Source organism: Salinicoccus cyprini (assembly GCF_007713705.1).
Taxonomy (GTDB): Bacteria; Bacillota; Bacilli; order Staphylococcales; family Salinicoccaceae; genus Salinicoccus; species Salinicoccus cyprini.
This window is the reverse complement of the sequence record NZ_VMSJ01000003.1, coordinates 56,109-112,797: the sequence shown is the minus strand read 5'-3', so window position 1 is coordinate 112,797 and position 56,689 is coordinate 56,109. Positions and strand designations below refer to the sequence as shown.

Here is a 56,689-nt window from a genome sequence, read left to right as displayed (position 1 = left end):
ACTTGCCATGGCAACACCCACGATGGTGAATTAACCCTCTAACTTGCCATGGTAGCACCCGCGATGGTGAATTAACCCTCTAACTTGCCATGGCAGCACCCGCGATGGTGAGTTAACCCTCTAACTTGCCATGGCAGCGCCCACGATGGTGAGTTAACCCTCTAACTCGCCATGGCAGCGCCCACGATGGTGAGTTAACCCTCTAACTTGCCATGGCAGCGCCCACGATGGTGAGTTAACCCTCTAACTCGCCATGGCAGCGCCCACGATGGTGAATTAGCCCTCTAACTCGCCATGGCAGCGCCCACGATGGTGAGTTAACCCTCTAACTTGCCATGGCAGCGCCCACGATGGTGAATTAGCCCTCTAACTCGCCATGGCAGCGCCCACGATCGAGGATTCATCAAAATACATAATAAGAAGACAAACTCCGTGTCAAAACGGGGTTTGTCTTCAATCTGCTCTCTTTCTCATGTATGCTCCAACTTCGTTCTGATGCAAATCAGGAGCCTCCGGAAATTGAATCGATGTTCAACTTCCGAGGGTACTGTGCTTTTATTTCCCTACAGATTCTCAAAGAAGTCCTTCAGCACTTTGACTGCCTGAGTGAGGTCTTCGATGTGTGTGAATTCTTCAGGGTTGTGGCTGATGCCCTGAATGCTTCTGACAAACAGCATCGTCACCGGGAACTTTGTGCCGACGGTCATGGCGTCATGGCCTGCACCGCTCGGCAGGTGGATCGGCAGCAGGTCGTGGCGCTTGAATGATGCTTCCATCCTTTCAATGACTTCGGGATCGATTGGGATCGGCGTGACGCGTGTGGTCAGGTCGGTTTCGACAGTGATGCCACTGTCATGGACGATGTCCTGCGCATGATCGGCAACTGCCTGGATCAGTTTCGACTGATTCTCTTCGTTGATATCACGTGCATCGACGACGAGCTCGACTTCACCAGGGATGACGTTGACGCCACCGGGACTGACACTCATCTTGCCGACAGTGGCGACGGCGGTCTGACTGATGCTTTTAGGGATGCCAGGCAGGGTGCTGATAAATTCTGATGCCTTCACAAGCGCGTCCTTCCGCTCGGTCATCGGTGTACTGCCGGCGTGCCCGGCGGCACCGTGGAATGTGATCTTCGTCCGCGTCGCCCCTGCGATGCCACTGACGATACCGACCGGCAGATTCTTCTGTTCCAGCTGCTTGGCCTGCTCGATATGTATTTCGGCATACATCGCAATCTGCTTGCCGGGGCCTTCGGCTGTCAGGAACTGCTGTCTGTCGGAGCCGATATTGCGGATGACTTCATCGAACGTCTGCCCATCCGGGTCACGGTACTTGTCGAGTTCCTCCTCGGTCATCAGACCCATGAACGCACGGCTGCCTGTCAGTCCACTGCTGAAGCGGCTGCCTTCCTCATCGGAGAAGATGACGACTTCAAAGTCATACTTCGGCGTGTAGCCGGCCTCGTGCCACAAGGTGACGATTTCAAGTGCCGTGAGTACACCGGCTGCACCATCAAAGTGCCCGCCGTCCGGTACCGTGTCGATATGGGAACCGGCCATGAATACTTTGGAACTGTCTTCCCCCTGATAGGTGCCGAACACATTGCCCGCGCCGTCTTTTCTGATCTGCATGCCGATCTCCTGCATCCATTCGATCACCTTGTCCTTGGCCTGTGATTCCTCTTTTGAATAGCCCATTCGTTTGGCGCCTTCATTTTCCGTCCGGCCGATTTTGGAGATTTCCAATATGCGTGCATGGAGTCTCTCGCTTATCGGATCCTCCAGTTTTTCTGCTGCCATCTTGTCTGTAAATAATCTCATCATTCATTCTCCCTTCTTATCTTCTCTTTGATAATAAACCATGAAGGTTTATAATAAAAGTTAGAATATTCAGTAGAGGGGTGGAAGGAATGGAGATCAGACAATTTGCCGAGAACGCACTGACGATCTATCTGGGTGACGAGATCGACGAAAGGATCAACCGGCAGCTCGTGGCACTGCGGCATCGGATCGACGAAATGGAAATTGAAGGCATCGGGGAGGTTGTCCTCTCCTATACGAGCCTCATCATCTATTTTGATATTTTCAAAACGGATGTGGATGCCTTGAAGGCGGCAGTCGATCAGATTGACGAGACGGCGCTGCTGGAAGCGGAAGTATCATATCGTGTGATTGAGATTCCGGTGTGCTACGGCGGTGAATACGGACCCGATATCGACAGTTTTGAAGAGAATGGATTGTCGGCTGATGAAGTGGTCGAGCTGCATGCCAATAAGGAATACCTTGTCTATATGCTCGGTTTCATGCCGGGGTTCCCATATCTCGGCGGGCTCGACGAGCGGCTTCATAAGGCGCGTCTCGAAACACCGCGGGTACGCATTCCGCCAGGCTCCGTCGGTATCGGCGGCAAGCAGACCGGCATGTATCCATTCGAATCTCCCGGCGGCTGGCATCTGCTCGGGCGGACGCCTGTGCCTCTATTCGATGAAAACCGGGAAGAGACCATCCTCTACGAGGCAGGGGACCGCATCATCTATCGTCCGATCGATGCCTCCGAATACAAGGAGATCGCGTCCCGGATCGAAGCTGGAGACTATGAAATCCAGTTCGAAGTGAAAGGAGGATCATGATGACGTTGAAAGTGACACGCCCCGGACTCTATACGACCGTCCAGGATCTTGGACGCTTCGGCCACCAGTCGGAAGGCTTTTCACCAGCCGGCGCAATGGACTACCGGGCGCTCATGCTCGCCAACCAGCTGCTTGGTAATGAAGAAAATGCACCGGGAATCGAGATGACATTCAAAGGTGCCACATTCGAAGTGGTGAAGGATACGGTGGTTGCCACTGCAGGTGCGGATATGAAAATGAAGATAGACGATGATCACCATCCTGCTGGTGTACCGGTCCATGTGGCAAAGGGCAGTACCATCGAGTTTGGAGCGGCTGAAAATGGATCAAGGACCTATCTGGTGGTCCCGGGCGGATTCAAGGTGGAAACGGTGCTCGGCAGTGCTTCGACCCATGTCCGCAGCGGCATCGGCGGCTATAAAGGCCGGCCGTTCCAGGTGGGGGACTTACTGCATGCCGGCGCAGCCGGTAGCGCAACACCATACAGAATAAAGGATTTTGACGATGGTGACGGAATGGTGCGGGTCATACCGGGCCAGCAGTTCGACCGTTTTGATGACGACATGAAGCAGCAGTTCTTCAGCGCATCGTATGCCCTGACGAAGGACTGTGACCGCATGGGCTTCCGGCTCGATGGACCGGAACTTGTGGCCACTCCCGGGCATGATGTGCTGTCGGAACCGACTCAGCTCGGCAGCATCCAGGTGCCGAAAGGCGGCCGGCCGATCGTACTGCTCAATGATAGGCAGACCGCCGGCGGCTATGCACGCATCGGTACAGTGGCCCATGTTGATATCCCGAAGCTTGTACAGAAGCAGCCGGGCGATATGGTGAAGTTCATCGAGATCACCGTCGAAGAAGCAAGCACGCTCCATCGGGATGAGATGGAGCGGATCAGAAACGGTGGATATCTGGAAATCAACAATGCTTTTCGGTCTCACGGGCGACCTGTGGCCAGGAAAGTCGCAAGAATAATGAAGAGGTGATGGCGTTGGATATTGAAGAAGTAAGAGCATATGCAAAACTGTTGAATGAAGAGAATCTTAAAGTACTGACCATCAAGGATGGGGATTTCAAGATCCATCTCGAGGCGCATGCTGAGGAATCGGCTGTTTCAGGCACACCTTCTGCACCGAAGCAGAGTGCCGATGAAACGGATGCTACCTATACCGTCAACGCAAAGCAAGTGGGTACATTCTTTATTGAGAAGGAGGAGAACAGTGATGAAACGTTCGTCTCCGTTGGAGATTCAGTCAGTAAGGGAGACACGCTTGGTGTCATCGAGGCGATGAAGGTCTTCAATGAAGTGAAGGCGGATATTTCCGGTACGGTGGAAGAAATTCTCGTCGGCAATGGGGAGAGCGTCGAGTATGATCAGCCGCTCTTCTCCATCAGCAAAAAGGAGGACTAGCGTGAAAAAGGTATTGATCGCAAATCGTGGCGAAATCGCCGTCAGAATCATCCGGACGCTGAAAGAGATGGGTCTGCACAGTGTAGCGGTCTATTCCACAGCGGATCAGGACAGCCTTCACGTGGCACTGGCGGATGAATCCATATGCATCGGCCCGGCCAAAAGCAGTGACAGCTACCTCGATATCGAAGCGATCGCCGCCGCCATCGAAGTGAGCGGTGCGGATGCGGTCCATCCGGGCTACGGCTTCCTGTCCGAATCGGAAACTTTTGCGAGACGCATGGAAGAGATCGGTGTCACATTCATCGGACCAACAGCAGATACGATCTCCCGCATGGGGGACAAGGCGATGGCGCGCCAGACGATGAAAGAGGCGGGTGTACCCGTCATCCCGGGCAGTGACGGGGTCATCGACAGCTTCGAGGAAGTGGAAAGCGTGGCTGAAGATGTCGGCTATCCGCTCGTCATCAAGGCCGTATCCGGCGGTGGCGGCAAGGGCATGCGTTTCGTCCATGAAGCTTCCGAGCTCGAAAAGCAGTTCAAGGATGCCAGAAAGGAAGCAAAGAATGCGTTCGGGGATGACCGCATCTATATTGAGAAGTTCATCGAGCGTGCACGCCATATCGAAGTGCAGGTCGTCGGTGACGGCAATGGGTCCGCCATCCATCTGTACGAGCGGGACTGCTCGATCCAGCGCAACAACCAGAAGCTGATCGAGGAGGCGCCGGCTGCCATCCTTGATGACGCATCAAGGAAAGAGATTACTGAACGTACGGCAGAAGCGGTGGCAAAGCTCGGCTACAGAGGTGCCGGCACGGTCGAATATTTATATGTGGAATCGGAAGATGCCTTTTATTTCATCGAAATGAACACACGCATCCAAGTGGAGCATACGATTTCGGAAGAGATTACAGGCATCGACATCGTCAGACTGCAGCTTGAAGTGGCTGGAGAGGGGGCATTGACGCTGACCCAGGATGAAGTTTCCATCAATGGATTTGCGATTGAGTGCCGGATCAATGCGGAAAATCCGGCAGACAATTTCATGCCGGCCCCAGGCCCCATCGACACACTGCATTTCGGCATGGGACAGGGTGTCCGGATCGATTCCCATATCTATCCGAGCTACGCCGTGCCGCCGCATTATGACTCCATGATCGCCAAAATCATTGTCCACGGGGTATCAAGGAAAGCGGCAATCAGAAAGATGATGCACGTGCTTGATGAGACTGTCATCGGTCCTGTCGAGACGAATCTCGATTTCCAATCCTATCTGATGAACCACCCGAACTACCAGGACAACAATGTGGATATCAAATTTCTTCAGAACAATCATATCATCGACCAGAAAGGGGAATGACCATGTACACAGTAGATCTGAATGCAGACCTTGGGGAGAGCTACGGCAACTATTCGATCGGCAATGATCGGGAGATCATCCCGCTGATCTCATCGGCAAATGTCGCCTGCGGCTTCCATGCCAGCGACCCGTCGGTCATGCTTGAAACTGTAGAACTGATCAAAAAAAGCGACACAACCGGCATTGGTGCCCATCCTGGATTTCCGGATCTGATGGGATTCGGCAGACGGTATATGGACATGACGATGCCTGAGGTGCACGCAATGATGCTGTATCAGCTCGGTGCACTCGATGGCTTCTGCCGTGTCGCAGGGGTCACGATGAATCATGTCAAACCGCACGGTGCCCTGTACAATGCCACCTTCAACGATATGGAGCTGGCTGAAACCATCGCCCAGGCGGTGAAGGATTATAATCCCGAGCTAAAGCTGATGGGACTGTCGAACCAGAACCTGGTGAAGGCGGGCAAGTCTGCAGGTCTTGCAGTCCGTCATGAAGTATTCGCCGACCGGGCGTATGAGGATGACGGCACACTCGTCAGCCGCAGAAAAGACGGTGCCATGATCACGGATACTGATGAAGCCGTCAGACGTGTCGTGCGCATGGTCAAGGAAGGCAAAGTGGAAAGTTTGAACGGCACGGATATCGACATCCAGGCCGACAGCATCTGCGTCCATGGAGACGGTGCGAAAGCGCTCGAATTCGTCAAGGAGATCAGAAAGCGGCTCGGAGATGAAGGCATCACCATTCAAACAATGTAGGGAGGCGTTCGGTTATGGAGAATAGACCAAAAATGACTGCGATGCAGCGTCGTCTGCTTTTCGGTGCAATATTCCTGATGGCGACATCATCCATCGGACCGGCATTCCTGACACAGACGAGTGTGTTTACCGAACAGTTTCTGGCCAGTTTCGCATTCGCCATTCTGGCATCGATCATCATTGACATCGGTGCCCAGCTAAATATATGGCGGGTGCTGAGTGTTTCCGGGAAGCGGGGCCAGGACGTGGCCAATGCCGTATTCCCGGGCCTTGGCTATCTGATTGCATTCCTGATTGTGCTCGGCGGATTCGCATTCAACATCGGCAATGTCGCCGGTGCCGGCCTCGGATTCAATGCCATCTTCGGCTGGGATCCACGTATCGGTGCCGCTCTTGCCGGCGTCATCGCCATCATTGTATTTCTGCTGAAGAATGGGCGCGCGGTCATGGATGTCATCATCCAGATTCTTGGTGTGCTGATGATCGCCATTACAGCTTTCGTCATGATCCGCTCCAATCCACCATATGGTGAAGCGGCCTATAGGGCCATTATTCCGGAAGAGCCCATGACGCTCTTCCTGCCGATTGTCACTCTGGTCGGCGGGACGGTCGGGGGATACATTACATTCGCCGGCGCCCACCGTCTGATCGAAGCGGGCATTACTGGCAGGGAAAACCTTGGATTCGTCAGCAAGGCGGCGAACTACGGCATCCTGACCACCGGTGTCATGCGTGTGCTTTTGTTCCTCGCAGTCCTCGGTGTCGTCTCCGGCGGTGTCGCGCTGGATCCGTCAAACCCGCCGGCGTCCGTCTTCCAGATTGCGCTCGGTGACATCGGCATGCAGATATTCGGTGTGGTCCTTGTGGCAGCGGCACTGTCCTCTGTCATCGGGTCCGCCTATACGAGCGCATCCTTCCTGAGGTCTCTTCATAGGGTGTTCGATGACTACAACAATATCGTCATCATAACGTTCATCGTCATTTCGACACTGATCTTTACATTCGTCGGCCGTCCGGTCGCACTGCTCATTCTCGCCGGTGCCTTCAATGGTCTCATCCTGCCGCTGACGCTCGGTGCAGTACTCCTCGCTTCAAGGAACAGGAAAATTGTCGGCGACTATCGCCACCCGACCTGGATGATCATATTCGGTATTGTCGCCGTCATTGTCACGATTGTCGCTGGCGTCATTTCGCTCCAGGGTCTTCAGGACCTCTGGGCAGGATAAGGAGGCATATCCATGGAAGCAAAACAGTTGAGACAGGAAATCAGAAGCGGCGCATTCAACCGGACGACCTCCGGTGCAGCTGGTAATAATGTCCAGACCAACATCGTCATTCTGCCGAAAGCATACGCATTCGATTTTCTGATCTATGCAATGAGAAATAAAAAAGCCGTCCCTGTCATCGAAGTGATGGAGGACGGCATGACCGAAAGCACGCATGCAGCGGGCTCCGATATCCGGACTGATATTCCGAAGTACAATATCTACAGGGATGGCGTGCTGTCCGAGACAGTGACGGATGCTACCGGCTACTGGCGGCCTGACTTCGTCACTTTCCTGATCGGCTGCAGCTTCACTTTCGAACAGGCCATACTTGAAGCGGGGGTTGAAGTGAAGCACATTGCACAGGGCAGGAATGTCGCGATGTACAAAACGGATATTGCGACTGCACCGGCGGGTGTCTTCTCCGGCGAACTGGTCGTATCGATGCGCCCTTTCAATAAGGAGCTGGTGGAGATGGTATCCGATATTACAGCCAGGTTCCCGAACATGCACGGGCGGCCAGTGCACTACGGCGATCCAGGAGCCATAGGGATCCCGGATATCATGAAGCCTGATTACGGCGAAGCGGTGGACATCGAAGACGACGAAGTGCCCGTATTCTGGGCATGCGGGGTCACGCCACAGAATGCCGCCCTCAATGCCAGGCCTGAAATCATGATCACCCATGCGCCGGGTCATATGTTCGTGACCGACATGCACAACGAAGATTTCAAGGAGACATAGAGTATCATACCCAGCGGAATTGTGGTCCCGGCCATGATTCCGCTAAATTTGCACTTTATTTCCTACCAGTTTTGTATGTATAATAAGTAAAAAGAAGAGAGGGTGGAGAAATGAAAAAAGTATACTTATTTCTATTGATCTGCATTCTGGCACTTGCCGGATGCACAGATGACAGCAATGTCGATGAACAGGCGGCTGAATCGGGAGATCCGAGCATGGGCGGGGAGGATATCGGCTTCAGCCTGCAGGCACTGCCGAGCTCGCTTGATCCGCATGCAGCGAACGACGGGTATTCGCTCTATGTCATGATCAACATCTATGAGACGCTGGTCCGGATGAACCAGGATCTGGAGCTCGAACCGGGTCTGGCGGAATCCTATGAGCAGGTGGATGATACAACGTGGGAATTCAAACTGCGTGAAGATGTAACGTTCCATGATGGCAGTCCATTCAATGCCGAAGTGGTCAAAGCCAATCTGGACCGTGTACGTGATCCTGAAGTCGGGTCACCACTCGAGTTCCTGTTCACTGAAATCGAGGAAGTCGAAGTTGTCGATGACTATACTGTAAATATCCATACCGCAAGACCATTTGCCGCACTGCCGGCACACCTGGCACATCCGGGTGGCAGCATGATCAGCAAGGAAGTCATCGACCAGGACTATGAAAACATGGAGAATGGCGGACAGCCGCTGACTGAGGTCAATGCCAATCCTGTCGGTACCGGATTCTTCGAGTTCGAGGAGATTGCGGAAGGTGACCATATCACACTGATACGCAACGAAGACTACTGGGGCGAACCGGCGAGTCCCGCTTCAGTGACATTCAAGGCGGTGCCTGAAGATGGTACGAGAATTGCAGAGCTTTCGACAGGAGATGCCGATCTCATCTATCCGGTGAATCCGAGTGATGTCGAGCGTATCGACAGCACGGATGGTGCCCGAGCCGAACAGCATGAAAGTGCAAGCATGTCCTATCTTGGGTTCAACCTTGAGAAGGAACCATTCGATGATCCGAACGTCAGACGTGCCATCGCCATGGCGATCGACAAGGAGGCCATCATCAACGAGATGCTCGAAGGCATCCCGGCTGTTGCCGAAACACCACTCAACCCGACAGTGAAAGGCTACAGCGAAGACCTTGAGCCGATAGACCATGATATGGAAGCGGCGCGTAGCCTGCTGGAGGAGAGCGGCTATGCCGACGGATTCACAGCAGAAATCATCGTCCGTGACCGGACGACTTCGGATATTGCGACCTACATCCAGCAGGCACTGCAGGAGTTGAACATCACGCTTGAAATCAGGCAGATGGAGTCCGGTGCGTATCAGGAATATACGGCCAACGGCCAGCATGACATGTTCATGGGCAGCTGGGGGACGGTGACACTGGATGCGGACTACGGTCTCTATCCGATGTTCCACTCCGACAACCATGGTGCACCAGGAAACAGAACATTCTATTCAAATGAAGAAGTGGATACACTTCTCGACGAGGCAAGAACGGAAACAGATGAAGCCGCGCGCATGCAGATGTATGAAGATGCGCAGCAGATCATCATCGACGAGGCGCCGCTTGTGCCGATCTACCATTCGGTACTCCTTGCCGGCATCAATGATGAGCTTGAGGGCTACTTCCAGTATCCGAGCAGCTTCCCGTATTTGAAAGACCTTCAATAGACACGAGCTTCCATCGTAAAGATGGGAGCTTTTATCATATTCTGGTATAGTGGAATGGATATGAGGTACACGAAAGGATGAGAGCATGAAGACATTGCTTCTGACGGGATTTGAACCGTTTCTGCAGTTCAATGAGAACCCGACCGGCACAGTCGTGAAAAAGTTTGATGGAGATGTCATCGGAGACTACAAAATAGTGGGGCGGGTCTACCCGGTTGTATTCGATCAGATCAACGGCCTGATCGCTGACGATATCGAGGAGGTAAAGCCCGACGCCGTCGTCAATCTGGGTCTTGCAGGTGGCAGGCATACGGTGCATATCGAACGCATCGCCATCAACTGCATCGACGGCCGAACGGACAATGCGGGATTCAACCCGAACGGTGAGAAGATCGACGAAGCGGGACCGGATGGTCTGTTTTCCACTTTGCCGATCAAGCGTCTCGAGAAGGCGTTGAAGACAAATAACGTGCCTGCTGACATTTCGAACACTGCCGGAACATACCTGTGCAACAATCTGATGTACACCACCCTCAACATATTGAGGCAGAAAGACATCGATATCCCGGCCGGTTTCATCCATGTACCTGCCCATCACGAAATCGGGGCGGAGCTTGGTGTGCCGAGCTGGTCTCAGGATGATATCAATAAGGCAGTCGGCATCATATTGGGTAATATATAGTATATTGAATCCATAGGAGGATGATCATGGAACTCAGACGTGTAGAGGATTATGATGCAATGAGCTTGCTGGCGGCACGTATCGTGTTTGATAGAATAGTCAACTCCGAGCGCCTTGTGCTCGGACTCGCAACAGGATCAACACCGGAGGCGATGTACGATCATCTCGCGGAGATGCTGAATCGGGATAAAGTCGACCTTTCTCATGTGTATACCGTCAATCTGGATGAGTATGTCGGTCTGTCAGAGGGTCATCCACAAAGCTACCATCATTATATGGAAACCATGTTTTTCAGCAAGGTCGATATTCCGGCCGACCATACTTTTCTGCCCGATGGCAAAGCTCCGGACCTCGAAGTGGAAGTCGAACGCTATGAACTGCTGATCGAGGAGCTTGGCGGTGTCGACCTGCAGATTCTTGGCATCGGCAGAAACGGCCATATCGGCTTCAATGAACCCGGTACCTCCTTCGACTCCAGAACCCATGTCGTCAATCTGGCAGAAAGTACGGTGAAAGATAATGCCAGATTTTTCGATACGGTCGATGAGGTGCCGAGACAGGCCCTTACGATGGGACTCCACACCATCATGAACGCAAAATCCATACTCCTGCTTGTCTCAGGAGACGAAAAGGAAGAAGCACTCGAATGCATGATCGACTGCGAAGTGTCGGAGGAACTGCCGGCAACCATACTGCAGACACATCCCGATGTGACGATCATTGCAGATGATGAGGCATTGGAATAGAAAAAGTGCAGCCGGCCGGCTGCACTTTTCTTATTCTTTTCTGACACGTTTCAAGTTTTTGAATATGCCATTGCTCGTAGACAGTACGCTGTTTCTATAGACGCTTGCGGCAAGCCATATAGCCAACGCAATCGACACGAGAAGTATGGCGACACCGATCAGCAGGGGCATCTGCCCTGTCTCTTCATTCATCGCCCGAAGGGGCATGACGAATGGAGTGAAGAGCGGAAAGTAGCTTGATATTCTGACAAGCAGGTTATCGGCACTGCCCCATAGATTGAAGATGGCAATATAGAACCCGATCAGCGAGAACATGGTGACGGGCAGCAGTGCCTGCTGCAGGTCTTCCATTCTGCTGATGAACGAACCGAGCATTGCAGAGATGGACAAGTAGAGTATAAGCCCCAGAATCAGATAGATGAAGGAATAGACAATCATCGTGGCTGTCTGGTCATTTGCTTCGAGCCCGAATTCCGAAATGAGGTCGCTGAAATCGAACAGCTGAATCGCAGCGAATATGGCAATCAGGAATATGGCGAGCTGTGTCAGACTGACGGAGATCATGGCTGTGATCTTGGCGAGCAGATGGGTCACTGGCGGTACGCTGGAGACGATCATTTCGATGACTCTTGATGTCTTCTCCATGGCGACTTCTGTTCCAATCTGGCTGGCGTAGTTGATGATGATGAAGAACATGACGATGACGGTCACATAGAAGACGACCATGTTGAGTATATTTATATCCGGCATCCCATCGCCTTCAGAAGCAGTGGCTTCCTCTTCTTCCGGATCTCCAGCAGCTGAAGCGATATCGTATGTAATATCAGGGGTGGCGTTCAGTCTTTGTGCTTCTTCCGGAGACAGGTTCAATGACTGTATGGTCGCACTACGCTGCACTTCACCAAGTGCCATTTCGATATCACTCATCTGATCGCCAGGTATTTCCTGGTCGGCTTCGATTGTAAAGGTCATCGGTTCTGTTTCTTCGATGGTCAGCAGTGCTTCGCCTTCACCCAGCTCCCCATCATTCTCCGAGACTGAGATGTCGGTTTCAAGGGCATTGAAGACTGTTTCGAACTGGGCCGCTACGGCTTCATTGCCTTCAACTTTAATCGTTGTCAGTTCTTCCGATGAATCGAAGATGCCGATGATCTTATCGAAGTTGGCTCCGATGAATATGAGCAGTACAATGATGAGGGTACTGATCATGAACGATTTGGCACGGACTTTGGACAGGTATGTCTGTGAAAAAGTAGCGAGAAATTTACTCATAGCTCATGTCCCACCTTCGAAATGAAAATATCGTTTATGGACGGTTCATTGACCTGGAACCGCTTGAAGTAGCCGAGTTTGATGATTTCGTTGTAGATCGGCTCAGCGTACGATTCATTTTCAATTTTAAGTATGCTTTTCTTTCTGATCTGCTTCATATCAATTACACCTGGCATATCGCGCAGGAATTCGACATCATGATCGCCTTCGATGATGATCTCCTTCTGGCCGAAGTCGCTCTTGATCTCATCGATGTTTCCGCTGATCACCTGCTTGCCCTTGTTCAGGATGCAGAGTGATTCGCACAGCTCCTCCACATGTTCCATGCGGTGGGTACTGAAGATGATGGTTGCGCCCTGGCGGTTCAGGTCCTTGACGGCGGTTTTCAGAATTTCGACGTTGACCGGGTCCAGCCCGCTGAACGGTTCATCAAGTATGATCAGTTTCGGATCATGGATGATGGATGCAATCAACTGGATTTTCTGCTGATTTCCCTTTGATAGTTTTTCTATCCGTTTGCTGCGGTTCTCGGGTACACCGAAGCGTTCGAGCCATTCATCGAGTTTCGTATCGACTTCCTTTTTCGACATGCCCTTCAGCTGGCCGAGATAGCGGATCTGCTCTTCGACTTTCAGTTTCGGATGCAGACCACGCTCCTCGGGCAGGTAGCCGATGTCGTTCGTCACACTATAGTCGATCTTATTGCCGTTATAGGTGATTGTACCTTCAGACGGCTGAAGCAGTCCAAGAATCATGCGGAATGTCGTTGTCTTGCCGGCGCCGTTGCCGCCGAGAAAACCGTACATGCTGCCTGCGGGCACAGTCAGATCGATGTGGTCCACTGCCGTCTGCCCGTTGAAGCTTTTGGATAGATTTCTTATTTCCAGTGTCATGTTTATCCTCCTTTATCAATCTAAAGATATTTTACCATAGAGCAATGAAGGGGAATAATATATACTGGACGAAATAGCACGATAAATGAATGGATGGTATGGATATGGATAACAAGACCAGCCTGAAAGATTTTCTAGAACTGATCAGGCAGACAAGACTGAACAAGGGATTGTTCGCGGCAGGAATATTCCTGACACTGATCGGCACAATCGGTTCTCTTATTGTGCCGCTTCTGACACAGAGTTTCATAGATGGCTATGATACCGAACTGTTCTCGACCGGACTGATTGCGCTGATCATTGCAGTTTTCGTACTGAGTGCCGCTCTCGACGGAGTGGCCTATTATATTCTGGCACGGATTGGACAGACCATCATCCTAAGGCTCAGGGAGCGGGTATGGGACAAGTTTCTGAAGCTGCCGATCCGCTATTTTGATCAGACGAAAAGCGGCGAGTCTGTCAGCCGGGTCGTCAATGATACGGCCATCATCAAGGATCTGATCACGAGCCACTTCCCGCAGCTGATCAGCGGTATCATCTCGGTCATCGGGGCGGTAATCATACTGTTCATCCTTGACTGGCGGATGTCACTGATCATGTTCATCGCAGTACCGGTGTCGCTTGTCATCATCATGCCGCTTGGCAGGAAGATGAGTCGGATTTCCCGTGCGCTGCAGGACGAGACGGCTGCATTCACAGGTGTCATACAGGAGACGCTCAGTGAAATGCGTCTTGTCAAATCGTTCAATGGAGAAGCGTACGAACGAAAAAGAGGGCGCACCGGCATCAGATCTCTCTACGGCTATGGTATGAAGGAGGCGACAATCAACGCCTTCCTGTCACCGATCATGGGTACGGTCATGATGTTCGTCATCATATTGATCATCGGCTACGGCGGGCTCAGAGTTTCTGAAGGGACGCTCAGCATGGGCACCATGGTGGCGTTCCTGCTCTACCTGTTCCAGATTATCATGCCGATGACGATGTTCGCCATGTTCTTCACCGAGTACAACAAGGCGCTCGGGGCGACGGAACGGATCATCGGGATACTCGGCAAGGAGGAGGAGGGTGCTCAAGATAATACACTCGAAACCTCACTCGATTTCAAAATACTCGCGTTCGACAACGTCTCATTCGGCTATGATCCGGACAAGGAGATTCTCCACCAGATCAGCCTGACAGCAAACAGCAATCAGAAGGTTGCATTTGTCGGCCCGAGCGGCAGCGGCAAATCAACGATCTTTGCACTGATCGAAAGGTATTATGATGTGGACGCCGGCAGCATAACTGTGGATGGCACGGATATAAGGGACATTCCATTGAATACGCTACGGCGCCAGATCGGCTATGTGGCACAGGAAAGTGCCATCATTTCGGGTACAATCCGCGATAATATCACCTATGGGCTGGAAAGCCATGAATATACAGAGGCGGATGTCGAGCTCGCCGTCAGGCGCTCCTACTCCCACGAGTTCATCGAGATGCTTGACCAGGGCCTGGATACGGAAGTCGGGGAACGGGGCATCAAGCTGTCCGGCGGCCAGCGCCAGCGCATCGGCATCGCCCGGGCATTTCTGAAAGATCCTAAGCTGCTCATGCTGGATGAAGCAACCGCAAGCCTCGACTCGCGGTCGGAAAAGTTCGTCCAGGAGGCACTTGATGATCTGATGCAGGGTCGGACGGTGCTTGTCATTGCACACAGACTGTCCACCATCATCAATTCGGATCGCATCTTCTTTCTCGATAATGGCTACATCACAGGAGAAGGAACACATCGGGAACTGATCGAGAACCACACGATGTACCGCATTTTTACAGAACAACAATTTGGATAAAGTTAAGAGGAATAATCAATGCGTCAATTATATGAAGCGTTCCAGCCGGTCATTCCGGTATTCATCATCCTGTTCATCGTCGTCGTCATTGCCACACTGTTCATCAACAGGAGGGCAGGGTACCGGATGGACAGCATGAGAAAAAGAGTAGATTTCATCGTCCATATCGGACTGATGATGACCATCATCGGCATTCTGCTGCTGACACTGCTGCCCAGTTCGAACCCTGAAAAAGTGACCCAGTTCGTGCCTTTCTACAGTATCCTCGATACATTCGAGTATGCGACAGACCGCGCCATCATCAATTCCATCGGGATGAACGTGCTGCTGTTCGTGCCTTTCGGACTGTTCATGTACCTGTTTTGCAGAAATGAATTTCTGACGACCATCATCGCCTGCCTGTTTTCAATCACAGTGGAGGCGCTGCAATACTTCCTGCCGATCGGGCGGATTTCCAATGTGGATGACGTCATCCTGAATACCCTCGGCGCCATCATCGGCATGGTGGTGGGCGCTGTATTCTCAAAATTGGGAATTGTTTATTACTTCTTTGGAGCGGGTAAGGAAAGTAATAAGCATTAAGGGGGTATGTTGCATGCATAGAAAGTTGAAGAGTCTCGATAACGTTGAATTGCGTGATGATGAAGTCGTCGGTCCTGAGATTGTAGGGACCATCGAGTATGAAAAGGATGGGTTCCATTCTTTCTATGGCGCAATCATTACGACAACACAAAGGGTATTTGTCAATATCAGGCGTGAAGATGGGATTGAGAGCCATCCCGTGGAATACAGTGATATTTCCGGCATCAGTACTGAAAATCTCCTGATGGTGGGGAACATCATCCATATATGGATCGGCAATGAAATCAAGATCAGCATGAAGAGTGTTTCTGATGGGAAGCTCGACAGATTCCTGAGCTTCCTGTACAAATACAGGTCCCGCCAACTGCGTCTCGATTCCGATGCATCATTGAACAGGACCAAGAAGGCTGGATAGATGCAAATATAAAAATCGGGCAGCGGCCCGGTTTTTTTATGTTTCCATTCATTTTCTTTGAAAAAATCATTGGTGTATAATGAAGTGGAATCAGAGAAAGAGGATGAATGAATGAAATTAAGACTATTACTTGCGGTCATGCTCGTGTTTGTCATGTCGGCGTGCAGCAGCTTCAGGGAGACCGGTGTGTCAGAAGACGGCACAATCCGGCAGATCATGACCGAACATACTGAAGAGATTGATATACCATCCGACCCTGATCGGGTTGTACTGTTCCGGACGACTGACGCCGGCAACGCGGACCTTCTGGGTGGCAATGTGGTCGGGGTCAGCAATATTGTCAAAGGTACACAGCTTGCAAAAGAACATCTCGATGAAGGTATCACCTATCTGGAGCACGGTGATCTGGAGGCTTTGAAGGCGCTCGATCCGGACCTGATCGTTACATTTGCGCCGGATGAATATGTTTTCCAGTACGAGGAGATTGCACCGACGGTGCAGATGAGCTACACTGCGTCTCCATTCAGTCCGTTTCGGGACAAACTCTATTTGACGCATCTTCATAATCTGGGTGTCGTTTTGAATAAGCAGGCGGAAGCGGAAGCTCTAGGTGATGAGTGGCTGGAGGAGACGACAAGGTTCCAGCGTGAAGCGGGCGAGGCGGTCATCGACAGCCAGGCGCTTGTGCTGGTGGAAGCATCCGGTTCATACTATGCATATGGCAGATATTCCGCATTCGGAACGGAAGCGGTATATGATGTACTGAATTTCCAGATGGATGAGGCATTGGAAGAAAAGCTGCGCGAAGGACCATTTGAAGTGGATATTGCGGATCTGGATGCATACGAAGCGGACTATGTGTTTGTAAATACGAAGGATATGGACAGTGGCGTAGCCAGGAAAATTGCCGATGTGATGGGAATTCAAGAGGATCATGTCATCATGCAGGATTACGAGGACTACCGCCTGAACGATCTGATTTCAATCGAAATGCAGGTGGAGGCGATCCTGGAACAGATCAAACCATAGGAGGGCACAATCATGGCACAGAAAAGCGTGTTTCCCGAGGAGTTCGGATACTACTTTTCAGAAGGCAGTTTTGAAAGGATCTACAACCAGACAGTGCAGGGTTTCAAGCTGCAGATGGGCATCGACACGTTTGTCGAGGCGGCCCGCGAATTCAATCATGATTCGGGTGATTTCAATCTGAAGCACTCGAATCAGTTGGAGCCCGGCATAAAACGGTACCAGTGGGTGAATACGGAAGAGACTAGGATGATCACAGTCGCCTACAGCAGCAATGGTGAAATCATCGGCATCCAGTTCGATAATTATGAGAAGTTCACAACGGACAGAGGCACATCGATCAACACATACCGTCTGCCGTTCGAGGGAGAATGGTTCGTGCTGTGGGGCGGCAATGATGCCTTCCTGAACTACCATTACCCATATGCCCACCAGCGGTATGCCTATGACTTCATCCGTAAAGCGGGTGGCACAGCATTCGAAGGCGATGTGGAAATGCTTGAAGCCTATCATGCGTTCGGCTCAGAGGTTGTGGCACCAAGGAGTGGGGAAGTGGTCAAAGTAGTGAATGATGTGGAGGACAATCTGCCGGGGTATCCCAATATGACTGTGCCTGAGGGCAATCATATCATCATCAGCCACGGCTACGGTGAGTATTCGCTGCTTGCCCATCTGAGAAAGAATTCAATCACTGTCGCAGAAGGGGACACTGTCAAGACAGGCGCAAGAATCGCCCAATGCGGCAACAGCGGTGCATCGGATACACCGCATCTCCATTTTCATGTGATGGATAGCAGAGATCCATACAGTTCCCGGTCAATACGCATCCAGTTTGCGGAACTGCGTGAGCCGAGACAGGGCGATACAGTCAAAGGTAGGAGTTGGCAATGATCATCCGGGCGCAGGGACCTTTCGACTATGCTTTGAACTATGAATTCATGGCCCAGCAGGATGACTGCCTCTATCGTACCGAAAACAATAATGTCAGAAAAGCGGTCTCCCTGGACGGTCAGCGGGTATTGCTCGAGGTCGGGGAAGGGCCGGAGAATGCTGTCGAAGTGGATATCCTATTGAATGAGGGGGCCGCTGAATCCGATATCGCCCAGTATGTTGCGGAGTGGTTGGATCTTGAGTATGATATGGCAGCGTTCTATGACTTTGCCCGGAAGGACAAGCGGCTGGCGGCAGTTGTCCAGGAGCTGTACGGCTACCGCATGATATGTACGCTCGATATGATGGAGGCGCTGACGTGGTCGATCGTCGGCCAGCAGATCAATATGAGATTCGCTTTCATTCTGAAGCGACGGCTGGTCGAACATTTCAACCATTACATCGAATTTGAAGGGGAGAAGTACTGGCTGATGCCTGAGGCCCGGGAGATATTGTCACTGGATGTTGAGGCGATGCGTGAAATGCAGATTTCCTACAGGAAAGCCGAATATCTGCATCGTTGTGCAGAAGGCATCGAAACCGGCATCCTCTCAAAGGCTCATCTTCAGCGTATGGGCGGCTACCAGGAGGTACTCGATCATCTGACCAGCATAAAAGGTATCGGACCGTGGAGTGCCAATTCGGTACTGATGCGGACTTTGAAGTTCAGAAATGCGGTGCCGATCGGTGACGCAGGTCTCAGAAATGCAATCAGGATAACCGATAATCTCGAAGAGAAGCCGAGTGCTGGATACATCCGTTCAGTGACGGACGAATGGGGAGATAACGGCGCCTATGCAACACTCTACATGTGGCGCATTCTCGGCTAGCGGATGAAAAAGAGCCAACCATCAAGTATGGTTGGCTCTCGATATGAGTGGGGCTACTTGCCGTTTTCGTTTTCCCTGCGCAGGACGAGTACAAGGGAAACCATGCCGACAATCAAGAGACCGATGATCAGCAGTCCCTGCATTGATGGGTCGATGATGCCGTCAAGGAAGACATAGATGGCAAATAGTGCAATGATGGTCAGTGTGAAATTCAGCCACTTCAATGTATTTCTGTTCATTCAACTGCTCCTTTGAGGTCGTGTGCTCGAGTTTCTTTAAAAGCACTTTTCATAATGGTATCATATTAGTGAAGTATAATTCTAAAGAGGAGGCTTACAATGAACTATATTATGAGTGTGCAGCTACTTCCTCATCACCCGGAAGCAAAAGACCTCTACAGCCACGTTGGTGGTGCGATTGAAATTATCGAAGAGAGTGGATTGACCCACTTTGTAGGTCCAATGGAAACGACGGTCGAGGGCAGTATTGACGAGCTGATGAATCTGATCAAGAAATTGAACAACCACCTGGCAAATGAAGGGTGCGATAAAGTCATTTCGAATATCAAACTGATCCAGTCCACCGAAGCAATCAGAATAAAGGATATTCTTGGCGACTACTACGAATTTGATGATGAAGAATAGAACGGAAGACGGTCTGTACTTTTGTACAGACCGTCTTTTTATTTGATGGGTTCGCTTCTGATGTGGAATCGGACGCCGCGTGGCCCTTCGACACTGAACATGCCCCCGATGCCTTCGACGACATCCAATGTCAGGCGGGTATGCTTCCAGTATTCATACTGCCGGTGGTGCATGTAGAAGGGGACCCCTTCGACTTCGCCGAGCTTCACGTCGGCATCGCCGATGAGCATGGTGCCTTCCTTCAGGCACATCGGGCTCGATCCATCGCAGCAGCCGCCGGACTGATGGAAGATGAGATTTCCGTGTTCTTCCTTCAGATCCCTGATCAGTGCTTTTGCCGTTTCTGTCGCGTCAACGGCATTCAATGTTTCCATCTAGAAGAATCCTTTTGGTGATTCGCCATAGCTGATGAGCAGGTTTTTGGTCTGCTGATAATGACTGAGCATCATGAGATGGTTCTCACGACCGATACCGCTCATCTTGTAGCCGCCGAATGCTGCATGGGCAGGGTAGTCATGGTAGGTGTTCACCCATACACGACCGGCCTGGATGGCGCGGCCGAATCTGTAGGCCTTGTTCTGTGAGCGTGTCCATACACCCGCTCCAAGTCCATACAGTGTATCGTTGGCAATGGCGATGGCTTCGTCATCATCCTTGTAGGTTGCGATAGCAAGTACAGGACCAAAGATCTCTTCCTGGAATATTCTCATCTTATTATCGCCTTTGAAGATGGTCGGTTCGAAGTAGTATCCGCCTTCGATATCCCCATCCACTTTCTTGACGTTTCCGCCTGTCAGTATTTCAGCGCCTTCTTTTCTGCCGATGTCGAGGTAGGAGCTGATCTTCTCCTTCTGTTCCTTCGAAGTCTGTGCGCCCATCATCGTATTGACATCGAACGGGTTGCCGACTTTTATTTTCTCGACACGTTCGACGACACGTTTCATGAATTCATCAAAGATGTCCTCATGGATGAGCGCGCGGGAAGGGCATGTACAGACTTCACCCTGGTTGAGTGCAAACATGACAAGTCCTTCGATTGCCTTGTCGAGATAGTCGTCATCCTGGTCCATGACGTCCTTTGCAAAGATGTTCGGTGATTTTCCACCGAGCTCAAGTGTGACAGGAATGATGTTCTGGCTTGCATTCTGCATGATGATGCGGCCTGTCGTCGTTTCCCCCGTAAAGGCGAGCTTGTTGATCCTGTCATGTGTTGCCAGTGCCTGACCGGCCTCAGAGCCGAAACCATTGACGATATTGACGACCCCTTTCGGAATCAGATCCCCGACAAGCTCCATCAGATGCAGTATGGTCGTCGGTGTCTGTTCCGCCGGCTTTAGTACGACCGAGTTGCCGGCCGCAAGTGCCGGTGCAAGCTTCCATGTAGCCATCAGCATCGGGAAGTTCCAAGGGATGATCTGGCCGACAACGCCAATCGGTTCATGGAAATGGTAGGCGACCGTATCATCGTCAAGCTGCGAGATGCCGCCTTCCTGGGCGCGGATGGCACCGGCGAAGTACCTGAAGTGGTCGACGATGAGCGGCAGGTCGGCATTCAATGTTTCTCTTACTGCCTTGCCGTTCTCGAATGTTTCAAGGACTGCCAGCTCTTCGAGATTCTGTTCCACCCGGTCTGCAATCTTCAGCAGAATATTGCTGCGTTCGGTCGGGGAGGTCTTTCCCCATGACTCCTGGGCCCTGTGGGCGGCTTCCACTGCCTTGTCGATATCTTCCTGTGTAGAGCGCGGAACTTTTGAAACCACCTTTCCGATGACGGGCGACTCGTTGTCGAAGTACTCTCCATTTACCGGCGGAACCCATTCCCCACCGATGTAATTTTCATACTGCTCCTTGATCTTGTATTGTGCATCCTGCTTGTTTGGAAAGTCGAATACCATTATGCATACCCCCTGTTTAGTATGCCTTCATTTTATTCGAATGTTCTGTTATTTGCAAGCGCTTTCAATTATTGGATTTGGTTTACGTGGGAAATTGAATTATAATGATCTTACAGTCAATGAGCGGAGTGATGGAATTGGGAAAATGCCCCTACTGTAACCATGAATGGACATATAAGGAAAAGCTTCTCGGCTATGCGCTGAAGCCGCGCACACGGGTCAGATGCCCGCACTGCAGGGAGTATCTTGAACCTTCGACTCTGACGATCATCTATGACTATATCGCAATATTCGGTATCGCGCTGATGGTGTTTCTGCTCATTCCGATCATGGGACTTGCGATCTCCCTGTCGATCATACTGAGTGCTGTGCTGCTGGCGGTCTATCTGGGCGTGTTTCTGCCTTTCACTGTGCGTTTCAAAAGGTATCGCTATAATATGGGAGATTAGAAGATGGGTGTCGGGCCCATCTTTTTTTGGTCAACTTGCTTATATTATTCAGTATGATAGTCTAACATAGTGCGTCTAATTGAAAGTATAAAATTACAAGAGGTGATGACATGAAAAAGTATCAATTGATGGATTGGCCGACTTTTCTGGTATCACTGTTGATTTTGATATCAGTGGTTGTGCCACTCATTGCATTTCCGGAAGCGAGCCGCGATACCATTCTGCAGTTGAATGAATGGGTGACTACCGGACTCGGAGCCGTCTACCTGGCTACAGGGCTTGCGGTATTCTTCTTTGTTCTCTACATAGCATTCGGAAAATATGGACAGGTGACACTTGGGAAGGAGTCGGACGATCCCGAATTCGGCACATTCAGCTGGGCAGCCATGCTCTTTTGTGCAGGCATCGGTTCCAGCATTTTGTACTGGGGTGTCATAGAGTGGGTCTACTACTATCAGGCGCCGCCTTTCCACTTGGAACCCGGAAGTGAGGAAGCAATCAATTACGCTTCTGCATATGGCATCTTCCACTGGGGGCCGATTGCATGGGCGATATATGTACTTCCTGCCTTGCCCATTGCCTATTCCCTCTACGTTAAAAAAACACCGATATTGAAAATCAGCTTGGCCTGTGAACCATTGCTTGGAAAATATACGAGAAGATGGCCCGGCAAACTGATCGATGTTCTTTTCATCTTCGGTCTGCTGGGTGGGGCAGGAACGACGCTGGGTCTCGCCACTCCGATGATTGCGGCAGGCATGGAGTCCTTGTTCGGCATTGATGGTGAGGGAGCCACACTTCGGATCGGTATACTGATTACAGCAACTGTGATCTTTGCGGCCAGTGCCTATTCAGGACTGAAGCGTGGAATAAAAGTGCTCAGTGACATCAACCTTTGGTTGACTTTCCTGCTGCTTGGGTTCGTCTTCACCGTTGGACCGACGGTATTCATCATGGAGACGACGGTCTCCAGTGTCGGGCTGATGCTCAAGGATTTCTTCAGGATGGCCACGTGGCTTGAGCCGTTTGGCGGCTACAATGGTGTGCCTGCAACATCGTTTCCACAGGACTGGACGGTGTTCTACTGGGCATGGTGGCTCGTCTATGCACCATTCGTCGGACTCTTTATTGCACGTATTTCAAAGGGGCGCAGACTGAAGGAGGTCGTGCTCGGTACATTGCTCTATGGCACACTGGGCTGTGTCCTTTTCTTCGGCATCCTTGGGAACTATGGGTTATGGCTTGAACTTTCCGGTACGTTTTCTGTCACAGAAGTCATAAACAATGAAAGTGGCGAGGCGGCAATCATGGCCATCATCGGCCAATTGCCATTCGGCAAAGTCACGACAGCATTATTCGTCATTACTGCGCTGATCTACCTGGCGACAACATTCGATTCCGGTTCGTATATCCTTGCTGCCACAACGCAGTCCGAAGTGGAGGGGGAACCTTACAGATGGAATCGCCTGTTCTGGGCATTCGCACTGTCAGTATTGCCGTTCTCACTGATGCTCATCAGCGGTGAGGATTCGCTCGGGCTCCTGCAGACAGCTTCGATTGTGGCAGGGGCGCCCCTTATCGTCATATTCACCATGCTGATGATATCGTTCATAAGGACGCTTGGTGACGATCGGATCAAGCTCGAGGAAAGACGCAGAGCCCATAAGGAAAAAGAAAGACGCACTCTCTCGATTACTCACGCGAAGCACGATAAATGGTGGGAGTAGAAGAAGCCTGCGGGACTAGAAGCCCCTGCAAAGTAGATACTTTGCAGGGGCTTCTTCTTATGGTCAGTCATTGTATTTCATGTTTGTATCCAACTGTTTTCACTCTTTAGCATAGGGGAGGCTACATGCAGATGAGCCTGGAAGTGGAATCAGAAGACTCTTTCCCCATTGATGATCGTATGCTTCAAATTCGATGCTTCATCATAGATGACCAGGTCGGCATCCGCACCTTGCCTGATGACTCCCTTGGCATCGGTAAGACCAAGTTCGACAGCGGGGTTGTATGCGCTCATCCGGACGATATCGGTCCAGCTGCAGCCGGTGTAATCGCGCATGTTGCTCACAGCCTGCTGCATCGTCAGCACGCTGCCGGCGAGTGTACCATCCGACAGTCTGGCCTCATTGCCGGATACATGGACCGTCTGCCCGCCGAGGTCATATTCCCCATCCGGCAGCCCTTGGGCCCGCATCGCATCGGTAATCATGATCAGGCGCTCCGGAGTGATGGTGTCAAAGGCGAGCTTCACCATTTCAGGTCTGGAATGGACGCCATCAGCGATGACCTCCACATATGGCTGTTCCAGATATGAGAAGCCGACCACTCCCGGCTCGCGATGATGCAGTCCGCGCATGCCATTGTAGAGGTGGGTGATGTGGGATAGTCCATTGTCCTGCGCATTTTTCAAAGTATCATATGTCGCGTCCGTGTGTCCGGCAGAAGGGATGATATCGAGTGCACGCAGCGCCTCGAGAAAAGCACCGTCATCCTCTTCAGGCGCATAGGTCAGCAGGCGGATGCGGTTTCCTGATAGATCCTGAAGATGCCGGAGTGCTTCCTCATCCGGAATGATGATGTGCTCGGGATTCTGTGCGCCCGGATGCCTGCTTGAGATGAAAGGTCCCTCCAGGTGGACACCTAGCAGTTTCGCACCGGAATCATATTTGTGGTCGGCCAGATTGATCAGCGCCCGTTCTATATCGGCGAAAGGTGCAGTCATGGTCGTAGCGAGAAACGCGGTCGAACCGGTTCTCGGCAGGTGCGTGGCAATCTTTTCGAGATACTCCATGTCCGCATCCATGGCATCGACGCCGGCAGCACCATGGATATGCATTTCAATCGCTCCCGGCAGGACGTACATATTCTCCGCATCAAGCGCATTGCCGACTTCAGGACAGCTTTCCATAGGGCCGAAATCTTCAATACTGCCATCACTGCACATCAGCCAGTGGTTTTTGAGGGTTGTCTCATGGGTTACGAGGTTTGCATTTCTAATCAGAAGCTGCATCATCTTCCGTCCCTTCCATAATCATTAGTCATTCCATTATAGTATACCTTGTAAAATTCTTATACATCTCTCCATATGACCTGTGATATATTATTTGTAAGCACTTACATAAAAAGAGGGAGGGATTTACATGCTACGTTATATTCAGAACATGGGGCGTGCTTTCATGCTTCCGGTGGCAGTCCTGCCAGCTGCTGCCCTGCTCCTTGGTATCGGCTACGCACTTGACCATGAAGGCTGGGGTGCAGGCAACTCGGTGGCTGCGATGTTCATTACTGCCGGCAACGCAATTTTGAATCATCTGGCCATCCTGTTTGCGGTCGGTCTCGCTTTTGGCATGTCGAAGGATAAGAATGGTGCGGCAGCCATCGCCGGACTCGTCTCGTTTCTCGTTGTTACAACGCTGCTCAGTGCCGATTCAGTGGCACTGCTGCGTGGAATCGAAGTGGACGCGGTAGGGGAAGCATTCAACGTCATAGAGAACAATGTATTCATCGGCATCATCACCGGACTGGTCAGTGCTGCGCTCTATAACCGCTTCAGTGGCACGAAGCTGCCGGACTATCTGGCTTTCTTCAGTGGCAGAAGAGCCGTGCCGATCATCGCTGTATTTGTAATGGTGCTGATCAGCGGCATTCTATACTTCGTATGGCCATTGATGTACAACGGACTGTTCACCTTCGGAGAATGGATCAGCGGCATGGGCGCCATCGGGGCCGGCATCTACGGGTTCTTCAACCGCCTGCTCATCCCGACAGGGCTGCACCATGCACTGAACTCGGTTTTCTGGTTCGATACTGTCGGCATCAATGACATCGGGAATTTCTGGAACAGTTCAGGGGAAGAGGGCATTACAGGCCGCTACCAGGCCGGTTTCTTCCCGATCATGATGTTCGGCCTGCCGGGTGCGGCACTTGCCATGTACCATACGGCGAAGACGGAATATAAGAAGGTGGCCGGATCCATTCTTCTGGCTGCTTCATTGACAGCATTCCTGACAGGTGTAACGGAACCACTCGAATTTTCATTCATGTTCCTGGCGCCATTGCTCTATGTCGTCCATGCACTGCTGACAGGCATATCCCTGTTCATTGCGGCACTGTTCGAATGGACTGCCGGTTTCGGCTTCAGTGCGGGTCTGATCGACTTCGTACTGAGTACACAAGTGCCGATTGCGAATCAGCCGTATATGCTGATGGTACAGGGTGTGGTGTTCTTCGTGATCTACTATGTCATCTTCAGAGTAATCATCACCGCACTCGACCTCAAGACGCCAGGCCGTTCCGATGCGGTGCTTGAAGCAGAGGCGCCGGCTGGAACGGAAGAAGGGGAAGACCTCAAGTCGGCGCATAACGACAGATACTCCAAAAAAGCCGATCAGATTCTGATCGGTCTCGGCGGCAAGGACAATATTGACACGATCGACTACTGTACGACACGGCTGCGCATGAATGTACATGACGATGCTCTGATCGACGAGGAGCAGATCAAAGCAGCAGGCGCCCATGGTGTCATCAAGCCGGGCAGGAACAACGTCCATGTTGTGGTCGGTACTGAAGTCGAGCATGTGGCAGAGGAAATGAAGCGTCTACTTTAAAATACCAATAGGGCATCTCAATCGAGATGCCCTATTATATTGCGCGAAGAAATTAGTATATAATGGAGAGAGACTACAGTATAGGAGGAGGCGCATGATGTTTACATTTCATCATCCAGTTGAAATCAGATTCGGGGAAGGGGTCATTTCCCAGATCAACGAAATTGTAAAAGAACAGGGGTATACCCGTGTCGTCATTGTATCTGCCAATTCACAGATAGAGAACGGAGTCATCGAGTTCATAAGGACCCAGCTTGGGGAAAGCGTCAAGGAGATCGTTTCCGATATTGAAGCGAATCCGACTTTGGAAAATGTCGCAGCGATTGTCGAGGCGATGGATGCACATAATGTCCACGCAGTCGTAGCCGTCGGTGGCGGTTCTGCAATGGACGCCGCAAAAGCCGCAGCGGCAGCCTACATGCAGGGGATTGAAATCGAAGACCTGCTCGGCCATGACGACTTTACACGGGCACTGCCGATCATTGCGGTACCCTCAACAAGCGGCTCCGCATCCGAAGTGACGGCTTCAAGCATCATCAGTGACAAGCGCCACGAACTTAAAATCCCATTGATCGGACCGGCACTGTATCCGAAGACGGCCATTGTCGATCCGGAACTGACGTTGACATGCCCGCAGAGTGTCACTGCCATTTCCGGCATCGATATTCTATGTCACGCGCTCGATTGCCTCGGGTCGGTCAAGAACAATCCGATATCCGATGCACTAGCCATCCGTGCATCGAAGCTTGCGTTTGAAAATCTGCTGACCGCCTATCAGGAGCCGTCAAACAGGCAGGCACGCAAGAACCTGTCACTGGCAAGCATGACGGCAGGCATGGCATTCAGTCAGACGGGGACATCAGGTTCCCATGCCATGAGCTACTATCTGACCTCCCATTATGATGTGCCGCACGGTGAAGCGTGTGCATTTTCGATGGATGCATGGTATGCAGCCAATGCAAAAGCCAATCCGGCACTCGAACAGCATGCCAGGGATATCGGGTTCGATGATGCCGAAGCTTTGAGTAAAGCCTTCAATAAGCTGAAAAGTGAGATGGGTCTGGCTGTGACATTCGACGATCTCGGCATCAGCCGGGAGGATATACCAAAAATTGCTGAAGAAAGTCTGCGGCCTGCCAATATGAAAAACAATATTGCCCAGCTGTCCCGGGATGAGATCATCGAAATGCTTGAGGGAAAGTAGAGATGTGCCATGAAAAAATGGACGCTGTCTGCACTATGTATTCTATTCCTGATTATCGTGGGGTGTAGTGGTATGGAAGACAGAAAGGATTATCTTGTTGGTGTCAGTGGAGAGTTGACGGAAGAAGATCTTGCGGCGTCGGGTCTGGAGCAGGAGGATATCAAGCACCGGTATTCACTGATGAAGGTGTATGTCATTACAATGACCGAGGTCGAGGCACAGGAGATTGAAACACTTGATAAGGTGAACTATGTAGAGATGGATCAGGAAGTCCGGATTCCTGAACAGCGGAATGAAAAATGAAGTCATGAACAGAGCCATGCCGCCGCTCATCCGCAGACCAAAACCCGAGGATGCTTCTGATGTCGCCAGAATATGCCGGCTCGGATGGCAGCAGACCGTGGAAGGCAGGCTGTCAGAAAGCCATCAGCAGCAGATCGTTGATTTCTGGTATGCAGAATCCAAAGTGCAGCAGGACATCGGCCGGGGCCACTACAGCTATGTGGCGGTAGTGGATGGCCGTGTCGCCGGTGTAATCGGCGGCGGGAAGGCGGGTGCAGATGCTGCTGAGATCCATGTGTTCTATGTGGATGAAGCATACAGATATCAGGGTGTCGGCAGTATGCTGCTCGATGAGCTGACCCGGCACCACCACCAGAAAGGCTTCCAGTCGCAATGGGTATCCGTGCAGGAGGGAAATATGTATGGACTGCCTTTTTATGAATCCAGAGGATTTGAATACGCTGGCAGAAAAGTCCGGTCGACAGGCACGGGGGAAGTGCAGATTTCAGTGAGATACAGACGGAGTATATAAAAGCGCCTGCGCACTCATTGCGCAAGCGCTTCTATTGCGTCTCTGGCGATCTGGATGTGGTATTCCATTCTTTCATCCAGGTCTTCCAGGAAAAATGCAGCTTCACACTTGGCAATATGTTCTTTAGCAGGCTCTGGATCATTGAGTGCGATCTGGATGAGTGCCATCAGATGATGCGTCTTGCCAAGATAGTATATGGAGTTGTTTTCCTGGATTCTGATCAGCAGCCTATAGCATACATCCAGTGCCTGGACGTACGAAAAACTATTATAGAGGCATATCGCATAGCCGTAATGGAGCTGGATGATCATATACTGGTCGAAATCATTCACGTACTGGAAGTCCATGATGCGCTCCCTGTGCCTATGGTAGAGGGCAAGCGCATCTTCATACCGGTCCATGATCAGGTAGAGGTCACCAAGTGTATTGATGATTTCAAGCTCGATCCGATTGACATTTTTCGTTTCCGCTATGAGTTCTAGCAGAATCTTTTCCGATGCCTCGAACTGGTCATCATTGCGCAGATCAATCGCCGTGTACGTACGGTAGACTCTTTCATAGTTGCGGTACTGCATATCGAATTCCGGATTATCATTGATCGTTTCCTTCGCATCCTGCAAGGTGACCTTGAGAAGGTCTTCATGGCTGAAGTAGACATATTCACGAAGCATGTCCAGATAATGGTCGATCAGAGCATACTCGGAATCATCATCGACAAACAGCGTCTGCATCGCGACACCAAGACGCTGGCACAATTTATACAGCACTTCCGCTGCAATGGCAGTATCTCCACGCTCAAACCGATAGATGGTCGTCATGCCGCATATTCCTTCTGCCAGATCTTTATGAGTAAACCCTTTCTGCTGTCTGATCTCCTTGAACCGTATGTGATATCTCATAGGTAGACCCCTCTTCTGAAAAATGTTCACAATTTTTGCATATGTGAATATTGCGATAAATTAAATGATGATGCATAATATAATTATAAACAACGGAGGTGGTGATGGCGTGAAGAAACTTATCAGTGTTGTCGTATTGAGTACTATCCTATTGGGCTCAATCTCAGCAGTCACTGTCCCAACAGCAGAAGCGAGTGTTGTGAAGGATGGCTACGGAGAAGTCGGTACTTTTGGTAAAGGTTCTGGTTATCTTCCTGATGGCAGGCCAGCCCCTATCGGTGTTTATTAGCAACTTCTAGTAAGTTCATTTTTTCCTTACCCTTAATTGGATTCCTCCTGCCTCTAAATGCACCCGACCTCTTAATTATTTAAGGCAGGAGGTCTTTTTTTTATGCCGATTTTTATGCCGGTGCATGATATATCAATGGAATAATATTACCATATTACCCCTTTTTGCATATACTGATGCGCTTCATTCTAAAATGCTGTCTGTTATAATGATTATATTAAAAAAGTTGTGATGGAGGATTCGATGAAGAAATATATCAGAGTCGTCGGTGCGGTCATAGTAAATGAACAGGATGAAATATTGTGTGCACAAAGACCGGAAGGCAAGAGTCTCGCTTTGATGTGGGAGTTTCCCGGGGGCAAGGTCGAGGCGGGGGAAGCGCCACGCGCGGCATTGAAGCGGGAACTGATGGAAGAGATGGACTGTGAAATCGCCGTCGGTGAGAAGATTACGACGACTGTGCATGAATATGATTTCGGTACTGTCGAGCTGACAACCTATTATGCAAAACAGCTGACTGGTGAAATCCAGCTCCTCGAGCATGTCGATATGAAATGGCTCTCACGTAAAAATATAGGTACTCTGAATTGGGCCCCTGCCGATATTCCGGCAATCGAACTGATCAGGAATGGCAGCCCTGCGAAATAGGAAAAACAACCCAGACCATCCGGTCTAGGTTCAGATTGAAGACAAACCCCGTTTTGACACGGAGTTTGTCTTCTTTTTATGTAATTTGATGGATCCCGGATCGTGGACGTCGCCATGGCGAGTTAGAGGTTAATCTCATTCCCACTGGCACACCCCCAACAAACTTGATGAAGCAAGTACAAAGAGCCGCTTATCGTTCGGGAAATCCACTTTTCCATCCTGCACCCGCTGTCTGTTGATCCCAGCATCCTCTTCCCCTGATCTGCAGATTCCCATGCATCCCGACAAAAAGACTGCAGACATGTCATTTTACTATGACTTTGTCTACAGTCTGAACCCAGACCATCCGGTCTGGGTTTTATGTTGTTTATACTGGCATGAAATAAGAATTTTCAGTATAATTGTTTTTATATAATTTTAAGGAGTGTTCCATTTCAATGAAAGTTTCCATAGTTGGCGCAGGTAATGGTGGCATTGTTGCAGCAGCTGATCTGACTTCAAGAGGTCATGAGGTGACGCTCTACCATTCCCTGCAGGCGCTGAAAGATCCACATGAAGATATTATGCAGGGCAAGGTCCATTACAGAGGAGAGCCGCTCTATCTCCACAAGTTTACGCAGGATCCGCTCGAAGCGGTGAAGGGCGCAGATGTAATCATGACATGCCTGCCGACGCACATACTTGCCCAGATGTTCGAAGAATTCATTCCGTATCTTCAGGATGGACAGATGATCTTCATCAATGGTGCCAGCGCGATGAACAGCGTGGTACTGAGCAATATACTCGAGGAGAAGCGCCCGGAAGTTGATGTGCTCATCGGTGAATCCATGTCGCTGACCTATGCTGCACGGTATGACTACGAGGAGAATGATGCAGATATCATTCTTAAAAGTAAGCATAACCTTTTCAGTGCCTATCCGAGCAGCAACACGGAAAGGATGATGGAAAAGCTGACTGTGCTTTATGATACGCTCGTACCGGCACAGAATATCATCGAGACGGCGTTGAACAACGGCAATCCGGAGAGTCATCCGGCGCCATCGATTCTCAATACCGGCACCATCGATAACAACGGAGACTCATTCTACCTCTACCGTGATGGGGTGACGAACCATACGGTCAAGGTGATCGAGGCGATAGACAAGGAACGGCAGAAAGTATGCGAAGTGCTTGGATTCGAGGTGCTCGACAAATCCGCCCGCTCCGAGCGGAGCACATACTTCGAACCGGATAAGCCATTGAAGGAGCAGTATAATGAAAGTCCGGTATTAAAAGACCTTGTAGGTCCGGTCACTTTGAACAACCGCTATATTGTTGAAGATGTCGGTTATGGGCTCGTACTATGGAAGAGCATCGCAGAAGCGGCGGCAGTCGAAACGCCGGCGATCGATTCAATCATCCACCTGACTTCCCTGATGCTTGAAGTGGACTTTACACGTGAAGGGCTGACACTTGATAAGATGGGTCTCGATAAGACACGTGACCTGAATCTCCAAGTATAGAAGAATCCTCGACTGGTACCAGTCGAGGATTCTCTCTATTCATTCTTATTATGGATGATGGTCTCCGCACCGCGGTTCTCGGCGATTTCCTTCGCTCGTTTCGTCGCGTCATTCTTATTGTCGTACGTATTGCTCGGGCGCTTTGCCCCTTTGGTCTGGACTTTCCATTCATCGTCTTCGAAGAATACTTCCACGTCATTGTCGGCAATCTTGCCGCCCTGCTTACCCGGATCATCTTCATGTTCGGTGACATCTTTATTTTCCAGTTCATCCAGCTCTTCTTTTGAAGCATCAGCATACCATTCCTCTGCCTGGCTCGTACCGATCGGGATGGCACGTCCGTCATCGTAGCCTTCTTCAAGGAGGGCATTGATGATGTCGATCGCCTTCTTCCGTTCAAGCTTCTCCATATTCTTCAAGGAATCGGGATAGTCATTCATTGAATAAGGCATTATCATTTCTCCTTTTTTAGATTCTCTAGTAGTATAGTACCCATAAATCATAAAGTTAAAGGTGATAATATGCTCTACACATTCAGCGTGACATCCAATGCACGTGCCGAGTACATCAACATCGATGCGCTCATTGAAGAAGTACTTGAAAAGAGCGGTGTCCAGTCGGGCATCATGACAGTCTTCACGCCGCATACGACAGCCGGCATCACAATCAACGAAAATGCAGATCCGGACGTAACACGCGATCTGGTATATGGAATGAACGAGACATTCGATAATAAGAATGAATACAGGCATGCGGAGGGGAATTCCGATTCACATATGAAGTCCTCCCTGACAGGTGCCAGTGAGACGCTGATCATCGACGGCGGCAAAGTCATCTATGGAACGTGGCAGAGCACGTACTTTGCGGAATTTGATGGTCCGCGGACGCGGAAAGTGCACATCAAAGTGATTGAAGGATAAAAAAAACCTGCACTGGTTAGGTGCAGGAAAAAATAGGAGAAATTTTATTAAGAAAATGGAATAGGTTAGTTAATATCTATTAACTACTTCTATAATACTGAATTTTCAGATAAATTACAACCCCTATGTTGAATTTGTTGAATTTATTTTGGAATTCAGGGTACAGTAGGTTAAATAACTTCTTGGAGGTCAATCATGGAACTTTTAAAATCAGTGCTCGGTCTTCTGTTGAAAATCATATCAATACTCGTCATCATTACGACAATCGGTGCAGTGGTGCTGGCATTCTTCCTGAAGAAGGATGTAGAGGAGATCAAGGACTTCACAGAAAAGCTGAAGCGTGAAATCGAAGCAGAAAATAAATGACGGATATGAAGCTGGCCTGAAAAAGGTCAGCTTTTTCATTGCATGAGTTTGACCCCGACGGGTGGTATGATATGCACGAAATTCGCCGGGATCTGCTGTAAATTTCAGGGTGAGTGATAAAAGTGTTGAAAAAATCCTTTAAAACCTTTAAAATGGTTAAGGCGGTTCAATGTAGACGAGGAACACACTGACATTGATTACCATCGTTTCATCCTCGCATAGGATGATCAACTGGCCAGTTGAAATGGAGTCCGGGTCATCTTCCAACAGAATTCCGGACGTGGTATAATAGAAATATTATTCCAATTGGATGTTCCTCACCGCAAAGCGGAATAGGTAAAGAGTAAAGGAGGCGGAACTGATGAGAGTAAATGTAACTTTGGCCTGCACTGAGTGCGGAGATCGTAACTATATTACGACTAAGAACAAAAGAAACAACCCTGAGCGTATTGAAATGAAAAAATACTGCCCAAGATCCAACGGATACACAACACACCGTGAAACAAAATAATTGATCTGCCGTCCTTTGGGGCGGCTTTTTTTATTTGCCGAGGCTCCGGTCCCGGCTGCATCATCTTGAGTATAGTGTGGTATATTGATTGAAAAAAGGATAAAGGAGCTTTTTTATGACAACGATCATGGATGGCAAGGCGGTTGCGGCACATCTTTCCGAGGGAATCAGGGATGCTGTAGAGGAGTCCCGGAAGCATGGCATCAGACCGAAAGTTGCGTTTGTCAGGGTCGGCGAACTGTCCGATGCAATCTCTTATGAACGGGCGGCGATGAAACGGTTTGAGAAGCTGTCCATCGATACGGAGCAGTTCCATTTTCCGGCGGATGTTTCGAACAGGGCCTTTCTGACGAAATTCCGGGAGATCAATGAGGATTATGCCATCAATGGCATCCTGCTGCTGCAGCCGCTGCCTGAGCATATTGATATGAAGCGTGTAGTGGAGCTGATGAATCCGATCAAGGATATCGACGGCATGACCCCATTCAATCTGGGCCAGGTACTGACGGATGAGAGCAATCGTCTGGAACCATGTACACCGGCAGGGGTGATGGAAATGCTCGATTTCTACGACATCAATCTCGAAGGCAAGCATGTCACGGTGGTCGGGGCGAGTGCCGTAGTCGGCAAGCCGCTGTCGCTGATGCTCATGAACCGCAATGCCACAGTGACGACATGCAATGTGTATACAGATGACCTCATCGGCAGATGCAGGGCGGCCGATATCATCATCAGCGCAGCAGGTGTAATCAATCTGATCGGGCCTGAGCATGTCAAGGAAGGGGCGGTCGTCGTGGATGTCGGCATCAACTTCAATGACGCAGGCAGGATGGTCGGTGATGTAGATTTTGACGCAGTGAAGGACAAGGCGTCGCATATTACTCCTGTGCCGGGCGGCATCGGTGCCATTACGACGACGGTCCTCGTCTACCATCTGATGCTCGCGACCGATTATCAGAAGGAGCCGGTCCTTTTCCTGGAACGCTAATATCAAGCCACGCAGAAATTTCTGCGTGGCTTTTTCATATCATGACGATATCGAGCACATCGATGAATGAAATGAATATCATCTCCTCATCCGACCTGTCCGTCGGCTGTCCGATGAGCACCATGCTCCACGTATCGACCTGTATGAGCTTGAGATCCGCTTTGAAACGGAAACCGTCATAATAGTATTCGACCCTGATGCTCCGTTTGTCATGCAGTGCCTTTTTCAGAATACGATTCATCTCCTCCAGCCGGTCATCCGACAGGATGGGCCGCGCCACCTTCATCTGGTCTTCAATCATGCCGGCAACCTTCTCAAACTGCTCGGGCATGGTGGCGAAGGGCGCCCATTTGATCATTCCGCGTCCTTTGGGAATATTCGAGTCGAGTTCCTCCATTGGTATTTTCCGATAGTCCATCCGCATCCCCTTCTCTGCCTGTTCGTGTATATGGTTCAATTATACGAACATACGTTCTGCATTTCAAGAAGTATTAATTCTTTTCATTTAGGGTATGGTTACTGGTGTGCTAAGATAATAAAAAAAGCGTAGGAGGAATTTCAATGATTGGGTATGTCGGCACCTATACTAAGGAACATGGCAAAGGAATCTACAAATTCGAACTGGATGCTGAGGCGGGCAAGTTTATTTCGATAGAAGAAGCGGCGGAGACACCGAATGCGACCTACCTGGATATACAGAATGACCGCGTCTACGCGGTAAAGAAGGGCAAGACGAAAGCAGGCATCGCAACATTCGGCGTCAGCAACCTGGAAACGGGAGAGCTGCACTTCATCGAAGACTGTCTCGAGGAAGGTGCGTCCGGTTGCCACCTGACACTCACATCCGATCAAAACCATCTGGTCGATGCAGTCTATCTGTCAGGCGAAATCAGACTCTATCGTGTGGATGAGCGCGGCGTCGTGACCGAGCAGCTGGATGTCTTCCAGGTGGAAGGGGACGGACCACATGAGCGTCAGGATAACCCGCACTCCCACTTCGTCATCGAAACACCGGACCTCAAGTATATTGCGGCAGTCGATCTCGGAGCAGACAAGATTGTGACGCTTCAGATCAAGGACGACAAGCTTGAAAAAGTGACGGAGACGAAAGTGGCAGCCGGCAGTGGACCAAGACATCTCGTCTTCGGTGATGGGGGTCATTATGCCTACATCTTCACCGAACTTTCCAATGAAGTGATTGTCGCCAACTACCACGACGGTGAATTCTTCCCTGTGGAAACGTACTCCGCACTGCCGCAATCCTTCGACGGCCATTCCCAGGGAGCGGCCATACGCAAGCATCCGAATGGCAAGTACATCTATGTGTCCAACAGAGGCCATAACAGCATTGCCGTATTCGAAGTCGAAGGGGAAGGCAAGTCGCTCAAGCGTATCCAGATTGAATCTACCAACGGAGACTGGCCACGGGACTTCAACATAACGCCGGATGGCGACTATCTCGTATGTGCCCACGAAAGTTCACATAACCTTGTACTATTCAAAATAAACGAAGACGGCACCATCGAAAGGCAGGAAGGTGAAGTTGAAGCACCGGAAGGCGTCTTTGTCGGATTTCTCTAGATGAATAGGAAAGGCATATGGATCATCCTTATTCTGGGATTGATTGCTTTACTTCTGCTGTTTCTGCCTCTGGCGGATCGTACGAGCAGATCGGAACGTGTGATTGTCGATCATACACTGCATGAAATCGTCCATCCCGGATGTTTCGACCAGGCGGAGACGACAAACTACCTTGACGAAGTCTCATTTTCCAGAGCGACGGAAGAGCTGGGCTACCGGATTGAGGATGCGTGTTCAAAAGAGCGGCTTGAAGCAGGCAAGGAAAGTGTAATAAGTAAAATATTCAACGAATGAAAATATGCTGATAATATTGATTTTTCAGAAAACTGGTGTTATTATTTGGACATACCATTTTTTCATTCTTTCAACTATCATTTTTGGAATTCCTTCCAGTAGAATACCCCGCCATTTTCATGGCGGGGTATTTTGCTGGCTATTATTTGATTTTTATATCGTCATAGCTTGAATCACGGATGGCGAAGGCCACGTAGGGACATGTCGGCTGGACCTTCTTATTGTCTTCACGTGCCATTTCCACGATTTCGTCCACAAGGTCTCTGGCCAGTCCTCTGTTTCTGTGCTCCGGTCTTGTATACGTGCTTGTCACATCGTAATATTCGTCAGTCTCATGATAGATGAGTTCTGCGATGACATCGTGTCCTTCTTCCAGATAAAGTCTGCCTGCCTCTTTTTTCAGCATATTTCTGCCTCCTTATGACAATGCTTTAGTGATCTGCGGTACAACCTGCTTCTTGCGGGAAACGACACCTTCAAGAATTGCTGAATTCTCATCCAGGGCAACGTCGAATGCCTTTTCCACAGACTGTGCTTCTGTTCCGAGTGCGAGAATTCTTGAATTGGAATTCAGAATGTCCGTTACAACCAGTACAAACAGGTCATAGCCTTCCTGTTCAATCTGTCTGTTGATGGCGTTTTCCAGTTCATCTCTTCTGTCGAATACTTCATCTACATCGATGACATTGATCTGTGCAATGCGTGTCGTCCTCTGCCCCATCTCGAAGGATTTGGCATCTGCAGTAATCAGTGCATCAGCCGTCTTGTCCTTTGTGGATGCACCTGATTTCAGCATTTCGATGCCATAGCCCTCAATTTCGATGTCCGCCATCTCGGCGAGTGCCTGTGCAGCTGTTCTGTCAGCTTCCGTTGTTGTCGGAGATTTGAACAGCAGTGTATCGGAAATGATGGCGGAAAGCATGAGGCCGGCCATTTCCTGTGAAATCAGCAGGTCATTCTCCTCGTATACTTTCTTCAGGATGGTTGCGGTGCATCCGACAGGTTCCGCACGATAGTAGAGTGGGGATTCCGTCTGGAAGTTGGCGATCCTGTGGTGGTCATACACTTTCAGGATATCCGCCTTTTCGATATTTTCCGCCGACTGCTGGAATTCGTTGTGGTCGACGAGGATGACCTCGGCGCCCTCTTCAAGCGACTCGAGCAGTTCAGGGGCTTTCACACCGAAGTGGTTGAGCGCATATTCCGTCTCGGCCCCGATTTCACCAAGGCGATAGGCGGCTGCATCATTGCCGAGCTGCTCCTCGATGTCTGCCGTAACAATTGCTGAAGTGATTGTGTCCGTATCCGGATTCTGGTGGCCGAAAATTTTAGTTTGAGTCATAATGTTCATTCTCCTTTGATTATGATATTACTTTTCCCATTTTATCACTGAAGTATGCATCCTTCTATGGTTCTACAGTCGCGCCGAGGGCATTTTTGAAATGTTCGAGGGCCATCTCGTGTGCCGGCGGATTGAAGGATGCCACACAGGAGGCCGGGACGATGATGTCATAGCCGAAATTATAGGCATCCACTGCCGTATGCATGATGCAGATGTCGGTCACAAGACCGGTCAGTGTCACAGTGTCAATCTTTCTTTCCAGCAGCAGCTGGTTGAGCGGGGTGCCGGCAAAAGAACTGTAGCGCCTCTTATCGATGAAAAAGACGTTTTGTCGATCCTTGATCTGCTGATAGACCTCACGCACTTCACCATACAGCTCACGGCCGCCCGTCCCTTCGATATTATGCGGCGGGAACAGCTTTGATTCCGGATGCAGTCCATCATCATCAAAATGAAGGTCCATCATGAAGAAGATGGGCACACCCGCCTCATATGAAGTCCGGATCTTCTGGACGAGGGCGGCTTCAATCGCCTGGGCGGCCTCTCCGGCAGTCAGGCGGCCTTCCGGTGCGGCAAAATCGTATGAATAGTCGATGACAAGCAGTGCATTGTTCATTCATTGTCCTCCTTCGATTTCCGATATGGGTGATCATGGTTCTATTGTGCCACAGTCCCGCGTCTGACCATAAACAAAATGTTCAATATGAGAATCACGATGATGGCGATGGTGAAGAAGCTGAAATAGTATGCCCCATCTGTCGCTGTAATGATGTACCCGCCGATGACGGGACCGGTGATGCTGCCGAGGCTGAACATGATGCCTGCCATCAGATTTCCGGCGGGCAGATTGAACTTCGGCGTAATATCGGTCATGTAGCTGATGCCGAGGGAGTACATCGAGCCGACAAATACACCGGCCAGTGTAAACAGCAGGAGCAGCATGATGAATGAGCTGTTGAACACTTCCATGAAGAAGAAGGTGACGGCACCAAGACCGAGGAGCACCGAGATGAGCCTGCTGCGTCCGATCCTGTCACCAAGCGAACCGATCGGCACCTGCAGCAGTATGGCTCCGAAGCTGAATGCCGGCAGAATCCATGTAATATCGGACAGTTCAAAATTGTTGCGGATGGCAAATACCGGGAAGTTGCTGTTCAGGGAAGCCTCGAAGATGCCGAAAAGCAGCGGGAACAGAAAAGCGATCCAGCTGGTTCTGAGGACAGCCTTGAAGTTCTTGAAGGTGTTGAAGACCGTCACCGGCACGCCGGATTCGATCGGTTTTGCATTTTCAGCTCCCTTCAAGAGGAAGATGAGCGGCCAGCCGATCATGGTGAGCACACCTGAGACAAGAAACGGCAGCGGCTCCCAGATGGTGACGAGCTCGCTGACTTTCGGTCCGATCATGAAGCCGAGCGAAAAGAACAGGCCATAGAATGCGATGACCTTGCCAAGCTTGTGCTGTGGTGTACTCTGGGTCAGCCATGTCTGGGTGCTGAAGTGGAGTACATTGTCGCCGATGCCGACGAGCAGGCGCAGCAGAAACCATATCCAGATGGAATCAAGCACCGGAAACAGGAACAGGCAGATGCCGACGATGATGCCGCCGGCGATGATCATCGGTCTGAATCCATATTTTCTTAAAGGTCCTTCTATGAAAAGGGCGGATGCAAGCACCCCTATGTAGAGCCCTGAGGCATGCAGCCCGTTGATTGTCGCGTGTATTTCCCGGTTTTCGAAGATGAAGGAGATGAGGGGGAGAAGCATCCCCTGTGAGAAGCCGGATATGCAGACAATGAGGGATAGGACGATAAAACGCGCCCTGAAACTCTCGAATTTCATGATAATCCTCCTGTTATATTATGTTGATGAAAAATGGTTGTGTTAGAATGATTATAACTGATTTACAGCACTTCATGGAGGGACTGGAACAAATGTATCAATTTGAAGATGACAGTTTTATGCTGCACACCGATCTTTACCAGATCAATATGGCTAAAACCTATCTGGAACAAGGTCTCGCAGATCGCACGGCAGTATTCGATCTCTATTTCAGGAACATGCCGTTCGGCAATGGATATGCCGTATTCGCCGGTCTTGAGCGCATCATCAATTTCCTCGAAAATTTCAGGTTCTCGGACTCCGATATCGAATACCTGCGGTCGATCGGATATGATGAGGACTTCCTTTCATATCTTCGGGATCTGCGCTTTACCGGCAAAGTGCGTGCGGTGGAGGAAGGCGAAATCGTCTTCGCCAACATGCCGCTCGTCCAGGTGGAGGCACCGATCATCGAGGCGCAGCTCGTGGAGACGGCTCTGCTCAACATCGTCAATTTCCAGACGCTCATTGCCACAAAGGCGAGCAGAATCAGGCAGATCGTCCCCGAAGGGACACTGATGGAGTTCGGTACACGCCGCGCCCATGAGTTCGACGCCGCCCTCTGGGGGGCGCGTGCTGCAATCATCGGCGGATTCGACGGTACGAGCAATGTCAGGGCTGCGAAGCTGTTCGGTCTTGAGGCGAGCGGTACACACGCCCATGCGATGGTCCAGGCATATGGGGACGACTACGAGGCCTTCAGGGCCTATGCCGACACCCATCAGAACTGCGTCTTCCTGGTGGATACTTTCGATACATTGAAATCCGGTGTGCCGAATGCCATCAAGGTGGCTCGTGAATATGGCGACAGGATCAACTTCATCGGCATACGGCTCGACTCGGGTGATATCGCCTATCTGTCGAAGGAGGCAAGGAAGATGCTCGATGCAGCCGGGTTCCCGGATGCGAAGATCATCGTCTCGAATGATCTGGACGAAGTGACGATACTCTCCCTTCTGTCCCAGGGTGCCAAAGTCGACAGCTGGGGCATCGGTACCAAGCTGATTACGGCCTACGACCAGCCTGCGCTCGGTGCCGTGTATAAGCTTGTGGCCATCGAAAATGAAGCAGGGGAACTTGAGAACCGCATCAAAATATCCGGCAATCCGGAAAAGGTGACGACGCCCGGCAAAAAGAATATCCATCGCATCATCAACCGGAACACAGGCATGTCGGAAGGTGAATATATTACACATTTTGGGGAAGAGATAGAGGAGGATGCGCCGTTGCTCATGTTCCATCCGATCCACCCGATGAAACGGAAGCTCATCCGCTCCTATGATACCGTGGAGCTGATGAAGGATATCTTCGTTGATGGAGAATGCGTCTATGAAATGGAGACCACCGGCAGGATGAAGCAGCGACATGAACAGGGGCTCACCCTGCTATGGGAAGAGTACAAGCGTTTCCTGAATCCTGAGGAGTACCCGGTCGACCTCTCGAAAGCATTGTGGCAGATCAAGCAGGACCTGATTGAAGAAGCAAGTAATAAAACATTGGAGTGATATGACATGAAACCATTGCAAGCAGAGATTCTGAAGGAATTCCATGTAAAGCCTGAAATCGATCCTGCAGCGGAAGTCAGGGAAATCATCGATTTCATGAAGGACTACGTAAAGAACTATACATTCATCAAGTCATTCGTGCTCGGCATCTCCGGCGGCCAGGACTCCACCCTGCTCGGCAAGCTCACCCAGATGGCTGTCGATGAGCTGAACGCGGAGACCGGTGCCGGCTATGAATTCCATGCACTGCGCCTGCCGTACGGCGAGCAGAATGATGAGCAGGATGCACTGGATGCGATCGAGTACATCCAGCCGACACATACCGCGACCATCAATATCCGCCCGAACGTCGAGCGCAGTGTGGCGTCGCTCAAGGAAGCAGGATATGTACTGAGCGACTTCGTCGAAGGCAATGAAAAGGCACGTGAAAGGATGAAGGCCCAGTATGCGGTGGCTGCTTCCACGGGGGGTGTCGTTCTTGGGACCGACCATCCGGCGGAAGCGATCACCGGATTCTATACGAAATTCGGCGACGGTGCAGCCGATCTGATTCCTCTGTTCGGACTGAACAAGCGTCAGGGCAGAATGCTGCTCGATCACCTCGGGGCACCGGATCACCTGGCCAATAAAGTGCCGACAGCGGATCTCGAGGACGACAGGCCGCTCATCAGCGATGAGGAGGCACTCGGCGTCAGCTACAATGCCATCGATGATTTCCTTGAAGGCAAGGAAGTTTCTGAAGAAGACTATGACACGATCATAAAATGGTATAAGAAGACACAGCACAAGCGGGACCAGCCCTACAACCGCTACAACAAGCCTGCCTATGAAGAGAAGCAGGAAGAGCAGTAATTTAGGAAATGGAAAAGATATACTCACTCAGGAAAGGTAGAATGGAATGATAACAGCCATATCACAAAACCCCTGGCTGATGGTACTGGTCATCTTCATAGTGAACATCGTATATGTCAGCTTCCTTACGATGCGTACCATCTCTACATTAAAAGGGTATCGCTACACAGCAGCAGCATTCAGTATCCTTGAAACGTTCGTCTACGTCATCGGACTGGGTCTGGTACTTGAAAACCTCGACCAGTTCCAGAACGTCGTCGCATATGCACTCGGTTTCGGTGCCGGCATACTGGTCGGCCTCAAAATAGAAGAGAAACTGGCACTCGGATATCTTGTGGTCAATGTCATCACTTCCCAGAAGGACAAGGACCTCCCGACAAACATCCGGGACCTCGGCTATGGCGTCACGCACGGCTATCAGTACGGCCGTGACGGCGAGCGAACAACCATGCAGATACTGACACCAAGAAAGTATGAGCGCAAACTGATCGACACCATCAAGGAACTGGATGAGAAAGCGTTCATCATTACACATGAACCTAAAAACATCAATGGTGGGTTCTGGACGAAGGGCGTCAAACGCAAACGTCTCAAAAACTACCAGCCTGAAAATGTAGAGGAAGTACTGGAAGAAATTTCTGAAGCAAGGGAAATGGAAGATGAAAGAAATGCCGAAAAAGAAAAAGTTTAAAGTGGCGGAGAATGAATCACTGGGTGAGTGTCTCGCGCGGATGCGCGAGGCCGGCTACCAGCCGGTCAGGCGCACGGAGCAGCCGGTCTTCATCGAAAGGGATGGAGAGCGTGTTGTCGATCACCAGGAAATAGTATTTGAAGGAAAAAGAATTGAAACTGAGGCGGATAATTAAGCTATCCGTCTTTTTTATCGAACATTTTCATTTTATTATAAAAAAATGTTCGTTTTTTAATATGATTTGTTATAATGGAAAAGAAATAAGACTAAGGAGCGTGTATGCATGATTTCTCGTTATTCCCGTGAGGAAATGTCCCGGATATGGACGGAAGAAAACAGATTCAAAGCCTGGCTGGAGGTTGAGATCCTCACTTCTGAAGCGTGGGCGGAACTCGGCTATATTCCAATGGACGAAGTGAAGAGGATTCGTCCGAATGCAAAGATTGATGTGGACCGCATCAAGGAGATAGAAGCCGAGACGCGCCATGACGTTGTTGCTTTCACACGTCAGGTATCGGAGACGCTCGGTGATGAGAAGAAGTGGGTGCACTACGGACTGACATCGACGGATGTTGTCGACACGGCGCAAAGCTATATGATCAAACAGGCAAATGAACTGCTTGAAGAGGATCTTGAGAAATTCATCGAAGTGCTGGCCGACAAGGCACGCGAACATAAGACGACGCTGATGATGGGACGTACCCATGGTGTACATGCCGAGCCGACCACATTCGGCATTAAGATGGCATTGTGGTACATGGAGATGAAGCGGAATCTTGAACGTTTCAAAAACGTCAGGAAAGAAATCGAAGTAGGCAAGATGAGTGGGGCCGTCGGCACATTCGCCAACATCCCGCCTGAAGTGGAAAGCTACGTCTGCGAGCATCTTGGCCTCGGTACAGCCGAAGTGTCCACACAGACATTGCAGCGCGACCGCCATGCCTACTACATAGCGACACTCGGCCTGATCGCGACGTCCATCGAGAAATTTGCGGTGGAAGTGCGTGGGCTGCAGAAGACCGAGACGAGAGAAGTGGAAGAGGCGTTCGGCAAGGGCCAGAAAGGCTCCAGTGCCATGCCGCACAAACGCAATCCGATCGGCAGCGAGAATGTCACGGGGCTCTCCCGTGTCATCCGCGGCTATATTACGACTGCCTACGAAAACGTGCCGCTCTGGCATGAACGCGATATTTCGCACTCCTCAGCAGAGCGGATCATGCTGCCTGACGTGACCATCGCGCTCGACTATATGATGAGCCGGTTCACTGGCATCATCAGAAATCTGACGGTATTCGAAGATAACATGAAGGCGAACATCGATAAGACATTCGGACTGGTCTATTCACAGCGTGTCATGCTGACACTGATCGACAAAGGTCTGGTCCGTGAGGAAGCCTATGATCTCGTCCAGCCGAAAGCGATGGAATCATGGGAGACGAAAGTGCCTTTCCGTGAACTTGTAGAGCAGGACGACCGCATCCAGGAGCTGCTGACGGAAGCGGAGATCGATGACTGTTTTGATGAGACCCATCACCTGAAGCGTGTGGACATCATCTTCAGAAGAGCAGGCCTCGAATAGCAGTATGCTCTTAGACATCCGGCGGAGATATGGTAAGATGAAACTACCGATTGCCAAAGGAGCGGTTTGATGATTAGAAGTGTGAAAGCGGGTATGCTGTTGGCCCTGCTGCTGATGGCGGGCTGTGGTGTGACGCTGAGCGAAGAGCAGATGGCGCTGCATGAGAATTTTGAAAGAACTTATGAGCCGGCACAGATCGGCAACCTCGAAGCGCTGCCGAATGTTGAAGTGATTGATGGGGTCACCTATGTGGACGGCATCCTCATCGTCAATAAGGAGATTTCCCTGCCGCCGGACTATGCACCGGGCCTGCAGCCGGAAGTCGTCGCAGCCTATCAGCAGATGTTCCAGGACGGGGCGGCACGTGGACTTGATTTCGTCCTTGTCAGTGACTTCAGGTCGTATGACTACCAGGCCCAGCTCTATAGCAACTACGTTGCACGGGATGGGCAGGAAGCTGCTGACCAGTACAGTGCAAAGCCGGGCCACTCCGAGCACCAGACTGGGCTTGCGATTGATGTGGGATCGGCAGACAGTGCAACCACGCTGAAAGTATCATTCGGCGACACGCCTGAATTCCAGTGGATGAAGGATGTCGCGCATGAATATGGATTCATCATCCGCTACCTTGAAGGCAAGGAGGACATCACCGGGTACATGTATGAACCATGGCACTTGAGATATGTCGGTGAGGAAGCGGAAGCCATATATGAAAGCGGACTGACCCTGGAGGAATACCTGGGCATCGACTAGTACGGACCGACCGGCATGAGCCGGTCGGTTTTTTGTATTTTTGCCATCTGCAAATCACATATAATAAAACAGTTCGGGTCTAAAAATGCTATAATATCCTTATGAATTCTGATGGGAGTTTTATATATGCTTAAAGATTGCAAACATGTATTCAAGTTGGATCCGGCGAAGGAAATCAGTGACCAGGACCTGGCCGCAATCTGCGAATCTGAGACGGATGCCATCATCATCGGGGGGACGGATGATATTACCGAGGACAACGTTCTGAACCTGATGGCGCGGGTGCGCCGCTTCTCGGTGCCGGTTGCGCTTGAGATCACATCGACCGACGCGGTCGTGCCGGGGTTCGACCACTACTTCATCCCGGCTGTGTTCAACACGGCGGATATGAAATGGCAGCATGGATTGATGCTCGAAGCATTGGCGGAATACGGTCATCTGCTCGACTATGATGAAGTTTCCCTGCTGCCATATATCATTATGAACCCGGAATGCAAGGCGTTCAGAAAAGCCGAAGGGAAAGTGGTCGCGCCTGAAATGGTGACGCACTACATCAACATGATGGACAAGCTCTATCGGACACCTTACATATACATCGAGTACAGCGGCACATATGGTGATCCGGAAGTGATGCGGACGGTACAAGAGAACGTGTCGCAATCGCATGTCATCTATGGCGGTGGCATCACCTCGAAAGAGGAAGCAAAGGAAATGGCGCAGTATGCCGATACCATCGTTGTCGGCAACATCATCTATGACAGTGTAAAAAAAGCATTGCGTACAATCATTAAATAAATTGGAGTTTTGATTATGGATCTGAGTTTGATGAATAAAGAACAGAAGAAAGCCATCCAGTCGACGGAAGGTCCGCTTCTTATCATGGCGGGCGCCGGCAGTGGCAAGACGCGTGTGCTGACGCACCGGGTGGCCTACCTGCTCGAAGAGAGAGAAGTACCTGCCAGAAACATACTGGCCATCACCTTCACCAACAAGGCTGCCCGTGAAATGCGGGACCGTGTATCGGCACTGATCAGAGAAGGTGCACAGGATATGTGGATTTCAACATTCCACTCCATGTGTGTCCGTATTCTGAGGAGCAACATCAATCATCTGGGATATGAAAATAGCTTCTCCATCCTTGACCCGACGGACCAGAAATCGGTCGTCAAGGATATTCTGAAACGACGGAATCTGGATCCGAAGCAGCACAACCCGAGAAACATCATCGGCTTCATTTCCGACAAGAAGAACCAGCTGATCCGTCCGGAACAGAGCATCCACGAAGCTGTCGCCTACCCGGATACACTCTACAGTGAGATGTACCATGACTACCAGCAGATCCTCTACCGCAACAGTGCCCTTGATTTCGATGATCTGATCATGCTGACGATCGAGCTGTTCGACAAGGAGCCGAAAGTGCTGGAATACTACCAGAACCGTTTCCAGTATATCCACGTGGATGAGTACCAGGACACGAACCATGCCCAGTACCGTCTGATCACACAGCTGGCTGCGAAGTACCGCAACATATGCGTCGTCGGCGATTCCGACCAGTCCATCTATAAGTTCAGAGGGGCGGATATCTCGAATATCCTGAACTTCGAGGATGACTATCCGGAAGCGGTGGTCATCAAGCTCGAGCAGAACTACCGTTCAAGCAAAAATATTCTGGATGCTGCGAATGCGGTCATCGAGAACAATACGGAGCGTAAGCCGAAAGCACTGCGCACCGAACGCGATGGCGGACCGAAGCTGCAGAACATCGTGGCGGACTCGGAACGTGGGGAAGCGGAGGAAGTGGTCGGCAACATCCTCGATCTGTCGAACAAGTACAGTCACAGCGACATGGCGATACTCTACAGGACGAATGCCCAGTCGAGGGCGATCGAGGATACATTCGTCAAATCCAATATTCCGTACAAGATGGTCGGCGGCATCAAGTTCTACGACCGCAAGGAAATCAAGGATCTGATGAGCTATCTGAAAGTGATACTGAATCCGAATGACGATATCAGCTTCGAGCGCATCATCAATACGCCGAAGCGGGGCATCGGACCGAAGACGGTCGACAAGCTGAAGGCGCATGGCCAGGCGACCGGCATCAGCATCTTTGAAGGCATCAAGGAATCGGATTTCATCGGCATTCCGAAGACGGCAGTCGTCAAGCTGATGGGACTCGTCGACCTGCTGGAGCAGCTTAAAAAGAAATCCCGGTTCATCACAATTACCGAGCTTGTGGATGAAGTACTTGAAAGTACAGGGTATATCGAAGTGCTGGAGAGCGAAAAGACCATCGAGGCAAGAAGCCGCATCGAGAACCTGGAAGAGTTCAAGACGGTAACTCGTGAATTCGACCGGGATAATGAGATTTCCGATGAACTGCTGTTCACTTTCCTGAGTGATATGGCACTCGTATCGGATCAGGATGGCGTCGAAGATGACAGTGGTGTCACAATGATGACAATGCACGCTTCAAAAGGCCTCGAATTCAAAGTGGTCTTCATCGTTGGTCTCGAGGAGGGCATATTCCCTTCAAGACGCGTCATCTATGATGACAAGGAGCTGGAGGAGGAGCGCCGTCTGATGTATGTGGCGCTGACCCGTGCAGAAGACCATCTGTTCCTCTCAAGGGCGAACAGCCGCATGATCTTCGGTAAGACGGAATCGAACATGCAGAGCAGATTCCTGGCAGAGATACCGGAAGAGCTTGTGGATGGCAGCGGTGCATCTGCACAGGCCGATTTCTTTGGCAGTGGCAGCGCACCGAAGAAGCGGATGCCAAAACGCAGCCGCATTGTTACAAACAACAGCGGCGTCAGCTTCGCGATCGGTGACAAGGTCAGCCATAAGAAGTTCGGTGACGGCATCATTTCTGCAATCAAGGGAGAAGGGGACAGCCAGGAACTCGATATCATTTTCACCAAAGTCGGTGTCAAGCGGCTGCTGGCCAATTTCGCACCGATTGAAAAGAAGGAGTAGGTCGATCAATGGAAGAGAAAATCAAGTCACTGCAGGATAGGCTGAACCGGTATAACTATGAGTATCACGTGCTCGATGCACCGACCATTCCGGACAGCGAGTATGACAAGCTGCTGCACGAACTCATTGCGCTCGAGGAGCAGCATCCTGAATACCGGACGGATTCCTCTCCGACAGTCAGAGTCGGTGGCGCGGTGCTGAGCCGTTTTGAGAAAGTGGCGCATGACACACCGATGCTGAGCCTCGGTAATGCTTTCAATGAAGAAGACTTGAGAGCTTTCGACAGAAGGGCAAGGGAAGCTGTCGGTGATGTGGAATACATGTGCGAACTGAAGATAGATGGTCTGGCCGTTTCGCTGAAATATGAAGCAGGCCAGCTTGTACAGGGAGCGACGCGGGGAGATGGCACGGTCGGTGAGAACATCACTTCGAACCTGCGGACGATCCGCGCGATTCCGCTGTCACTCGACCGCCCGCTGTCATTCGAAGTGAGAGGCGAGGCATACATGCCGAAGCCATCATTTGAAAAGCTGAATGCCGAAAAGGAGGAGAATGGCGAAGCACCATTCCAGAATCCAAGGAACGCAGCCGCCGGCTCCCTGCGCCAGCTTGATCCGAAGCTTGCAGCCAAAAGGAACCTGTCCATCTTTCTGTACAGCGTCAATGATCTGACGGAGCTTGAGGCGGATACGCAGAGCGGCGCCCTCGATGAGCTCGATGACGCAGGTTTCAAGACCAACAAGGAGAGAAGGCTCGTCAGTGATATTGAAGGCGTGCTCGAGTATATCGAATACTGGGAGAACCATCGCAATGATCTGGAATATGACATCGACGGCATCGTCATCAAAGTGAATGCCTTCAGCAGCCAGGAGGAGATGGGCTATACGGCAAAATCTCCGAGATGGGCGATTGCCTATAAATTCCCGGCCGAGGAGGTTGTCACCGATCTGCTCGATATCGAACTCACTGTCGGACGTACAGGCGCAATTACACCGACGGCCATCCTCGAGCCGGTCAAAGTGGCAGGCACCACCGTCGCACGGGCTTCACTCCACAATCATGAGCTAATTGAAGAGAAGGATATACGCATCAATGACAAGGTGATCATACGCAAAGCCGGTGACATCATCCCGGAAGTGGTGCGTCCGATACTTGAAGAGCGGACCAGCCAGGAAGTGTACAAGGCACCGACAAAGTGCCCGGGCTGCGGTCATGAGACGGTCAAACTGGAAGATGAGGTGGCCATCCGCTGCATCAATCCCGGCTGTCCGGCACAGCTTGTCGAAGGCATGATCCACTTCGTATCGAGAGGGGCGATGAATATTGATGGACTGGGTGAAAAAGTGGTCCGGCAGCTTTTCGATGCCGGTCTGATCAAGGATGTCGGTGACCTGTACGCATTGACCTATGATGACCTTATCCCGCTCGAACGGATGGGGGAGAAGAAGGTCCAGAACCTCCTCACAGCTATTGAAGCATCCAAGGAAAATCCGCTCAGGAAACTTCTTTTCGGACTCGGAATGCGATTTGTCGGTACGAAAGCGTCCGAGCTGATTGCGGTTGAATTCGGCTCGATGGATGCGATCATGAAGCAGCCTAAGGAACGATTTATTGAAATTCCTGAGATTGGTGAAAAGATTGCGGCTTCCATCGTCACCTATACGGAGCACCCCGATTTCATAAAACTGGTGGAAAAGCTGAAGGCGTTCGGTGTCAATATGACTGAAGATGTCAAAGAAGCATCGAGTGGCCAGTTTGACGACATGGTATTCGTACTGACGGGAAAACTGACAGAACTGACACGTGGAGAAGCCAAGGAAATGATTGAGAATGCCGGTGGCAAGGTGACAGGCAGTGTATCCGGCAAAACGGACGTCGTCGTTGCAGGGGAAGATGCCGGGAGCAAGCTTGAGAAAGCGGAATCCCTCGGTGTAACTGTCTGGAACGAAAAAGAATTCATTGAGAATATGGAGCAGTAGTCATGAAGAAGTATATAATATCTTTTCTGTTTCTGTCAGTCTTCCTCGCAGCATGCAGCCCCGAGGAGACACCCGAACAGAATGAGGCGGCAAATGAAGGAGAAGTAAGTACATTGCCTGCAGAGGAGCAGGAGGAGACGGCAACCACGAGCAGTGGAGACGAATACTACCGCACTGTCATTCCCTATGAACTTTCTCCTTCACGGGGACTGACAAGCTCCAATATGGTATCGAGCTACAACATCGAAGCGTTTGAAAAAGGTCTGTTCGAGCTGAGCCGCGAATCATTCAGCCCCGAAGAATATGTATTCAGGGAAGGGCAGGTGTTCACCGAAGAGATGATCCGGGGATATCTCGGCCGCGCCTATACGGTGGAAGAGATAGAGGCGATGTCGGAAGAGGAGATGGCCAGCAATAACGCATTCAGCAACCTTGGACTGAACCCATCTGTGGAAGGTGAGACCGATCCTGAAAGGATTGCCGCCGAATCCCCTCTGTACCTCTCCCACATACTTGAGCAGAACTATATGGTGGAGAACGACGGATCATTCGATTTTTCAGGCATGACCATCGGTCTGGCGATGAACAGTGAATACCAGTATCAGAAAGAGCAGTATGGTCCGACATTCACCAGGGAACTGGATGACGACACAATCAGGCAGGAGGGCGAGCAGATGGCCCAGGAGATTCTTGAACGCATCCGGGCCAACGAAGACTATCAGGATATCACCATCAGATTCGGCATCTTCGTACAGTCGACCGATACTGCCATTGTGCCGGGTAATTTCGTGTCCACAGCAGAAGTGGCACCTGGAGCGGATCAGATAGACAGCTTCGAGCAGGTCAATGCAGCGTATGCGCTGCTGCCTTCCTCTGAAGCAGGGACCATCAATGAAGAGATCAACAATGAATATATCAATTTCAACAGGGATCTAGAGTCGTATTTCGACAGTTTCACAACGTCGGTCGGACAAGGCTACTTCATGGATGGGACGCTCGAGCGTCTGACGATAGAAATTCCTCTGGAATACAGCAGCAGGGGCGAGGTGATCGGGCTGACCCAGTATGTCAGAGGTCTGGTATCAGAACATTTCAATGATACGGAAGTTGAAGTGTCGATCAAAGATAAAAACAAGACTTATTCACTCATCACAAAATCCGGAGAAGAAGATGTCAGCGTGCATATATATGAATAGCAGACATGAAAAGGCCGCATCGATGAATATCGATGCGGCCTTCAATATGCTATCTGTTATTTTTCAGAATACTTGTCGTTTCATCAAATTCAGCTTCCATCTCTTTCGAAATGCCTGTGCCCTGGGTCATTTTACTTACAATGATGGCTGCAAGTGTCGAAACGATGACGCCCGGTATGATTTCATACAGGCCTGTACCGAAAGTACCGGCTGCGATCCAGATGATGACCGTTGCTGCACCTGCAATGATGGATGCGACAGCACCGGAGCGTGTGAGTCCTTTCCAGTGAAGGGAAAGCACAACAAGCGGCCCGAATGCAGCCCCGAATCCGGCCCATGCATTCGCAACGATGTTCAGGATGACGGAGTCTTCATCCCATGCGATGATGATGGCAACAATGGCGACGAGCACGACGGAAAGACGGCCAAGAAGCACAAAGTGCCTATCGAGTTCCTCTTTGGATTTTGTTTCCTTATCCAATGACTTGCGTCTGACGATCTTGTAGAAATCCTGTACCAGCGAGCTTGATGTAACAAGGAGCTGCGAGGAAATCGTACTCATGATTGCGGCCAGAATTGCCGCAAGGAAAAATCCACCGATAAGTGGATGGAACAGTACCTGGCTCATCAGAATCAGGATGGTTTCCGGATCGGCTACGTCATTGGCTGTGGCATCCGTGAATGCAATTCCGAGCAGTCCTGTAATACATGCACCGATCAGTGCGATGGACATCCAGGTGATGCCGATGCGTCTCGCATTTGGAATGATCTTATGTGATCTGATGGACATGAAACGCACGATGATGTGCGGCTGACCGAAGTAGCCGAAGCCCCAGGCCAGGTTACTGAGTATCGTGATGATTGAAACGCCGCCGATGAATGATAAGTAATTGGCATCAGCCAGTGTGCTGAGCTCTTCAATTCTGACGAAAGGTTCAACACCTTGCCCAGTAAGGTTCAGCCATGCGACGATTGGAATCAGTACAATGGCAATGAACATGATTGTTCCCTGGAAGAAGTCTGTCAGACTGACTGCGAGATATCCTCCAAAGAAAGTGTAGATGACAACAACAGCTGCAGTGATGAACAATCCCCAATGATAAGGGGCATCGAATGCACTCTGGAACAGTTTACCGCCGGATACCATTCCGCTGGCTGTATAAACTGCAAAAAATACTACAATAACAATACCAGAAACAATTTTTAGAATATGTTTGTTGTCCTTGAACCGGTTTTCGAAGAAATCCGGAAGCGTGATCGAGTCGTTGGACACCTCAGAGTAGACTCTGAGTCTTGGTGCCACCACCCAATAGTTTACATACGCGCCGATGGTCAGTCCGATGGCGATCCAGATGCTTGAAAGCCCGACGCTGTACATGCTGCCCGGCAGACCCATGAGCATCCAGCCACTCATATCGGAAGCGCCGGCTGAAAGTGCCGTGACCCATGGCCCGATGTTGCGGCCACCCAGCATATAGCCGTTGAGATCGGATGTGGATTGCTTGTAGGCATAGAATCCGATGCCGATCAGTATGGCAAAGTAGATTGCCATCATGATGTACTCCTGCCATCCAGCCGTAAAAGTAAATTGTGCTGAATTCAGTATCATTTTATCTCCTCCCCTTAAACACAATACAAAACCTGGTGTACCAATGCAAATTGATTCTGTGGAATTCCATGCCCCGAACCGCCTCAATCCTTGATGTGATAGCCATTGTGACGGTATAAAATTACACGGTTTAATTATACTACACATAATTTCATTTAAAAAGAATATTTAGAAAATAAAGAAAATAATTTTACACTATTGGGCCCATTTTACATTATCGAAATAGATGGAATAGATTTTTAAAGTAATGTTTGATAAAATTTATATGTTCTTTATTAGAAATGGAGGGAACAGGATGTCTGAGATCAATCTGGATACAGTAAAACACGTGGCCAATCTTGCACGTATAGAAATACAAGATGAAAAAGCGGCGGAAGCCTTCACAGAAGAACTGGATAAAATTGTGGACTATGCCCATCTTCTTGATGAGGTGGACTTGAGTTCGACGACACCGATGTTCCACGCAGTGGACTTGAAGAATGTCCTGCGTGAGGATGACAAACAAGCGCCTCTGTCCCAGGAAGAAGCGCTCAGCAACGCCAAATCTACACAAGACGGCCAATTCAAAGTGCCGAAAATGCTATAAGGAGGGCTCGTGTGAACATTCATGAACTGACAGTGGAAGCACTGTACGATAAGATACAATCCAAAGAAATCAAACCTTCTGAAGTAGTGGGTGCGCTATTCGATAGAATCGAAGCGTCTGATGAGACAATCGGTTCTTTTTTATTTTTGAATAAGGAAGATGCATTGAAACAGGCAGAAGCGCTCGACCAGCTTCAGGAAGACGACAGGATGGATGGACCGCTTTTTGGGATACCGATGGGCATCAAGGATAACATCTGTACGAAGGATATACTGACAACATGTGCGAGCCGCATGCTCGAAGACTTCAGGCCGGTCTATGACGCAACGGTCATGGAGAAGCTGAATAATTCGAACGCCATCCTGATGGGCAAGCAGAATATGGATGAGTTCGCCATGGGCGGTTCCACTGAGAACTCCTATTTCAAAAATGTCCGCAATCCATGGGATCTGGACGCTGTACCGGGCGGCTCCTCAGGTGGCTCGGCAGCTGCTGTGGCAGCAGGATATGTACCATTCTCCCTCGGTTCCGACACGGGCGGCTCCGTCCGCCAGCCTGCTGCATTCTGTGGCGTTGTCGGAATGAAACCGACATACGGACGCGTGTCCCGCTATGGATTGGTCGCCTTCGCCTCTTCCCTCGACCAGATTGGACCGATTACACGCAATGTCAGGGACAATGCGAAAATTCTTGGACTGATTTCAGGTAACCACAACAAGGATGCAACAAGTGTACCGGATCGTGATGCTGATTTCCTCGAAGGCATCAATAAGGATCTTACCGGCATGAAGATCGCCCTGCCGAAGGAATTCATCGGCGAAGGCATCAGCACGGAAGTGGAGGAATCAGTGAAAAAAGCGGCAGAAACTTTCAGATCGCTCGGTGCGACAGTGGAGGAAGTCTCCATCCCGCATACCAAATATGTCGTCAGTGCCTACTATCTGATCGCTTCCAGTGAAGCGAGCTCCAATCTGGCACGCTTTGACGGCATCCGCTATGGCTACAAGGCAGAAGGTGCGAAGACGCTTGAAGAGCACTACAAGAAGACACGTGCCGAAGGCTTCGGTTCCGAAGTGAAACGCCGTATTCTGCTTGGTACATTCGTCCTCAGTGCAGGGCACTACGACCAGCACTACATCCGCGCACAGAAGCTGCGTGGTGTAATAGAGCAGGAAATGAAAGAAATCTTCAATGAATATGACCTCATCATCGGTCCGACAGCGCCGACACCTGCCTATAATATCGGTGAGAAATCCGATGACCAGCTGGAAATGTACAAGGATGACATCCTCACGATTCCGGCCAATCTGACAGGCATGCCCGCACTGTCCATACCGAGTGGACTGAGTGCTTCAGGGCGTCCAATCGGTCTGCAGCTGATCGGCAACCACTTTGATGAGCAGAAGATATACAATGCAGCCTTCAAATTCGAAGAGCAGTTCAATCTGCATGAAGAATTGAAGCAGCTGCAACTGGAGGTGCGATAATGCATTTTGAAACCGTCATCGGACTCGAAGTCCACGTTGAACTCAAAACAAATACGAAAATGTTTTCGGATGCACCTGCACACTTCGGTGCCGAACCGAATACGAATCTGAGTGTCGTCGACCTCGGCTACCCGGGTACACTGCCCGTACCGAACAAGGAAGCGGTCAACTTCGGCATGAAAGCAGCCATGGCACTCAACATGGAGATTGCCGACGTCACCAAATTCGACAGAAAGAACTACTTCTATCCCGATAATCCGAAAGCCTACCAGATTTCCCAGTTCGATCAGCCGATCGGTGAGAACGGCTGGATAGAAATCGAAGTCGGTGGAGAAACGAAACGCATCGGCATCACGCGTCTGCACCTGGAAGAGGATGCAGGAAAGTCTTCCCACAAGGACGACTATTCACTGGTCGACTTGAACCGCCAGGGCACACCACTCGTTGAAATCGTCTCCGAGCCCGACATCAGAACACCTGAAGAGGCATATGCATACCTTGAGAAGCTGAAGGCGATCATCCAGTATACCGGCGTATCCGACTGCAAGATGGAGGAAGGTTCACTCAGATGTGACGCCAACATCTCCCTGCGTCCTTACGGCCAGGAGGAGTTCGGTACGAAGACCGAGCTCAAGAATCTGAACTCCTTCACCTATGTAAGGAAAGGACTGGAATTTGAAGAGAAGCGTCAGGAGAAGGTGCTGATGAAGGGCGGAGAGATTGCCCAGGAGACACGCCGCTTTGACGAGAAGACGGGGGATACCCTCCTGATGCGTGTCAAGGAAGGGTCTGACGACTACAGATACTTCCCGGAACCGGACCTTGTTCAGATCCACATCGATCAGGAATGGAAGGACAGGATCAGGGAAAGCATCCCGCTTCTTCCGGACGCGCTCAAGGACAAGTACGTCAACGAATACGAGCTGCCGGCATATGATGCACATGTACTGACGCTCAAAAAGGAGACATCCGACTTCTTCAACGAAATGGTGGAAACACACCAGGCGGATATCAAACAGGCATCCAACTGGCTGATGGGTGGCGTCAACGAGTACCTCAACAAGCAGCAGGTCGAGCTCGGCGATACTGAACTGACACCTGAAAACCTTTCTGAAATGATAGCCCTGATCGAAGATGGCACCATTTCAAGCAAGCAGGCGAAGAAGGTCTTCACCAAAATTGTTGAAAATGGCGGCAGTGCCAAGCAGATCGTCAAAGACCTCGGCATGGAGCAGATTTCAGACCCATCCGTGCTTACCGGCATGGTGACGGAAGTACTGGATGCGAATCCGCAGTCCATCGAAGATTTCAAGAACGGCAAGGACCGTGCCCTCGGCTTCCTCGTCGGACAGATCATGAAGAAATCAAAAGGACAGGCCAATCCGAAGATGGTCAATCAGATTCTGCTGGAAGAAATCGACAAAAGATGATCAGGATCAATATATCCATTTAAAAACGCTTGGGTGAAAACTTCACCCAAGCGTTTTACTGTGCCATGAATTCGTATATATTCTGTACGACCTGCATTTCGGATGCAGGTGTCATTTCATCCGTCTCGTAGTCATAGAAGTCG

At 50.6% G+C, this 56,689-nt stretch carries 61 protein-coding genes (1 of these 61 running past the window's edge); 45 read left to right on the top strand and 16 right to left on the bottom strand.

Translation table 11 applies throughout. The features are described from left to right. Positions 1-563: 563 nt before the first annotated feature. The gene (locus tag FO441_RS08395) at positions 564-1,826 is read right to left on the bottom strand and encodes a Zn-dependent hydrolase (protein WP_145288600.1); all 1,263 of its coding nucleotides are present in this window, start codon (positions 1,824-1,826) and stop codon (positions 564-566) included. Positions 1,827-1,915: 89 nt separating this feature from the next. Here FO441_RS08395 and pxpB point away from each other — a divergent pair, with 89 nt between their 5' ends. The 10 genes from pxpB (at position 1,916) to nagB (ending at position 11,283) form a co-directional block, all read left to right on the top strand. Then, positions 1,916-2,635 (top strand): 5-oxoprolinase subunit PxpB, encoded by a 720-nt coding sequence (gene pxpB, locus FO441_RS08390; protein ID WP_145288598.1) that lies wholly within the window; start codon positions 1,916-1,918, stop codon positions 2,633-2,635. Continuing rightward, entirely contained in the window at positions 2,635-3,621 is a 987-nt protein-coding gene (locus tag FO441_RS08385; protein WP_145288595.1) for a 5-oxoprolinase subunit C family protein, read from the top strand. Before pxpB ends, FO441_RS08385 begins: the two co-directional genes overlap by 1 nt. A 5-nt stretch (positions 3,622-3,626) precedes the next feature. Beyond that, positions 3,627-4,046, top strand: a complete 420-nt coding sequence (locus FO441_RS08380; RefSeq protein ID WP_145288592.1) for an acetyl-CoA carboxylase biotin carboxyl carrier protein — start codon at positions 3,627-3,629, stop codon at positions 4,044-4,046. A 1-nt stretch (position 4,047) separates the two neighbouring features. After that, on the top strand, positions 4,048-5,406 hold the full coding sequence (gene accC / locus FO441_RS08375) for an acetyl-CoA carboxylase biotin carboxylase subunit (RefSeq protein WP_222927806.1): 1,359 nt from the start codon (positions 4,048-4,050) through the stop codon (positions 5,404-5,406). Positions 5,407-5,408: 2 nt separating this feature from the next. Continuing rightward, complete coding sequence (locus FO441_RS08370) at positions 5,409-6,167, top strand: LamB/YcsF family protein (RefSeq protein ID WP_145288587.1); 759 nt, start codon at positions 5,409-5,411, stop codon at positions 6,165-6,167. Between the two features lie 14 nt (positions 6,168-6,181). Next, positions 6,182-7,393 carry an NRAMP family divalent metal transporter gene (locus FO441_RS08365; RefSeq protein WP_145288583.1) on the top strand — a complete coding sequence of 404 codons (1,212 nt, stop codon included), beginning with the start codon at positions 6,182-6,184 and terminating at the stop codon, positions 7,391-7,393. A 12-nt stretch (positions 7,394-7,405) separates the two neighbouring features. After that, positions 7,406-8,176 carry a putative hydro-lyase gene (locus tag FO441_RS08360; RefSeq protein WP_145288580.1) on the top strand — a complete coding sequence of 257 codons (771 nt, stop codon included), beginning with the start codon at positions 7,406-7,408 and terminating at the stop codon, positions 8,174-8,176. 110 nt (positions 8,177-8,286) lie between these two features. Further along, a complete protein-coding gene (locus tag FO441_RS08355) occupies positions 8,287-9,855 on the top strand; it encodes a glutathione ABC transporter substrate-binding protein (RefSeq protein ID WP_145288577.1) in 1,569 nt (522 codons plus the stop codon). A gap of 85 nt (positions 9,856-9,940) precedes the next feature. After that, positions 9,941-10,537 carry a pyroglutamyl-peptidase I gene (locus tag FO441_RS08350; RefSeq protein ID WP_145288574.1) on the top strand — a complete coding sequence of 199 codons (597 nt, stop codon included), beginning with the start codon at positions 9,941-9,943 and terminating at the stop codon, positions 10,535-10,537. Positions 10,538-10,563: 26 nt separating this feature from the next. Next, positions 10,564-11,283: a glucosamine-6-phosphate deaminase gene (nagB, locus tag FO441_RS08345; RefSeq protein WP_145288571.1), complete on the top strand. Its 720-nt coding sequence runs from the start codon at positions 10,564-10,566 to the stop codon at positions 11,281-11,283. A gap of 30 nt (positions 11,284-11,313) precedes the next feature. Here the strand turns inward: nagB and FO441_RS08340 are convergent, their stop codons facing one another. Further along, a complete protein-coding gene (locus tag FO441_RS08340; RefSeq protein WP_145288568.1) occupies positions 11,314-12,555 on the bottom strand; it encodes an ABC transporter permease in 1,242 nt (413 codons plus the stop codon). Beyond that, positions 12,552-13,448, bottom strand: coding sequence for an ABC transporter ATP-binding protein (locus tag FO441_RS08335; RefSeq protein WP_145288566.1), 897 nt, complete (start codon positions 13,446-13,448; stop codon positions 12,552-12,554). The genes FO441_RS08340 and FO441_RS08335 overlap by 4 nt, the downstream gene beginning before the upstream one ends. A gap of 104 nt (positions 13,449-13,552) precedes the next feature. Between FO441_RS08335 and FO441_RS08330 the strand changes: the two genes are divergently transcribed. The 6 genes from FO441_RS08330 to FO441_RS08305 all read left to right on the top strand — a co-directional run bounded on the left by FO441_RS08330 (position 13,553) and on the right by FO441_RS08305 (position 19,066). Next, positions 13,553-15,283: an ABC transporter ATP-binding protein gene (locus FO441_RS08330; protein WP_145288563.1), complete on the top strand. Its 1,731-nt coding sequence runs from the start codon at positions 13,553-13,555 to the stop codon at positions 15,281-15,283. Positions 15,284-15,301: 18 nt separating this feature from the next. Further along, positions 15,302-15,865, top strand: coding sequence for a VanZ family protein (locus FO441_RS08325; RefSeq protein ID WP_145288560.1), 564 nt, complete (start codon positions 15,302-15,304; stop codon positions 15,863-15,865). 13 nt (positions 15,866-15,878) lie between these two features. After that, on the top strand, positions 15,879-16,280 hold the full coding sequence (locus tag FO441_RS08320) for a PH domain-containing protein (RefSeq protein WP_145288557.1): 402 nt from the start codon (positions 15,879-15,881) through the stop codon (positions 16,278-16,280). 111 nt (positions 16,281-16,391) lie between these two features. Further along, on the top strand, positions 16,392-17,309 hold the full coding sequence (locus FO441_RS08315; protein ID WP_145288554.1) for an ABC transporter substrate-binding protein: 918 nt from the start codon (positions 16,392-16,394) through the stop codon (positions 17,307-17,309). Positions 17,310-17,321: 12 nt separating this feature from the next. Continuing rightward, on the top strand, positions 17,322-18,197 hold the full coding sequence (locus FO441_RS08310; RefSeq protein WP_145288551.1) for a peptidoglycan DD-metalloendopeptidase family protein: 876 nt from the start codon (positions 17,322-17,324) through the stop codon (positions 18,195-18,197). Beyond that, a complete protein-coding gene (locus FO441_RS08305) occupies positions 18,194-19,066 on the top strand; it encodes a DNA-3-methyladenine glycosylase family protein (RefSeq protein WP_145288549.1) in 873 nt (290 codons plus the stop codon). The genes FO441_RS08310 and FO441_RS08305 overlap by 4 nt, the downstream gene beginning before the upstream one ends. A gap of 53 nt (positions 19,067-19,119) precedes the next feature. Here the strand turns inward: FO441_RS08305 and FO441_RS08300 are convergent, their stop codons facing one another. After that, positions 19,120-19,305, bottom strand: a complete 186-nt coding sequence (locus tag FO441_RS08300; RefSeq protein WP_145288546.1) for a hypothetical protein — start codon at positions 19,303-19,305, stop codon at positions 19,120-19,122. 99 nt (positions 19,306-19,404) lie between these two features. Between FO441_RS08300 and FO441_RS08295 the strand changes: the two genes are divergently transcribed. Next, a complete protein-coding gene (locus FO441_RS08295) occupies positions 19,405-19,710 on the top strand; it encodes a thiamine-binding protein (RefSeq protein WP_145288543.1) in 306 nt (101 codons plus the stop codon). A gap of 38 nt (positions 19,711-19,748) precedes the next feature. Here FO441_RS08295 and FO441_RS08290 read toward each other — a convergent pair whose 3' ends face one another. Then, on the bottom strand, positions 19,749-20,084 hold the full coding sequence (locus tag FO441_RS08290; protein WP_145288541.1) for a DUF779 domain-containing protein: 336 nt from the start codon (positions 20,082-20,084) through the stop codon (positions 19,749-19,751). Continuing rightward, a complete protein-coding gene (gene exaC / locus FO441_RS08285) occupies positions 20,085-21,605 on the bottom strand; it encodes an acetaldehyde dehydrogenase ExaC (RefSeq protein WP_145288538.1) in 1,521 nt (506 codons plus the stop codon). Positions 21,606-21,736: 131 nt separating this feature from the next. Between exaC and FO441_RS08280 the strand changes: the two genes are divergently transcribed. Both FO441_RS08280 and FO441_RS08275 read left to right on the top strand, forming a co-directional pair. After that, entirely contained in the window at positions 21,737-22,054 is a 318-nt protein-coding gene (locus tag FO441_RS08280) for a TIGR04104 family putative zinc finger protein (RefSeq protein WP_237605927.1), read from the top strand. Positions 22,055-22,164: 110 nt separating this feature from the next. Continuing rightward, the gene (locus FO441_RS08275) at positions 22,165-23,781 is read left to right on the top strand and encodes a BCCT family transporter (RefSeq protein ID WP_145288535.1); all 1,617 of its coding nucleotides are present in this window, start codon (positions 22,165-22,167) and stop codon (positions 23,779-23,781) included. A gap of 149 nt (positions 23,782-23,930) precedes the next feature. Here FO441_RS08275 and nagA read toward each other — a convergent pair whose 3' ends face one another. Continuing rightward, positions 23,931-25,067 carry an N-acetylglucosamine-6-phosphate deacetylase gene (nagA, locus tag FO441_RS08270; protein ID WP_145288532.1) on the bottom strand — a complete coding sequence of 379 codons (1,137 nt, stop codon included), beginning with the start codon at positions 25,065-25,067 and terminating at the stop codon, positions 23,931-23,933. A gap of 130 nt (positions 25,068-25,197) precedes the next feature. Here nagA and nagE point away from each other — a divergent pair, with 130 nt between their 5' ends. The 4 genes from nagE to FO441_RS08250 all read left to right on the top strand — a co-directional run bounded on the left by nagE (position 25,198) and on the right by FO441_RS08250 (position 28,682). Then, a complete protein-coding gene (nagE, locus tag FO441_RS08265; RefSeq protein WP_145288529.1) occupies positions 25,198-26,664 on the top strand; it encodes an N-acetylglucosamine-specific PTS transporter subunit IIBC in 1,467 nt (488 codons plus the stop codon). Positions 26,665-26,761: 97 nt separating this feature from the next. Continuing rightward, entirely contained in the window at positions 26,762-27,868 is a 1,107-nt protein-coding gene (locus FO441_RS08260) for an iron-containing alcohol dehydrogenase (protein WP_145288526.1), read from the top strand. 72 nt (positions 27,869-27,940) lie between these two features. Beyond that, positions 27,941-28,171, top strand: a complete 231-nt coding sequence (locus FO441_RS08255) for a protease inhibitor I9 family protein (RefSeq protein ID WP_186365512.1) — start codon at positions 27,941-27,943, stop codon at positions 28,169-28,171. Continuing rightward, complete coding sequence (locus FO441_RS08250) at positions 28,161-28,682, top strand: GNAT family N-acetyltransferase (RefSeq protein ID WP_237605930.1); 522 nt, start codon at positions 28,161-28,163, stop codon at positions 28,680-28,682. Before FO441_RS08255 ends, FO441_RS08250 begins: the two co-directional genes overlap by 11 nt. A 14-nt stretch (positions 28,683-28,696) precedes the next feature. Here the strand turns inward: FO441_RS08250 and FO441_RS08245 are convergent, their stop codons facing one another. Continuing rightward, a complete protein-coding gene (locus tag FO441_RS08245) occupies positions 28,697-29,581 on the bottom strand; it encodes a helix-turn-helix domain-containing protein (RefSeq protein WP_145288520.1) in 885 nt (294 codons plus the stop codon). A 109-nt stretch (positions 29,582-29,690) separates the two neighbouring features. Between FO441_RS08245 and FO441_RS08240 the strand changes: the two genes are divergently transcribed. From FO441_RS08240 to FO441_RS08230, 3 genes are all read left to right on the top strand, one after another. After that, positions 29,691-29,870, top strand: coding sequence for a hypothetical protein (locus tag FO441_RS08240; RefSeq protein WP_145288517.1), 180 nt, complete (start codon positions 29,691-29,693; stop codon positions 29,868-29,870). Between the two features lie 243 nt (positions 29,871-30,113). Beyond that, the gene (locus tag FO441_RS08235) at positions 30,114-30,518 is read left to right on the top strand and encodes a (deoxy)nucleoside triphosphate pyrophosphohydrolase (RefSeq protein WP_145288514.1); all 405 of its coding nucleotides are present in this window, start codon (positions 30,114-30,116) and stop codon (positions 30,516-30,518) included. Positions 30,519-30,955: 437 nt separating this feature from the next. Beyond that, entirely contained in the window at positions 30,956-32,020 is a 1,065-nt protein-coding gene (locus tag FO441_RS08230) for an NAD/NADP-dependent octopine/nopaline dehydrogenase family protein (protein WP_237605933.1), read from the top strand. A 35-nt stretch (positions 32,021-32,055) separates the two neighbouring features. Here the strand turns inward: FO441_RS08230 and FO441_RS08225 are convergent, their stop codons facing one another. After that, positions 32,056-32,472 carry a DUF2188 domain-containing protein gene (locus FO441_RS08225; RefSeq protein WP_145288511.1) on the bottom strand — a complete coding sequence of 139 codons (417 nt, stop codon included), beginning with the start codon at positions 32,470-32,472 and terminating at the stop codon, positions 32,056-32,058. Positions 32,473-32,541: 69 nt separating this feature from the next. Between FO441_RS08225 and FO441_RS08220 the strand changes: the two genes are divergently transcribed. The 4 genes from FO441_RS08220 to FO441_RS08210 all read left to right on the top strand — a co-directional run bounded on the left by FO441_RS08220 (position 32,542) and on the right by FO441_RS08210 (position 34,805). Continuing rightward, a complete protein-coding gene (locus FO441_RS08220; protein WP_145288508.1) occupies positions 32,542-32,940 on the top strand; it encodes a secondary thiamine-phosphate synthase enzyme YjbQ in 399 nt (132 codons plus the stop codon). 195 nt (positions 32,941-33,135) lie between these two features. Beyond that, a complete protein-coding gene (locus FO441_RS12595) occupies positions 33,136-33,306 on the top strand; it encodes a hypothetical protein (protein WP_186365511.1) in 171 nt (56 codons plus the stop codon). 361 nt (positions 33,307-33,667) lie between these two features. Further along, positions 33,668-33,817, top strand: a complete 150-nt coding sequence (gene rpmG / locus FO441_RS08215) for a 50S ribosomal protein L33 (RefSeq protein WP_145288506.1) — start codon at positions 33,668-33,670, stop codon at positions 33,815-33,817. 115 nt (positions 33,818-33,932) lie between these two features. Further along, entirely contained in the window at positions 33,933-34,805 is an 873-nt protein-coding gene (locus FO441_RS08210) for a bifunctional 5,10-methylenetetrahydrofolate dehydrogenase/5,10-methenyltetrahydrofolate cyclohydrolase (RefSeq protein WP_145288503.1), read from the top strand. 34 nt (positions 34,806-34,839) lie between these two features. Here FO441_RS08210 and FO441_RS08205 read toward each other — a convergent pair whose 3' ends face one another. Further along, on the bottom strand, positions 34,840-35,223 hold the full coding sequence (locus tag FO441_RS08205; protein WP_145288500.1) for a YolD-like family protein: 384 nt from the start codon (positions 35,221-35,223) through the stop codon (positions 34,840-34,842). Between the two features lie 143 nt (positions 35,224-35,366). On the opposite strand from FO441_RS08205, the gene FO441_RS08200 reads away from it, so the two are divergent. Both FO441_RS08200 and FO441_RS08195 read left to right on the top strand, forming a co-directional pair. After that, complete coding sequence (locus FO441_RS08200) at positions 35,367-36,386, top strand: lactonase family protein (RefSeq protein WP_145288498.1); 1,020 nt, start codon at positions 35,367-35,369, stop codon at positions 36,384-36,386. Beyond that, on the top strand, positions 36,387-36,680 hold the full coding sequence (locus FO441_RS08195) for an alpha-amylase (RefSeq protein ID WP_145288495.1): 294 nt from the start codon (positions 36,387-36,389) through the stop codon (positions 36,678-36,680). A 142-nt stretch (positions 36,681-36,822) separates the two neighbouring features. Here the strand turns inward: FO441_RS08195 and FO441_RS08190 are convergent, their stop codons facing one another. From FO441_RS08190 to FO441_RS08175, 4 genes are all read right to left on the bottom strand, one after another. Next, positions 36,823-37,086: a GNAT family N-acetyltransferase gene (locus FO441_RS08190; protein WP_145288493.1), complete on the bottom strand. Its 264-nt coding sequence runs from the start codon at positions 37,084-37,086 to the stop codon at positions 36,823-36,825. Positions 37,087-37,098: 12 nt separating this feature from the next. Further along, positions 37,099-38,022, bottom strand: coding sequence for a manganese-dependent inorganic pyrophosphatase (locus tag FO441_RS08185; protein WP_145288491.1), 924 nt, complete (start codon positions 38,020-38,022; stop codon positions 37,099-37,101). Between the two features lie 64 nt (positions 38,023-38,086). Further along, on the bottom strand, positions 38,087-38,638 hold the full coding sequence (locus FO441_RS08180) for a cysteine hydrolase family protein (protein WP_145288489.1): 552 nt from the start codon (positions 38,636-38,638) through the stop codon (positions 38,087-38,089). A 41-nt stretch (positions 38,639-38,679) separates the two neighbouring features. Next, on the bottom strand, positions 38,680-39,861 hold the full coding sequence (locus tag FO441_RS08175; protein ID WP_145288486.1) for an MFS transporter: 1,182 nt from the start codon (positions 39,859-39,861) through the stop codon (positions 38,680-38,682). 92 nt (positions 39,862-39,953) lie between these two features. On the opposite strand from FO441_RS08175, the gene FO441_RS08170 reads away from it, so the two are divergent. The 10 genes from FO441_RS08170 to FO441_RS08125 all read left to right on the top strand — a co-directional run bounded on the left by FO441_RS08170 (position 39,954) and on the right by FO441_RS08125 (position 51,434). After that, a complete protein-coding gene (locus FO441_RS08170; RefSeq protein ID WP_145288483.1) occupies positions 39,954-41,405 on the top strand; it encodes a nicotinate phosphoribosyltransferase in 1,452 nt (483 codons plus the stop codon). A 6-nt stretch (positions 41,406-41,411) separates the two neighbouring features. Beyond that, positions 41,412-42,257, top strand: a complete 846-nt coding sequence (nadE, locus tag FO441_RS08165; protein ID WP_145288479.1) for an ammonia-dependent NAD(+) synthetase — start codon at positions 41,412-41,414, stop codon at positions 42,255-42,257. Positions 42,258-42,303: 46 nt separating this feature from the next. Continuing rightward, positions 42,304-42,948, top strand: coding sequence for a DUF2179 domain-containing protein (locus tag FO441_RS08160; RefSeq protein ID WP_145288476.1), 645 nt, complete (start codon positions 42,304-42,306; stop codon positions 42,946-42,948). Then, positions 42,926-43,123 carry an NETI motif-containing protein gene (locus FO441_RS08155; RefSeq protein WP_425473446.1) on the top strand — a complete coding sequence of 66 codons (198 nt, stop codon included), beginning with the start codon at positions 42,926-42,928 and terminating at the stop codon, positions 43,121-43,123. Before FO441_RS08160 ends, FO441_RS08155 begins: the two co-directional genes overlap by 23 nt. Before the next feature lie 108 nt (positions 43,124-43,231). After that, positions 43,232-44,527 carry an adenylosuccinate lyase gene (purB, locus tag FO441_RS08150; protein WP_145288471.1) on the top strand — a complete coding sequence of 432 codons (1,296 nt, stop codon included), beginning with the start codon at positions 43,232-43,234 and terminating at the stop codon, positions 44,525-44,527. A 69-nt stretch (positions 44,528-44,596) separates the two neighbouring features. Beyond that, the gene (locus FO441_RS08145; protein WP_145288468.1) at positions 44,597-45,280 is read left to right on the top strand and encodes a M15 family metallopeptidase; all 684 of its coding nucleotides are present in this window, start codon (positions 44,597-44,599) and stop codon (positions 45,278-45,280) included. 126 nt (positions 45,281-45,406) lie between these two features. Continuing rightward, a complete protein-coding gene (gene pcrB, locus FO441_RS08140) occupies positions 45,407-46,075 on the top strand; it encodes a heptaprenylglyceryl phosphate synthase (RefSeq protein WP_145288466.1) in 669 nt (222 codons plus the stop codon). A gap of 15 nt (positions 46,076-46,090) precedes the next feature. Continuing rightward, entirely contained in the window at positions 46,091-48,259 is a 2,169-nt protein-coding gene (pcrA, locus tag FO441_RS08135; RefSeq protein WP_145288463.1) for a DNA helicase PcrA, read from the top strand. 8 nt (positions 48,260-48,267) lie between these two features. Beyond that, a complete protein-coding gene (gene ligA / locus FO441_RS08130) occupies positions 48,268-50,238 on the top strand; it encodes an NAD-dependent DNA ligase LigA (protein WP_145288460.1) in 1,971 nt (656 codons plus the stop codon). A 2-nt stretch (positions 50,239-50,240) separates the two neighbouring features. Next, entirely contained in the window at positions 50,241-51,434 is a 1,194-nt protein-coding gene (locus FO441_RS08125; RefSeq protein ID WP_145288457.1) for a CamS family sex pheromone protein, read from the top strand. Positions 51,435-51,483: 49 nt separating this feature from the next. Here the strand turns inward: FO441_RS08125 and putP are convergent, their stop codons facing one another. Beyond that, positions 51,484-53,043, bottom strand: coding sequence for a sodium/proline symporter PutP (putP, locus tag FO441_RS08120; RefSeq protein WP_145288455.1), 1,560 nt, complete (start codon positions 53,041-53,043; stop codon positions 51,484-51,486). A gap of 295 nt (positions 53,044-53,338) precedes the next feature. On the opposite strand from putP, the gene gatC reads away from it, so the two are divergent. From gatC to gatB, 3 genes are read left to right on the top strand one after another with little or no spacing between them, the layout of a single operon-like run. After that, a complete protein-coding gene (gene gatC, locus FO441_RS08115; protein ID WP_145288453.1) occupies positions 53,339-53,629 on the top strand; it encodes an Asp-tRNA(Asn)/Glu-tRNA(Gln) amidotransferase subunit GatC in 291 nt (96 codons plus the stop codon). 11 nt (positions 53,630-53,640) lie between these two features. Continuing rightward, on the top strand, positions 53,641-55,116 hold the full coding sequence (gene gatA, locus FO441_RS08110; protein ID WP_145288449.1) for an Asp-tRNA(Asn)/Glu-tRNA(Gln) amidotransferase subunit GatA: 1,476 nt from the start codon (positions 53,641-53,643) through the stop codon (positions 55,114-55,116). After that, positions 55,116-56,546: an Asp-tRNA(Asn)/Glu-tRNA(Gln) amidotransferase subunit GatB gene (gatB, locus tag FO441_RS08105; protein ID WP_145288446.1), complete on the top strand. Its 1,431-nt coding sequence runs from the start codon at positions 55,116-55,118 to the stop codon at positions 56,544-56,546. Before gatA ends, gatB begins: the two co-directional genes overlap by 1 nt. Before the next feature lie 55 nt (positions 56,547-56,601). Here gatB and FO441_RS08100 read toward each other — a convergent pair whose 3' ends face one another. Then, positions 56,602-56,689, bottom strand: partial view of a hypothetical protein gene (locus FO441_RS08100; RefSeq protein WP_145288443.1) — the final stretch only. Its footprint extends 683 nt past the window's final position; the window shows 88 of its 771 coding nt (coding positions 684-771); its start codon lies off the right edge, out of view — the gene reads right to left on this strand; the stop codon is at positions 56,602-56,604.

Bases quoted from the DNA above. Each gene is read 5' to 3' on its own strand.
- FO441_RS08160 (WP_145288476.1), top strand. From the start codon at position 42,304: ATGATAACAGCCATATCACAAAACCCCTGGCTGATGGTACTGGTCATC.
- FO441_RS08170 (WP_145288483.1), top strand. From the start codon at position 39,954: ATGTATCAATTTGAAGATGACAGTTTTATGCTGCACACCGATCTTTAC.
- FO441_RS08245 (WP_145288520.1), bottom strand. From the start codon at position 29,581: ATGAGATATCACATACGGTTCAAGGAGATCAGACAGCAGAAAGGGTTT.
- FO441_RS08200 (WP_145288498.1), top strand. From the start codon at position 35,367: ATGATTGGGTATGTCGGCACCTATACTAAGGAACATGGCAAAGGAATC.
- nagB (WP_145288571.1), top strand. From the start codon at position 10,564: ATGGAACTCAGACGTGTAGAGGATTATGATGCAATGAGCTTGCTGGCG.
- FO441_RS08370 (WP_145288587.1), top strand. From the start codon at position 5,409: ATGTACACAGTAGATCTGAATGCAGACCTTGGGGAGAGCTACGGCAAC.
- FO441_RS08340 (WP_145288568.1), bottom strand. From the start codon at position 12,555: ATGAGTAAATTTCTCGCTACTTTTTCACAGACATACCTGTCCAAAGTC.
- FO441_RS08145 (WP_145288468.1), top strand. From the start codon at position 44,597: ATGATTAGAAGTGTGAAAGCGGGTATGCTGTTGGCCCTGCTGCTGATG.
- FO441_RS08360 (WP_145288580.1), top strand. From the start codon at position 7,406: ATGGAAGCAAAACAGTTGAGACAGGAAATCAGAAGCGGCGCATTCAAC.
- FO441_RS08355 (WP_145288577.1), top strand. From the start codon at position 8,287: ATGAAAAAAGTATACTTATTTCTATTGATCTGCATTCTGGCACTTGCC.
- FO441_RS08180 (WP_145288489.1), bottom strand. From the start codon at position 38,638: ATGAACAATGCACTGCTTGTCATCGACTATTCATACGATTTTGCCGCA.
- gatC (WP_145288453.1), top strand. From the start codon at position 53,339: ATGTCTGAGATCAATCTGGATACAGTAAAACACGTGGCCAATCTTGCA.
- FO441_RS08300 (WP_145288546.1), bottom strand. From the start codon at position 19,305: ATGAACAGAAATACATTGAAGTGGCTGAATTTCACACTGACCATCATT.
- FO441_RS08330 (WP_145288563.1), top strand. From the start codon at position 13,553: ATGGATAACAAGACCAGCCTGAAAGATTTTCTAGAACTGATCAGGCAG.
- nagE (WP_145288529.1), top strand. From the start codon at position 25,198: ATGCTACGTTATATTCAGAACATGGGGCGTGCTTTCATGCTTCCGGTG.
- FO441_RS08210 (WP_145288503.1), top strand. From the start codon at position 33,933: ATGACAACGATCATGGATGGCAAGGCGGTTGCGGCACATCTTTCCGAG.
- purB (WP_145288471.1), top strand. From the start codon at position 43,232: ATGATTTCTCGTTATTCCCGTGAGGAAATGTCCCGGATATGGACGGAA.
- FO441_RS08315 (WP_145288554.1), top strand. From the start codon at position 16,392: ATGAAATTAAGACTATTACTTGCGGTCATGCTCGTGTTTGTCATGTCG.
- FO441_RS08310 (WP_145288551.1), top strand. From the start codon at position 17,322: ATGGCACAGAAAAGCGTGTTTCCCGAGGAGTTCGGATACTACTTTTCA.
- FO441_RS08335 (WP_145288566.1), bottom strand. From the start codon at position 13,448: ATGACACTGGAAATAAGAAATCTATCCAAAAGCTTCAACGGGCAGACG.
- pcrB (WP_145288466.1), top strand. From the start codon at position 45,407: ATGCTTAAAGATTGCAAACATGTATTCAAGTTGGATCCGGCGAAGGAA.
- FO441_RS08365 (WP_145288583.1), top strand. From the start codon at position 6,182: ATGGAGAATAGACCAAAAATGACTGCGATGCAGCGTCGTCTGCTTTTC.
- FO441_RS08385 (WP_145288595.1), top strand. From the start codon at position 2,635: ATGACGTTGAAAGTGACACGCCCCGGACTCTATACGACCGTCCAGGAT.
- FO441_RS08395 (WP_145288600.1), bottom strand. From the start codon at position 1,826: ATGAGATTATTTACAGACAAGATGGCAGCAGAAAAACTGGAGGATCCG.
- FO441_RS08320 (WP_145288557.1), top strand. From the start codon at position 15,879: ATGCATAGAAAGTTGAAGAGTCTCGATAACGTTGAATTGCGTGATGAT.
- FO441_RS08195 (WP_145288495.1), top strand. From the start codon at position 36,387: ATGAATAGGAAAGGCATATGGATCATCCTTATTCTGGGATTGATTGCT.
- FO441_RS08220 (WP_145288508.1), top strand. From the start codon at position 32,542: ATGCTCTACACATTCAGCGTGACATCCAATGCACGTGCCGAGTACATC.
- FO441_RS08205 (WP_145288500.1), bottom strand. From the start codon at position 35,223: ATGGACTATCGGAAAATACCAATGGAGGAACTCGACTCGAATATTCCC.
- nadE (WP_145288479.1), top strand. From the start codon at position 41,412: ATGAAACCATTGCAAGCAGAGATTCTGAAGGAATTCCATGTAAAGCCT.
- FO441_RS08155 (WP_425473446.1), top strand. From the start codon at position 42,926: ATGCCGAAAAAGAAAAAGTTTAAAGTGGCGGAGAATGAATCACTGGGT.
- FO441_RS08225 (WP_145288511.1), bottom strand. From the start codon at position 32,472: ATGCCTTATTCAATGAATGACTATCCCGATTCCTTGAAGAATATGGAG.
- FO441_RS08295 (WP_145288543.1), top strand. From the start codon at position 19,405: ATGAACTATATTATGAGTGTGCAGCTACTTCCTCATCACCCGGAAGCA.
- FO441_RS08250 (WP_237605930.1), top strand. From the start codon at position 28,161: ATGAAAAATGAAGTCATGAACAGAGCCATGCCGCCGCTCATCCGCAGA.
- FO441_RS08290 (WP_145288541.1), bottom strand. From the start codon at position 20,084: ATGGAAACATTGAATGCCGTTGACGCGACAGAAACGGCAAAAGCACTG.
- rpmG (WP_145288506.1), top strand. From the start codon at position 33,668: ATGAGAGTAAATGTAACTTTGGCCTGCACTGAGTGCGGAGATCGTAAC.
- ligA (WP_145288460.1), top strand. From the start codon at position 48,268: ATGGAAGAGAAAATCAAGTCACTGCAGGATAGGCTGAACCGGTATAAC.
- FO441_RS08275 (WP_145288535.1), top strand. From the start codon at position 22,165: ATGAAAAAGTATCAATTGATGGATTGGCCGACTTTTCTGGTATCACTG.
- FO441_RS08235 (WP_145288514.1), top strand. From the start codon at position 30,114: ATGAAGAAATATATCAGAGTCGTCGGTGCGGTCATAGTAAATGAACAG.
- FO441_RS08125 (WP_145288457.1), top strand. From the start codon at position 50,241: ATGAAGAAGTATATAATATCTTTTCTGTTTCTGTCAGTCTTCCTCGCA.
- FO441_RS08350 (WP_145288574.1), top strand. From the start codon at position 9,941: ATGAAGACATTGCTTCTGACGGGATTTGAACCGTTTCTGCAGTTCAAT.
- exaC (WP_145288538.1), bottom strand. From the start codon at position 21,605: ATGGTATTCGACTTTCCAAACAAGCAGGATGCACAATACAAGATCAAG.
- FO441_RS08175 (WP_145288486.1), bottom strand. From the start codon at position 39,861: ATGAAATTCGAGAGTTTCAGGGCGCGTTTTATCGTCCTATCCCTCATT.
- FO441_RS08280 (WP_237605927.1), top strand. From the start codon at position 21,737: ATGGAATTGGGAAAATGCCCCTACTGTAACCATGAATGGACATATAAG.
- FO441_RS08325 (WP_145288560.1), top strand. From the start codon at position 15,302: ATGCGTCAATTATATGAAGCGTTCCAGCCGGTCATTCCGGTATTCATC.
- pcrA (WP_145288463.1), top strand. From the start codon at position 46,091: ATGGATCTGAGTTTGATGAATAAAGAACAGAAGAAAGCCATCCAGTCG.
- gatB (WP_145288446.1), top strand. From the start codon at position 55,116: ATGCATTTTGAAACCGTCATCGGACTCGAAGTCCACGTTGAACTCAAA.
- FO441_RS08190 (WP_145288493.1), bottom strand. From the start codon at position 37,086: ATGCTGAAAAAAGAGGCAGGCAGACTTTATCTGGAAGAAGGACACGAT.
- putP (WP_145288455.1), bottom strand. From the start codon at position 53,043: ATGATACTGAATTCAGCACAATTTACTTTTACGGCTGGATGGCAGGAG.
- FO441_RS08230 (WP_237605933.1), top strand. From the start codon at position 30,956: ATGAAAGTTTCCATAGTTGGCGCAGGTAATGGTGGCATTGTTGCAGCA.
- nagA (WP_145288532.1), bottom strand. From the start codon at position 25,067: ATGCAGCTTCTGATTAGAAATGCAAACCTCGTAACCCATGAGACAACC.
- FO441_RS08260 (WP_145288526.1), top strand. From the start codon at position 26,762: ATGTTTACATTTCATCATCCAGTTGAAATCAGATTCGGGGAAGGGGTC.
- FO441_RS12595 (WP_186365511.1), top strand. From the start codon at position 33,136: ATGGAACTTTTAAAATCAGTGCTCGGTCTTCTGTTGAAAATCATATCA.
- pxpB (WP_145288598.1), top strand. From the start codon at position 1,916: ATGGAGATCAGACAATTTGCCGAGAACGCACTGACGATCTATCTGGGT.
- FO441_RS08185 (WP_145288491.1), bottom strand. From the start codon at position 38,022: ATGACTCAAACTAAAATTTTCGGCCACCAGAATCCGGATACGGACACA.
- FO441_RS08305 (WP_145288549.1), top strand. From the start codon at position 18,194: ATGATCATCCGGGCGCAGGGACCTTTCGACTATGCTTTGAACTATGAA.
- FO441_RS08255 (WP_186365512.1), top strand. From the start codon at position 27,941: ATGGAAGACAGAAAGGATTATCTTGTTGGTGTCAGTGGAGAGTTGACG.